Consider the following 57,671-nt stretch of genomic DNA (forward strand, 5'->3'; position numbering starts at 1 on the left):
TGCAACGCTCTAACACCAACTAAATCTGTTATTATCTCATGATAGTTTGTGCTATCGATAGATAAGTATGCAGCATTGTAAGTTTCGGCTCCTTCAGTAGTCTTTCTTACTATTTTTTCCATTAAGTGTTCAGGATCTTTAACTCTCCACCTCACTGAATGTACCTTGGAGCACCTCTGAATTATTCTAGCAAACAACTCAGCTGTTTCCTTCCGTTGTTCAAACTTTGATAAATGGTCTATACCTATTTCTTTCAAAGTATCCCATTCTATTTTGCTTTTATTCCAATCCTCAATAGTTATATTGTTTCTCTCAATAAACTGCTCAAGTTCCATTCCTTCTATGATCATTTATTTCCTCAATTTTCTGATAAAACCTAACGCTGTTATAACCGCCGCAGCTTTGCTGCGTCCGGCGCCGCAGGCGCGCAGTTGATAACTTTGTTATAGGTCGTAGTCATGCGCTCTTACGTCTCGAAATGCTTGAATAAATAGGTCTTGCAATTCTCTTGGTGGAATAATTAGCCAAGTGCAAGCGATGGTTGTAAAAGCCTCTATTTTTTCAACAAGGTCATTGAATTCCGCCTCTGGACGAATAGCGTATAAAATTTCGTTAATAGCGCCGAGATCATAATCTTCTATATTTGCATCCAGTCTATGCCCAAATTTATTTCGTATTGAATTTAACCTTTGAATTCCGGGCTTCACAAATGCAACCGCATTAGCTTCAGAAGGTAGCAACTTCGATTTTTGAGAGAATGTAAGCCTTACCTGATCAAATTCATTAATAGAATAATGGGAAATCAAAAACTGATTCATGTAATGCTCAACGATGAGATGGCATTTCAATATTCTACCTAGATCATCATGCTCTCTTGCTATGAGTGCTTTGAACTTCTCATTCTCGGCTTCGAAGTGCGCATCAATGTCAGCCATATGAGGTCTAAGCACTTCAACAGCATGTTCAATTCCTTCGATTTCTCTCATTTGTCTCCTGACCTATAACGCCTTAATAAGCGGAAAATAATGGTTGGCTATAATCGCGGAGCGATGGCCAACTGTTATTTTTCCGTTTAATTAACTTGTTATGTTTAAGTTACTCAAATGGTACGTTAAATAGTCTTCACCGTCATACAAAGATGAACTAAGTTCCTGCTTGTCCATAGAGCCAATTCTTGCATTACAATGTAAAGCAACTTCCCTTATCGCTGGTAATAATAAGAATTTTTCTTGTTCATTGAGCTTGCCAAGTGAATCTGCTTTTTGAAGTTCATTTGAACGCTCTATGATGCGCTTTTTAAGCTCACTATATCGTTGAGATATTTCTCTCAAAATTTTCTTGTCTACAGCATGCTCAAACAATGACATAGCCTCTGAAAACTCACTTTTCCAAGAAGTTAACTCTTCACCAATTTCCGATTCTGTCACAGTGACTCCTTTTAAACATAACGCTTTAGTATTCATGCGTACGCAGAACGCATAATCGCTTGTTGAACTGGGCTGCTACCTGCACGCCGTGTCCGGTTGGTGTGGTTTATGCTATGGGGATTTGCTTTTGCTGAGTGACTGTTAACTTGAACCGTTTTTTGGTGCTAAACGCTATAACCTGACTCAATCCCTGCCTGAACAACGTTATTTATGAGTCCCATTAAACCTATTTTTTCAAGCTTTGGCAAGGTTCTGTGGCTCTGGCACAGCCGAACTTGCTCTGCCTTTCAACACTCCATGGCAGAGTTACATTAATCGCTGTATTTATTACGCTGGCAACCACATCAGGTTGCTATCTCGTTCGTACAACATCTTCTTCTGGTTCATTATCTTTACGCTTATTGAACGCCTCTGCCAGTATCACCGATATCAGATAAGGCTGACACCCTCCAAAAGTAGTGCTTCATAATTTCGATAGAGCTACCAAAATATTGAAAATGAGGAAAAGCGAGTTTCAGTTATTTTCGGGAAAATTATACTTATTGTGATCTCTAAAGCCTAAATCAGAGGCGAAGTTAACGCTTAGCTATCGTTTTTCAGCTAAGTATCGCAAAGCAAATATGAGAAGCCTTTTAAATTGGTTTGTTAAGCTAACTTTTCTGCGATTTCCACCATGACGGGAACAACAGATAAAACTAATAAGCCTGACATGGTGAAATTAAATATTATCCGGCTTCTTGAGCTATTATTCAGAGCATTTTTTAGTAAAGAGCCAAATATCAACCACACTCCCACACATGGAAAGGAAACAACAAAGAAGGTCAAAGCAATCATAACGTTTTGACCAAAGAAGTTAGCACCTACCGTTGTAAAAGCTGCGAGGGCACCTGTTGCGACAACCCATGCTTTCGCATTAACCCACTGAAATAAAGCTCCTTTCATGAATGAAAATGGCCTAATTGGTTTGTCTGACTCGACACCTTCAGCTGAGATCGCTATGAGGTATGCCAAATATAGCAAGTACAAAACTCCAATACATTTAATGATGAAATAAAGATGAGGGAATATTTCAAATAACTGCGAGAACCCCAACCCTACAAGCAAGAGCATTACTGTGAAACCAACACAAATACCTGTTAGAAGAGGCAGACTTTTCCTGATGCCAAAATTTAGACCTGAGGTCATTACCATTATATTGTTCGGACCAGGTGTCACTGATGACGAAGCTGCGAACAAAACAACAGCAAAGAGGTAGTCCATATAGTATTCCTTACTGGGTATTCCGTATAAAACAAATATGGGGGCAGCTCAAAGATCAATCAAGTTTTCGGTAGAAGGTCTGACCACAGTTAACAGTGCTAAATATTGATGGCTAGAATTAGCGACGAAGGAGCAGCCAACAGTAATTTGTAATTATTGAACAGCTTGTTAGCTGCTGTTGCATTGTTTTTAAAGACCAAATAGCCACTTTTCAATTATGCTGGCGTCTTTTTGACTGAAAACCATTAGGCTTGAATGAGAGCGATTTTCAAATATTAGCTTTGTTACCTGCTCATTGTTGACTGACGAAAAGTAACTTGGCGGTGAAATTGAATCGACATTCGAATTTATTAGCAAAGCTGGTTTACTGCTTTCAATTAAATTTATTAACAAATCCGTTTCTTCTAAAGTAACTGATGCCTCATTCATTGTATGAGTAACAATATCATCTACGCTATCAGAAAATAAACTACTCAGTTTGGGTGTTTTATTAGGTAAGTACTCTTTTGCGGCAAGGTCGAATCTCATCATAGGAGCGAGTAAGATAGCTGCATCTACATATTCCGATGACAGTAAGTTGCTTGCCGCTAGCGTTCCCATTGAGTGCCCAACAACAAGTGTTAGTTCCTTGTCACCTTTTTTACTTGTTAATTGACTGAGCAGTTGAGAAAGCAACGAATGCTCTTTAGAACCGAAAGCAAACTTTTCAAGTGATTCGCCATGACCAAATAAATCAGGGATGATCACTTTCATGCCGAGCGCTCTAAAATAAATAGCAGTAGCTATCATAACTTCTTTTTTGCCGCCATATCCATGCAACAATAAAGCGGTTCCCTTAAAACGGTTAAATGTATCAGGCGTCATTGTGTGAGACACCGTATTCTCTACCCCATTGCCTACTGCGTGAAGGTTGTAGTAAACAGAGCTACCCACCGGAAAGTTTTCAGAGAGGTAAGGAGGCGCTGTTAGATATTGGATGCACTCCTTTGCATTATGCGAACAAAATTCATGTTTTGTGAAACCAATTTCTTCAGGTTTAGCTTTGATAAATTCTGCCTCTGATAGATAAACATCAGGATTAGATATTATGTAGCTTCCAATTGAAGCACAGCCAGATAAGAACTGAACAAAAATGATTAGGAAAACTAGTTTAATTGTATTGTTCATTTTTACTACAGTACTTTAAGTTACTCACGGAACTCTGCTTAGGCAGCAAACGTTCGATTAATGGGTTAAAAAATTATGAGTAAAAATTTGAGCGAAGCGAAAAGCCCGCAAGTTTTTAACCCCCGTTTAATTGCTTGTTAGCTGCTTTTATAATATCTGCCATGAAGAAAATCGCTTCATTCAACGGGTAAACAGCTTTGATATAGTTTTCATCATTATAAAATTTGCCTGCTACAACAAACTCATCGCCGATTGTATCAGGCCAATAATTTTCTGTGTTAGAAGAATTAACTCCGCACATCGAAGATTGTTCAGCTTCCATATATGGCAGAGATTCACCTTTTAGTAATTCTAAAACTTTAAAAACGTACCCAGTATCCAGTTTGAAAAAACTTGGTGTACCCGGAGGACGATAAGTTCTGACAACTTCACCGATATAAACAAAATCCGCGTGGTTAACAGTAACTAAAAACTTTTTTTGATCCGAGTAACTATCTAAATAATCTTGAGCACACGCGGCTACCTTAAAATTAATTAAAGCTAATACAACTAAAATAAATCTCATTATTCTGTAAGCACTCCATAGCAGCTAACGCCTAAATCAGGTGCGCCGTAGGTGTCACCTGGATTTTCTTGTTAGCTTTCTTGTGCACCACTGTCGAGGAAGCCATATTGCTCCATCTCTTGGTATACATCTAGCAATTCACCATTGAGTTGCTCAAGATATTCTTTTGCCACATGATAAAAAAGATCTTTTTCAGCATCCTTTAAACTGATTGAGAACTCCCCTTTTTTTAGACGTTCAATTAAGCTGTTAAATGCAGACTTAACGGCATTAGGGTCATCATTTGATATGGGTATTGATATTTTATGTTCGTCTAAAATATCAATAAAATAACTATCTTCAATAGCAACCAGTTCAGCTTCAATTATTTCCATATATCTTTCCTCTTTCACCGAAAGCATTCTGCCCACCCTCCAGGGTTTTCATGCTGATATGCTTCCAGTCTAATGCTTTATCTTCATTTTCCAAACATATCAAACTATTAGAAAATGGATTTCCAGTATAAGTTTCATAACCATCTTTACCATGGCATCTATAAATAGAATTATAAGGTAATGTTCTAACAGCTACGTTAGCATCATGTGTTGATATAAAGACTATTTTACCCTGTACGGCTTTATCGTTTATAAGTGGGATTATGACATCATTAATGTACTCATTCCCTAAACTTCTTTCTGGCTCATCTAGTAAATATATCTCTTTGTTTTCAGCTAGCTCACTATGCAAATTAAGCATCGAACATTCACCATTTGAAGGGGAATACTCTTCCTCTGATAAGGTGAATCTTCTCCAGAAAAGTAGCAAATCAGAAAGGCTAGATATCTTGTCAATATCCACAATTGCATTTAATTCGGTAATTGAATCAAATAAATCGTTGGACGTCGATTTTTCTTTTATGACGTTCATGATACGGACAAATTCCTTTTGATCCATTTTGCGCACACTTCTCATGGATAAGTATTTGGACTCATGAATTTCACCATTCTGAAATTTAAAGCTAGTGGCGCATTTTAGTAGACCCTTATCAGTACCGAGTGTTCCAACGTTTTCTATTTGAACCTGAATTTCCTTATTTATATTCTCAATAACCTTTTTAGCATCTCGCCATATATTCAATCTATTTGTAGCATATGTCTTAAAACCGGTGTCGCTGGGCTTACTCCTTTCTCCGGTTTTACGAGTAATTTCGCTACGAAAACACTGAGATGCACTATCGGTTAATTTTGCACTCTTCCACAATGCAAAAAGCTCCCAAGATGCGTTTTTTAACTTTGATGATAACGACATTAAATTGTCTATCAGTTCACTGCGCTCTTCATCTGTCGTCACTTCATCTACAGGTGAGTTAGTTTTCAAAAAACTCACCATGTCTTGTACTTTGCTATGTGCAGTCTTGTACTCATTAAACTTGCTATCTGCATTATCAGAAATGAGCGTAGGAAGATCCTTGATCTTCATTTTTTTTGCGTTTTTATTTTTGTTTACTGAGTTAAAGAACTCACGGTACTGATACAGACTCGTAATATCAGATTCTTGAGCCTTTCTAATGCGACTAATTTCCTCCTGACAACAATCGACCCCTTTCAAGTCAATAACTTCCTCAATGTTCTTTCCTTTAATATCGAACCTATCGGCCAATTTGTCAGGAGCAGACTCAAATACAGAAGCTTTTGTTCCCCGATATGAATAATGCTTGGCGATTGCCTCAAGAATTTTTGTTTTACCAGTGCCTTTTGGCCCGAAGATAATATTAATATCATTAAACACCCTTATTTTAACCTTTGTCTCATCTTCAAAAGGTTGGAGAGTTAATACTTCAGAGTGTTTACGGTCGATAGCTGTATCGATAGCGGGAATATTTTTTTCAAGTAGAAGACAAAAATGCTCGAAGCTATCTACAGACAACCTCAATTCAGGTAACTTTGCCACCTCATCCGTGTATCTATCCCAATCTTGGATGTCAGAGCCATATATAGACGAGTGACCGTGAGCAATGAATATTCCCGCTGATATACTATTTGTAGCTTCTTTTATTACTCGCTTAGGGTTTACTCCCAAAGACAAAAGTTTTTCTATGCTGGCTTCGCTCATATCTGGTTTTTTCCCCAGATAATGTGCCACATATAGTGGCTCAAGATCTTTAAAATGCTCTACCGTATCGTTAATTGATATTGTGAATTCATCAGCAGATTGCCCCTCTGTTACTTGATTTACTACCTCTGAAAATTTTCTTCTATTTTCTGGTGAGACAATCACTATCAGGTGGGATCGTTTTTCATTATCAATTACGTCCAGTTCAATACCAGGCCAAATCTGGGCAGCCCCATCGAGCCTTGCTTCCATCTCATTAAACTGCTCTAAATCAAAAGCATTATGGTTCGTAATAGCTAAGATTTTTACATCCGTTGATTGGACGATCTGAGAAAACTTTTCAGGAGAGATATCTCGTGTCAGCGCATCTCCCTGTTTTGTTTTTCTGGTATGAACGTGTATATCAATCTTCACGATATCCCTTACTATGATTGAAAGCTAACGCCCGCAGCACGGGCAAAATTGGAGCACAGCGGAAATTTTGTCCCAGTGCCTGCGCTTGTTAGTTTTTCTTGAATACTTCGCCAACATAGCTCTTAAAACCATCCGGCAGCCCATTATGGAAGAATGCAAAATAGCATTTGCAATTTCCCTGTGATATGTCGTCTTCACTGCAATTACATGACTTAAAGGGTTCAATCTTTTTATCGCCGTGATGAATTATTGTCTTTTCGTCGTAAGGGAGAAAGGCTGCGATCCTAAATTCATCTTCATGCTGGTATCGAGAATGCTTGGTAAATACTGCTTCATTATCAGGCAAGAAAGAAACCCCAGCGTTATCTGTATAATAGGTAACATTTTTAGCGATGACCTCGCCGCCAAATTTTTCTTCAAACAAAAATCTCATAAACTCGATCAAATACTCAAAGTTAAATTCTATACATACATCTGCATTAAATTTCTCAAAAAGCTCTTCATCGTTCTTTTTATTACTTAGACAAATACACAGGCAATGTCTTGTAGGAAGCCTGAATTTTATATTTGAGGCAATATCTTCAGGTGGCAAATCGATTCCGGCAAAATTTAACTTTATGGAGTCAGGTGAAAATTCAAAATTCTTGAAAGCTTCATCATCTCTCATATTATCGTTTTCGAGGCGAGCATAATGTCGAATATCGCAAAATCGAATACTGGCATTTCCTTCAACCAACCCTTTCAGAACATCCCATTTTCCATATAGGTATTTGTACATAGCTCCTCCAAAAACTAACGCTTTAGTATTCATGCGTACGCAGTACGCATAATCGCTTGTTGAACTGGGCTGCTACCTGCACGCCGTGTCCGATTGGTGTGGTTTATGCTATGGGGATTTGCTTTTGCTGAGTGACTGTTAACTTGAACCGTTTTTTGGTGCTAAACGCTATAACCTGACTCAATCCCTGCCTGAACAACGTTATTAATGAGTCCCATTAAACCTACTTTTTTACGCTTTGGCAAGGTTCTGTGACTCTGGCACAGCCGAACTTGCTCTACCTCAGGGCGCCGCTTGGCAGAGTGTCGATTATCACTGTACTTTTTACTCTGGCAACCACATCGGGTTGCTATCTCGTTCGTATCGTCTCTTCTTGTTGTCTATTTTCTTTATCCTTGTTGCACACTCCTGCTAGTAACACCGACATCAGATATAACCGCCCAGTTTGGCAGCGCTTACACGGCCAACTCGGTGGCGTGCTGTTCGACTGTTCACTCTTCCCTGCTTCTGACACCTTGACCGCTGCTCCACATTGACTGCGTATCATCGTCAGCTTTTTTGCCCTGCATGCATTTGCCAAAAACCCATAATGCCGTATTCTCACGAACCCTCTGGGCAGCACATGTGCTAGGTAGCACCCGATAAACGCCTCATGACTCAACGTCATAATCCGTTGTCTGTTACCATTTGCCGAATCTCGGTAGCTAAAGCGTACTCGCCCGCCGTGCACATTAATCAGCCTAGACTCATGCAACATGCCTTTGCGTGTATAGCGAGCAAGATAGCTGACCAGCTTCTCGCTGTATTTAAGGCATGCCTTGCTATACACGCACCACTTTTTTGGCACATTCAGTGCTTTGTCATTACTTCCAAGCTCGCTCAGCGCATTCAGCATTATAAGAACAGTGCAAGAACTGCTCGGCCATACAGATATAAGAACAACCGAAATCTACACCCATGTTATTGGCGACAAGTTTGCCTTCACAACCAGTCCAGTAGACAGATTATAAATGTTGAACGATCTCTCGCTTAAAATACTCTACTAGACCAAAAAAATGACAAATTTAACCTGTTGTAATAGCGTAGGCTTTGAGTTTGAGTCGTTAAAATATGCTGTTGCAAACGGTGTTTATTATGCAATGGGGAATAAAAAGAATTGGGTGGCAGTCTTACCAGCCACATCTCGGCACACGAGTCACAAGCTGTGGCTGCTCCCTTCCGGGCCTGACCAGATTCACCTGCTATCGTTGCGAGAGGACCAATAAGACTACCATTGAGGGCCTTGTTTGGCGCGGGATGAATTATCTCGAAGTTTAGGGGGGGATGCAAGGGAAAACTCAAAAAGCGTGACTAACTGGGTGATGTTTAAACAGTTCGTCACGCTTTGTGGAATTTCTGTGCGCTTGTTTAGTTGTTTAGCTCGCGTTTAATTTCTTCTAGGCGAGTTTTCATTTTCTTCATGTTTTCTGGGCCCATGCGTAAAAACTGCTTCTGCGCCGCCGACAACTGCTCCCACTCATCGTAGGCGTACTTGTAGGTTACTGAGTCTTTAACCAATGGAATTGGATTTTCTGGAATGGGAGTTGCTAAAAGCTCATCAATGGCTTCGGTTAAGGTGCCATTAAAAGCACTGCCCTCGTAGCCAATCTCTTCATACGCCTGTTCAAACAGCGGTTTATACTGCTCATACAGTCTTACAATTTGCGCGGTGCTCATGGTATCTAGCATGGCCACGTAAGGTGTATAACGTTCATAGCTATTGGGGTGAGTGATAATAATATCGTCTTCAATGGCCGTGAAGTTGTCTTCGGGCTTTACCACCGGTGAATGCTTATCGGCAATTTTACCTTGTGCAAGATTATCAACAAATACCACGGTACGGCGAATAACGTCATCATTGGCTAACAGTTCAACCGCTTGATTAGAGAGGTATTCTGCTACTGTCGACTTTATCTCGCTGTCGCTTTGTGACAACGGCGGTAAGGTTGGCGCTTCTGGCTCTACCACCATATCAACTGGCTCGGGCATTTCGGGCTCGCGAGTCTCTACCGTCACCGGTTCTACCGGCTCTGGTTGTGACTCTGGCGCTGTGGCTTGTTGCTGAGCGGTATTAACTGCAGGTGCTTGGGTTTGCTCAGGTACCACAATGTCCTGTTTTACTTTTTCATTTTCCTTGGGTTGACTATCGCTCTGGGCGATCACAAAAACAGCAACAATAATTAATGCCAATACAATGATTGCGGCAAACATAAGTTGGCTGTTAGAAGGTCTTTTGTTGCCCTCGGGATGATTCTCTGACATGGGTACTCCCTATTCGTCAATAATATTGTGCTTTGGTATAAGCTAACACCAAAAACTTGACTGATGACTTAATGCGCGTTGAACCTCATAAAATATGCGTTGTGATGCGCACGACCATGAAAATTAAACAACACTATGATCTTATTAAAAATAGTAGATAACGCAAGCGGCATTTAGTTCATTGCTACCGCTAAATAATAAAGTGCGCACAGTAACCACCCAATTACTGTCATTTGCTTGTTGGTGTTTTATAAAAATAACCTATTTTAGATAGTAATCAATAATACTACACTCTTGGCTAGAGCGACCACCTAGAGTGCGCTATGCTGATAATATAAAAAGATTAAATCATCTCACTCACAGCAACAGGGTATGGTCGTTGAGAAGTCCCAAGAAAACCGATAAAAAAATAGCCGTATTGCTTACCGGGGGTGGTGCCAGGGCCGCCTACCAGGTCGGTGTGTTGAAAGCGTTGGCGCAGAGCATGCCGCGTACTTCGCCGCTGCCGTTCGAAATAATTTGTGGTACTTCTGCCGGCGCCTTGAACTCAGCAGGTATTGCCTGTTACGCCTCGTGTTTGCACTTAGCGGTGCGCAAAATTGAATACATCTGGAAAAACTTTAGCACTGAGATGGTCTACAAAAGTTCTTTTAGCGGCGTGTACGGCCATATTTTAGCGAATATGCTGCGCAGTTTTCAGGCGCAATATTTAAATCAACCACCTGCGAGCCTGCTCAACAACTCACCGTTACGCAAATTACTTGCCGAAGTATTAGACCTAAAACGCATAGACAATAATCTCCATCAAAACTACCTCGATGCTATATCGGTAACGGTGTCCAGTTACTCCACTGGCAAGTCGGTGTCTTTTTACCAAGCTAATGACGCTAAGCCTTGGCAACGCTCTAAGCGTGAAGGCGTACCTAGCCCTATTTCTTTAGACTTACTGATGGCCAGCTCGGCCATTCCTATGGTATTTCCCAGTGTGCGAGTCAAGCATCATTATTACGGTGACGGCTCAATTCACCAACTTTCACCATTAAGCCCCGCCATTCATTTAGGGGCCGATAAAATATTTGTGATTGGTGTTGAGCAACCGCGGCTTGCCCAACCTTTAGGCTATGAACCGCACTTTCCCGGTATGTCGGTGGTAGCAGGCCATCTACTCGATAGCGTTTTTAGCGACACCCTGCACTCCGATATTGAGCGTTTAGAACGTGTTAATCGCACCGTTAGCTTGCTTCCAGCTCGAGAAAAACACAAAGAGCTCAGACGCATTGACCATTTAACCATTAACCCCACGGTTAATTTCAACGAAGTGGCCGATCATTATTACGAAGACATTCCGCTGGCCATTAAGTTACTATTGCGTACTCTGGGGGTGAAAAAGCATTCGCCCTCCAGTTTAACCAGTTATTTATTGTTTGAGCGTACCTATACCCAAAAGCTCATTGAATTAGGTGTTGAAGATGGCTTAAAACGCTTAGATGAAATGCGAGCATTTCTAGAGCTGGACTAGCGTTTAATGGGTGAATACCCAAATACTCTATTGCTAGCCTAAACCCAAATGTTAAGGCAAGCCGTCGAGTAAAAACTGCTCGGCACGCTCTACCCTCCTGGGTTTGCCTTTTAGTAATAGCACATCGTTGGCACGCAAGGTGGTTTGCTCATCTGGCTGCGCTATCTCTTCACCATTTCGTCTCAGCGCTGTGATGTCTACTCGCTTAATATTGAGCTCCAGCTCGGCAATGGTTTTTTCTACAGCAAAGGCGTTCTCAGGTAACGCAATGGCATGTAAGTATTCTAGCCGCTCGCCTTTATTGTCACTTAAGTCGCCACTGTTACCGGCAAAAAAGCCATGCAGATAAGGGTAGCGATTTTCTCTTTCTTTACTTACACGGCGAAAAATTCTGCGCATCGGCACGCCCGACATATACAACACATGAGACACCAACATCAAACTGGCCTCCAGTGACTCTGGCACCACCTCTGCCACCCCCATGGATTTTAACTGCTCCATGTGGCTGTCGTCTTTCATGCGCACCAGTATTTTAATCTCTTCACTGTGGCGCCGAATGGCATCCACCGCTACTTGAGTTTGCTCAAAATCATCAAAGGTAATGATCACTAAACGGGCTTGATTAATATGGGCAGAGCGCAATAAGGTTTTTTGCGCGGCATGACCAAATAGCACAGGATCGCCGGCAATTTGCGCGTCTTGCACAATTTGTGGGTCGCGCTCAATGGCAATGTAAGGGATCGCTTCCGCGCGTAAAAAACGGGCAATGGTTTGCCCCACTCGGGCGTAGCCAAAAATAACCACATGATCTTGCAGGTCATCCACGTTATAACTTTTTGGCTCTTCTGGTACGCCTTTTTCAATGCCTAATAGGTTTAATATTTTCGCTGTTTTGCCAATTAAATATGGGGTCAATGCCATCGACAGCACCCCTAAAGCAATCAAAAAAGACACTGTGTTAGCATTTAACAGTTGGTGTTTGCTGGCCAGTGCCACCAGCACAAAGCCAAATTCCCCCATTTGCCAAATCATAATCCCGGCGCCCCAAGCATCGCGTTTGCGCTCTCCCATTAGCTGAGCGATCGCCACAATCACTAACACTTTGATAACCAACACCGCGATTAAGGCAATAATGACATAGAAAAACTGACTCAATACATAAGGAATATTCAGCTGCATGCCCACGGTAACAAAAAACAGCCCCATTAAGATGTCTCGAAACGGTCGGATCTCGGCTTCCAACTGATGCCGATACTGACTTTCTCCTAGCATCATCCCAGCTAAAAAAGCCCCTAGCGCCATCGACAATCCAAACGAATAAGTCAAGGCCCCAGCACATAACGCCACCACTAAGGTCGACAGAACAAACAGCTCATCGGTTCTCACCAAAGCAATTTCATTGAAAATTTTGGGCAGTAACCACTTACCAATGGCCCACAGTAAAAAGCAAACTAAGGCCCCTTTGGCAAAGGCAAATAAGAGCGCCATGGCCAGCTCATGGTTACTGGCCGAAGAAATAAGTGGAAAGGCAATAAGCAAAGGCACCACGGCAATGTCTTGAAATAACAACATACCAATGGCAAGTTGGCCGTGGCGCGTTTTGAGCGAGCCCGACTCTTTTAATAGCTTTACCACCACCGCAGTAGAAGACAAAGCAATAAGGCTGGCAATAACAAAAGAGCCCACCCAACCGTAATGCATAAAATGCAACAATAGCATGCCAATCACGGTGGTAATGATGACCTGTAAACTGCCCAATCCGAACACCACATTGCGCATAGCCATTAACTTGGCCACCGAGAATTCGAGCCCCAAACTGAACAGCAAAAAGACGATCCCCAGCTCCGCCATAAAGTGAATTTCATGGCTATCACTCATCCAACCAATGCCATGACTGCCTGCTAATACTCCGGTGAGCAGATACGCCAAAATCGGCGGCAAGCCTACGCGCTTAAAGGACCACACCAATACTACTGCACACAGCAGCAAGGCAAAAACTTGCGCGAATATACTTTGCAATCGGCCTCCTGAGCATAAAAAATTGACGGGATACGGCAATGGTTTTGTTTTTCTTTCATTTAAATATAGCAAGCGTTTGTTTTTACGCCAGTTTAAATTTTTGGCACAAAATTCGCTTAATAACTGTGAATTGTTGTATTTAGGGGGAGAGAATATGGAAAATGTCCATATTTTGACACAAAGACTGCCGACCAGAGGCGATTATTTGCCGTTCAATGCCGAGCAGTACAGTCCACAAGGCGATGAACATTACACTCGCTTAGTGAATAAGTTACAAACCACGCTCGATATCGACGAATTGTTGACGATTTACGCCGAGCACGTAGCACGGATCTCAAAGGTTTCTGGTATTCAGTTTCATTGTAGCTTAGGTGTGTTCCAAATGCAGCAGTGCGATAGCCAGTACCCCGCTACCAGCTTCGATTTGGAGCTAGAAAAAGAGCACTTGGGGCAGCTGGTTTATTTTAGTGAATTCCCTTTTAGCGAGGCCATTAAAGCCAAGCTAATGAAGTTGCACGCTTGTTTAATTTACCCAATTCGTAATGCCTTGATGTATAACCGTGTGCTACAGCTTGCTACCAAAGACTCGCTAACAGGGCTGTATAACCGCAGTCAGTTTAGTGAAAACCTAGAGCAAAAAATTGAGCGTTGCCGCCGTCAACACCGCAACTTTAGTTTAATGCTGTTGGATTTAGATAATTTTAAGCAGGTAAATGACGTATACGGCCACAAAGCCGGCGATGACGTATTACAAGAGTTTGCACGTATTTTGCAATCATCAACGCGTACCACAGATTCAGTGTTTCGTTTTGGTGGTGATGAGTTTGCCGTGCTGATTGACGACCCAGCATTTACTACAAATAAAGTCATTGCCGAGCGGATCATGGCCGAGGTTAGAGGCTCAAGCATGCTTGCCAAATACAACGTCACCACCAGCATCGGCTTTACCTTAGCCTCGAGTCACGATTGCGCCGACAACATTTTTGCTCGTGCCGACAGTGGCCTATACCGCGCCAAAGCGGCAGGCAGAAACTGCGCTCGAGCCGTTTAATACGCAGCTAACACCCAGCGTCCCCTAACGCTGGGTGTTATGCATTAACAAACGATAGCCCCACAAAGTGGCTGCGGCTCCGGCAAAAAAGCCGTTTATCACCCAAGCCATTGCCAAAAAGTCTGGAATGTCGGCAAACATCACCGCTATCAAAGGCGCTAGCAACCCGAGTATAAAATAATGCCCTCCTTTGCCATGCCAGTAGCGCAATAACAACACCATGCTAAGTACTCCAGCCCCAAGTGCATAAGCCAGGTTCAACCAAATCGCCTTATCCACGGCAAATAAAATACTAAATAAAATAACCGTTAACAGCAGGGCAAAAGGCGCCTTCTGCGCTAGCTGCTCACCAATTTTTCGATACTCAGTCATTACTATACTTCCAAATAATCCCATCAACTTGGGCAAACTCAGCGGCAACAAAGTGCCCCACCACCGCAACCGGCTCTGCATCATAATAAACCACTGCAACATGGGCTCGTTGCCAACTCGGCACACCGGCATCTTTCAGCCAGTGCTTAATGGTGTTAGAGCCAGGCTTAGTGCATGGCTTAATTTTATCGTTCAAGCGGCCAAACCGCACACTCACCTGCTCATTATCATAAGGCGCTCGACACCCTTCCCCTTGTGTGATGGCAAGGGGCCGAGAATAAGCCGTGAGCTCGGCCACGTTTACCTCGATGAGATCTTCAGGTTGCGGCGAGTTCGTCACATAATATAAGCGGGCCCGAAAACGACGAATGCAACCAGAGCCTAGCTGTATCTTAAGTTGGCTGTCTTGGCGTGGCGAAAGTGCCTGCGCCACTAAATCGTCCAGTTGCTTTTGACTTGGCATCGCCACATCATAGCCGGCTAACCACAAGCGCAGCACATTATCTCTTCTCGCGGGCGTTAGAGCCTGTAAAGCATCAATACACAGCGTCTGATCATGGGCGCAACTCGCTAAGTCTTGTTGACTGACTTCATCGATGATCGCTTGTTGGCGCTGTAACAGCTCTATGCTGCGTAAGCTAGCGCCTAAAAAGCCCGTAAAGCGTGCCTTTAATAAGGGGATAATACGCTGACGTAAAAAGTTGCGATCAAAGCTATCGTCCTGATTAGATTCGTCATTAATGTGTTCTAATTGCTGCTGCTCGGCATAGGCTTCAATTTCGGCTCGGCTAACTCCAAGCATTGGCCGGATGCAACTGCGGCCACTGTTAAGCTGAACCTGTGCTTGCATGGCACCAAGCCCAAGCAAACCCGAGCCGCGCTTTAAGCGCAGCAAAAAGGTTTCCAATTGGTCGTCGCCGTGTTGCCCCAGTACAATAGCAAAGTCAGGCTGCGCCGTGGCATCCAGTGCTTTATAACGAGCTTCTCGTGCTTGTGCTTCAATACTGGTGCGAGACTTTTTCTCTATGCTAACGCTAGCGCATTGAAACGGTAAGGCTAACTGTTCGCACAAACGCTGACAAAAGTCGCCCCAGGCTTTGGCGTTGCGCGACAGCCCATGGTCAATGTAAATGGCCTCTAACGGTACTTTTTGTTGCTTGGCATACTGCTGACATAGATGCAGTAACACCACAGAATCCACCCCGCCTGATAGCGCCACAGACAAGCCGGCACTATTGCTACTAAGCGTTTCTAGAGACAACGCCACTTGGTGATATAAGTTACTGTCAGTCATGATGTATTCTTAAAAAGAAAAAGCCGCAATAATGCGGCTTTTTATCGTGTTTTGGCGCTTTTAGCAATAACCAAACGACATCAAACGCTGGTAACGTTGCTCTAGCATTTCGTCGGTGCCAAGCGCTTCTAAATCGGCAAGATCCCGCTTCAGCTGGCCCTTAAGGCTTTTTGCCATGGCATCGTAGTTGCGATGAGCGCCACCTAGCGGCTCCTCAATGATGCTGTTGATCAAATCCAGCTCTTTTACTCGTTCCGCAGAAACGCCCATGGCTTCTGCTGCAATGGCGGCTTTGTCGGCGCTTTTCCAAAGAATTGACGCACAACCTTCTGGCGAGATAACCGAGTAAGTGCTGTATTGCAGCATGTTTACACGGTCGCCCACACCAATGGCCAAGGCACCGCCCGAGCCACCTTCACCAATCACAGTACAAATTGTTGGTACTTTTAATGCCGCCATCACTTTTAAGTTTCTAGCAATGGCTTCACTTTGACCGCGCTCTTCGGCGCCCACACCAGGATACGCTCCTGGGGTGTCGATAAAGGTGATAATTGGCATTTTAAAGCGCTCAGCCATTTCCATTAGGCGTAGCGCCTTGCGGTAGCCCTCAGGCTTTGGCATACCAAAATTACGTTTAATTTTTTCTGCGGTATCACGGCCTTTTTGCTGACCGATCACCATTACAGGTTTATCGTCTAGTCGCGCAACACCACCTAAAATGGCCGGATCATTGGCAAAAGTACGGTCACCAGCAAATTCGTCGAACTCGGTAAAAATGCGCTCGATGTAATCACGAGTGTATGGACGAAGTGGATGACGAGCTAACTGAGATACTTGCCAAGCACCTAAGTCATCGAAAATCTTCTTAGTTTGCTCGATGTTTTTTTCTTTTAACCGACTGATCTCTTCTTCCAGGCTTAGATCTAAGTCACCAGAACGGCTAACATTTTGTAATTCTTTGATCTTTGCTTCCAATTCTGCGATTGGAAGTTCAAATTCAAGATAATTGAGGCTCATGCTCTAAACTACCTGTTTAGTTAAATTCTAGTTCTAATTCCTGCGCCGCCAACAACGACAACCGCGTTAATAGCTCGTCGCTGGGCGTCACACACCATTGTGTTCCTAATGTTAACTCTGCTAAGGCATCAGGACGCTGATATTGTATTTTTATTGGACACGTGCCAAATTTATATGGTTCAAGTACTTTTTTGAAATTTTCAAAGAAGTTAGCGTCAATTTGAGCCATATTTAGCGTCATTTTAATTGCACTAATGCGCTTTTCACGGGCATCGGCAATGCTGCAGACTTCTCTTGCGGTCATTGTAATGCCACCAGAGAAGTTATCAAAGCTGACCTGTCCTGATATTACCAAGATTTGGTTAATTTGCAGCATTTCTTGGTACATTTCGAACTGTTCAGGAAATAAGCGCACATCAATACGAGCACTCTTATCGTCAAGCGTGATGAGCCCCCAACGTGCTCCTTTTTTATTAATTAAGGTGCGCGCATTAATGACTAAACCCGCTGCTGTAGCTAAGGTATCACGATTACCCGGTTGCAAGTCAACTAGCTTACCTGAGGTGTAGTGTTTCAGCTCTTTACGATATTGGTTAATAGGATGACCAGTAAGATAAAGACCTAAGGTTTCTCTTTCGCCGTTTAACCATTCTTTATCGCTTAATGGCGTGGCTTTGACAAAGGCCTGCTCCACCTCATCCGGCTCCACAGCCAGTAGGCCAAATAAATCGCTTTGACCTATGGCCTCGGCCTTGTGGTGTTGCTCTGCCGATTTCATGGCATCGGGTAAGCTAGCAAGTAGAGTGGCACGACCTGGTTGATCTTTTTCTGGCCCCAATTTATCCATGGCACCGGCATAAATCAGCTTTTCAATTACACGCTTATTCAGGCGCTTTAAGTCAACCCGAGCACAAAAATCAAATAAATCCTTAAAGGTACCGCCTTGCTCTCGCGCTTCAATGATGGCTTCCACCGGACCTTCGCCCACGCCCTTAATGGCGCCAATGCCATAAACAATTTCGCCACTGCGGTTAACGGTAAACTTATATACCCCAGCATTCACATCCGGTGGCAGCAGCGTTAACTTCATGTTTTCGCATTCGTCCACCAACGTTACTATTTTGTCGGTGTTATCCATGTCCGCAGACATCACCGCCGCCATAAACTCAGCCGGATAGTGGGTTTTCATCCACAGCGTTTGATACGACACTAAGGCATAAGCCGCAGAGTGAGACTTGTTAAAACCATAACCGGCAAATTTTTCTACCAAGTCGAAGATTTTCATCGCCAACTCGGCGTCAATGCCATTGTTTTTGGCGCCCTCGGCAAAGGTTTCCCGCTGCTTCGCCATCTCTTCGGGCTTTTTCTTACCCATGGCACGACGAAGCAAGTCAGCGCCACCAAGGCTATAGCCCGCCAGCACCTGGGCAATCTGCATTACCTGCTCTTGGTAAAGAATGATACCGTAGGTTGGCTCCAAAATAGGCTGGAGACTGTCGTGCTGGTATTGCGCGTCAGGGTAAGAGACTTCTTCGTTGCCGTGCTTACGGTCGATAAAGTTATCTACCATGCCCGATTGCAATGGACCTGGGCGGAATAACGCCACCAGTGCGATCATATCTTCGAAACAGTCGGGCCTAAGCCGCCTTATCAAATCTTTCATGCCTCGCGATTCCAGCTGGAATACTGCGGTGGTTTTGGCATCCAATAGCAGCCTGAAGCTGGCGGGATCATCTAACGGAATGGCGTTAATATCAACGGGCTCACGTTGCTCACGCTGGAGCCTTTCGTTGGCCATGTCCAGCGCCCACTGTAAGATAGTCAGGGTTCTAAGACCCAAGAAGTCGAACTTAACTAGACCTGCGGTTTCAACGTCGTTTTTATCAAACTGAGTAACCGGAAACTTACCTTCTTCATCGCAGTATAGCGCCGCAAAATCAGTGATGGTGGTGGGCGAGATAACCACACCACCGGCGTGTTTACCGGCGTTTCGCGTACAGCCTTCCAAGATGCGACACTTATCAATCAGCTCGCGCACCTCTTCGTCGCCGTCATAGGCTTCTGGTAAACGCGGCTCAACATCAAAGGCTTTTTCCAGTGTCATACCGGGGTCGCCAGGTACTAGCTTGGAAATTCTATCAACAAAGCCATACGGGTGACCCAGCACTCGGCCGACGTCACGAATAACGGCTTTAGCGGCCATGGTCCCAAAGGTGATGATCTGCGATACCGCGTCGCGGCCATAAAGCTTAGCAACGTGATCAATCACCTCGTCACGGCGGTCCATACAAAAGTCGACGTCGAAATCGGGCATGGATACCCGCTCTGGGTTGAGGAATCGTTCGAATAGTAAGTCGAATTCAAGGGGATCTAGGTCAGTGATTTTTAGTGCATAAGCCACTAAGGAACCAGCACCAGAACCACGCCCAGGGCCAACGGGAATGCCGTTATCTTTACTCCACTGAATGAACTCCATTACGATCAAGAAGTAGCCGGGGAACCCCATTTGGTTAATTACGTCGAGCTCAATTTGCAGTCGCTCGTCATATTCGCCGCGCTTTTCTTTACGCACTTGTTCGTCAGGGAATAAAAACTGTAAACGCTCTTCTAAGCCATCGCGAGAGACTTTTACCAAAAAGTCTTCAATGGCCAAATCGCCGGTGGGGTAATCAGGTAAGAAGTAAGTACCCAACTGCACCGTAACATTACAGCGCTTGGCAATTTCAACGGAGTTGGCTAATGCTTCAGGAATATCACTGAATAATTCCTGCATTTGCTCTGGCGTTTTTAAATATTGTTCACTGGAAAAGCGCTTGGGTCGATTTTTGTCTTCTAGGGTGTAGCCGTCATGGATCGCCACCCGTATTTCGTGGGCATCAAAGTCTTGTTGATGCAAAAATACCACTTCGTTGGTGGCCACCACGGGCAAGTCATGCTGCGCCGCCAGTTCCACTGCCGCATGCAAGTATTCTTCTTCTTGCGGCCGTGAGGTGCGCTGCAGCTCAATGTAAAAGTGGTCTTGGAAATGTTCTTGGTAAAACGCCAAGGTTTCAGCAATAAGCTGCGGTTTGCCTTTTAATATGGCCTTACCTAAGTCGCCGTCTTTGCCGCCTGAGATAATGATCAGGCCTTCTTTGTGCTTGGCCAGCCAAGCTTTATCAATCACCGGGCGATGAAAAACATGGCCACGTAAATAGGCATCAGATATTAATAACGTGAGGTTTTTATAGCCTTCGTTATTCTTTGCTAAGATTAAGATCCGGCTAGGCTCGTCGGGAAATTGCTCCGATCTTAGCCAAAAATCCGCGCCAACAATGGGCTTTATTCCTGCACCATGGGCACCATCGTAAAAGCGCACCAAGCCGCACAAGTTCATTTGATCGGTTATCGCCAATGCAGGCATTTCCAGCTCAGCGGCTCGGGCCACAATGGGCTTGGTCTTGGCCAAGCCATCAACCATGGAGAAATCACTGTGAACACGCAAGTGAACAAACTGCGGGGCAGGCATAATTACTCCTTTTCGGCCAAAATACGTTGCACCGGCTTAAAGCTGGTACGGTGATAAGGGGTTGCACCATGGGCTTGCAGCGCAGCAAAATGCACTTTAGTTGGGTAACCTTTGTGCCCAGCAAAACCATACTCAGGAAATTGGGCATCTAAATCAAGCATTTCTTGGTCGCGTGCAACCTTGGCTAAAATAGAGGCGGCACTGATCTCTGGCACTAAACTATCTCCTTTCACCACTGCGGTGGCCGGTATAGTTAGGCTGGGTAAACGATTGCCATCAACAAACACGTGGTCAGGTTGAGTCTTCAGCCCTTCTACCGCACGAGACATAGCCAGCATAGTGGCATGCAATATATTGAGCTCATCGATTTCGGCGACACTGGCTCGTGCAACACAATAACACAGGGCTTTTTGTTTTATTTCTGCCGCCAAGGCCAGGCGCTTTTTCTCTGTGAGCTTTTTTGAGTCGGTCAGCCCGGCAATGGGGTTGGCCGGGTCTAAAATCACCGCCGCGGTGACCACATCGCCCACTAAAGGGCCGCGACCCACTTCATCTACGCCTGCAATAAACTGCACATCAGGACGTTCAATTTGCATCTAATAACTCCGTCACCGCTTTCGCCGCCTGCTTACTGGCATCAAGGCGAATGTTTTGGTGGATAGTATAAAACCGTTCAATAAGTTTGCTGTTATTGCCAATCAGCATGTCAAATAAGGCATCGGCTAAGGCATCAGGATTACACTCAGCCTGCAAAAATTCAGGCACCAATGGTGCGTCAGCTAATAAATTGGGCAACGAAAAGTACTTAATATTAAAGGTGAAAAAGGTATTAAAAATCCAGTAACTTTTCGGGTTTAGCTTGTACCCGACCACCATTGGCTTTTTGTATAGCATGGCCTCTAAGGTGGCGGTGCCGGATGCCAATAACACGGCGTTAGCCGCTTGCATGGCAAGTGCCGACTGGCCATCAAGCATAATTGGTTTGAGCTCTGGGGCCACTTCATTGAGCGCTTCAAGAAACTGCGCTTTGCGTTTTTCATTGACCAGTGGCACCACGATTTTGAGGTTTGGAATTTTCTCACTGAGCTTTTTCGCGGTAGCCAAATAGGTGCGACTTAATAGCCCTACTTCAGAGCCGCGACTGCCTGGCAACAACGCCAACACGGTGTCTTCGGGCTTGAGGTGTAGCTGTGCACGAGCACCGGCCAAATCGGGCTCTAACGGGATTTCATCGGCTAAGGTATGGCCAACAAAAGTACAAGGGACGTCGTGCTTATCGTAAAACGCTTTTTCAAATGGTAATAACGACAGCACCAAATTGGTGGCCTCTGCGATTTTATGAATGCGCTTCTGTCGCCAAGCCCACACGCTAGGGCTGACGTATTGCACGGTTTTAATGCCTGCGGCTTTAAGTGGCTTTTCCACCCGCAAATTAAAGTCTGGGGCATCAATCCCAATGAAGACATCAGGTGGATTGGCAATAAAGTGGTTCACCAACTCTTTTTTTATTTTCAATAGTCGCGGCAGCCTGCCTAACACCTCAACCAAGCCCATGACCGCCAGCTCATCCATATCGAACAGGGTTTTACAGCCAGCTTGCTGCATCTTTGGTCCGGCAATACCAACAAAGTCGGCATTGGGATAATGCTGTTTTAGGGCATTAATGAGACCAGCGCCTAAAATATCACCGGAGAGTTCACCGGCCACCAAAGCTATCGTTATTTTTTTATCGTTTGTCATTGTTTTGATTCAGAAATAAAAAACGCCATACGTGAGTTAACCCACAAGTATGGCGTAGTATAACGTTCATCTTAGCTTGAGTTTAGCGAATTAAGCCACGGTTCGATGTTGCAATAAAATCGACCATCTGCTGTACCGCAGGAAACTCAGCAGCATCTTCAGCTAATGCAGCTACGGCATCTTCTAGACGTAGCCCTTTTCGAAATAGCGTCTTGTATGCACGTCGTGTTGCCATGATTTCGTCAGACTCGAAGCCTCGACGTTTTAACCCTTCAGTGTTAATCGCCACTGGGCGCGCCGGTGTGCCTGTTGTTGTTACAAATGGCGGTACATCTTGGTTAACCCCTGAGTACATGCCAACAAAAGCGTGAGCACCGACTTTACAAAATTGGTGAACACCAGAGTTACCAGCTAGGATCACCCAATCGCCTACGTGCACATGGCCTGCCACACTGGCGTTGTTGGCAAAAATCACATTATTACCAATCACCGCATCGTGAGCGACATGGGTATAGGCCATAAATAAGTTATTACTACCAATCTTGGTGACGCCTTCATCTTGAATGGTGCCGCGGTGAATAGTGGCACACTCACGAATAATGTTGTTATCACCAATGATAAGTTTCGTGGGTTCATCCTTGTACTTTTTATCTTGGCAGGCCTCTCCTACTGACGCGAATTGGAAAATGTGGTTACCAGAACCAATTTCTGAAGGGCCTTTTATCACAACATGTGATTCTATTTTACAGTTGTCGCCAATAACAACGTCATTGCCAATGTAAGAATATGGGCCCACTGAAACATTTTCGCCAAGACGCGCACCTGACTCGATAATTGCGGTAGGATGAATAGCCATTAAAACTCTCTTCTCGCACACATTAGTTCAGCGCTACAAACCACTTTGCCATCAACTTTGGCTTCGCCTTCGAACTTCCAAATATTACGACGTTCTTTCACGAATTTAACGTGTAAGTGCATCGTATCACCTGGAACTACTGGCTGTTTGAAGCGCGCATTATCAATTGCTGCGAACAAGTATAGTTCATTTTCGCTACGATTCTCGACGGTTTTAAAGCCCAATAAGCCAGTGGCTTGTGCTAAGGCTTCAAGGATCATCACACCAGGAAAAATGGGTTGATCTGGAAAGTGACCAGTAAAAATCGGCTCATTGGCAGTGACGTTTTTCACCGCATGGAGAAATTCACCCGGTTTGTGATCCACGACTTTGTCTACCAACAACATTGGGTAGCGGTGTGGCAGTAGTTTTAAAATCTCTTGGATATCAAAGCTGTTTAATTCGTTAGCCAAAATAGCTTCCTTATTCTACATCGGTATCTTTAAGTGAGGCTGTGAGCGCTTCTAACGCCTTTAAGCGCGACTTAAAGTCAGATAAATTGCGTAAGTGTGCAATGGACTTACGCCACTCTTTATTAGTTTGGTGAGGCAAGCCTGATGAATACACACCCGGCTCAGTAATTCCTTTGGTAATCATACTCATGCCCGTGATAACCACGCCGTCACAGACATCAATGTGACCGTTGATCGCAGTCATGCCACCAATTTGGCAATACTTACCAATTTTAACGCTACCGGCTAGCACAGTGCAGCCTGCAATGGCGGTACCATAACCTACTTCAACGTTATGGGCGATTTGAATTTGATTATCCAAAATGACATTGCTATGGATCACCGTGTCTTCTAAAGCGCCACGATCGATTGAGGTACTGACCCCCACTTCTACTCGGTCGCCGATGATCACAGTGCCGACTTGGGGAATTTTGACCCACTCGCCTTTTTCATTAGCATAGCCAAAGCCATCACTACCTATGACAGCACCAGATTGGAACAAACACTGCTCACCGATTTGTACCTCATGGTAAACAGTGACATTTGCCCAGAGTTTTGTTCTTGCGCCTATTTTGGCATGTTTCCCTATGAAACAGCCTGGCCCTATCTCAACGTTATCAGCAATTTCAGCACCTGATTCAATCACAGTATTGGCGCCAATGTGTACGTTTTCACCAATCTGCGCATCGCTGGCAATCACCGCCGAAGCATGGATCCCACTAGCAGCAACAGGCGTAGTGTCGAGCTTTTGCGCTAACTTAGCATATGCCACATAAGGGTCGTCGATAACCAGCTTATTACCAGAAAAATGGGGGGCTTCCTTTGCGCTTAAAATCACCGCGCCAGCCGCTGTGTTATCAAGCTGACTACGGTATTTACTATTAGCCAAAAAGGCGATTTGATCGCCTTTTGCTACGCCCAAGGTGGCAATGTTTCTAATTTCTTTATCGCCATCGCCGTCCAGCTGAGCTCCTAAGAACTCAGCCAGTTGAGATAAGGTGTACAGTTTTGTCATTACTTGTTGCTAACCGCTTCTACAACTTTGTCAGAAAGGTCAGCTACTTTATCAGGATTGAAGTAGATTGTCGTATCTTTTACTTTCACTTCATCAAAATCACCTGACTTAGCTACTTTTTCTATGGCATCAACGATAAGTTTTTGCACTTTAGCAAGCTCTTGGTTTTGACGTTGCTTCATTTCTTGCTCAAGCGGACGACCTTTTTCTGCCAATGTTTTTTGCATACCTTGGATCTTTTCACGCAATGCCGTTTTTTGCTCTTCACTCATGGTGGTTGCTTCACGCTTGAACTTTTCTGCTTCAAAACGGATGTCACCTTGCAGCTTTTCAAGCTCTTGACGACGCTCAGCAAACTCAGTTTGCAGCGTTTGCTCAATTTTCGCCACTTGTGGAATTTGCTTATACACTTCTTGCATATCAACAATACCCACTTTATGTGCTAGCGCGTTGCCTGAGGCACCCATCATTAGTGCGGCTGTCATGGCTAGTGTTGATGATTTGATAAATTTTTTCACAATAATTCTCCTTAGAATGTATTACTGATATTGAAGCTGATCGTCTTCGTATCGTCGTTTTCTTCTTTTTTAAGTGGGTAAGCGAAACTGATCAGCATAGGTCCCATAGGTGAGATCCACTGAACCGATAACCCTGTTGAAACTCTGAACCGTGATGGGTCAGAAAAATCCGAAAGTACTTTGTATTGATCTTCTGGCAAGTTGGTGTAACGGTCAACATCGAACTCAGTATCCCACACATTTGCTGCATCAACGAAGAAGCTAGTACGCACCGAACTGGTATTCTCTTCGTCTAAGAAAGGCGTAGGCACTATCATTTCGAGGCCCGCAACCGCTTTAGCGTTACCACCAATACGACCACCCAACCTTAATTGGTCAAAGGCCGGATCACCACCAATTCCTACACTGCTGCTGCCATCAGGACCAGGTGTACCAGGAATACCGATTGGTAACCGCTGCACCGCACGCGGCAAGATGGTGTTGCGGTCAAAGCCTCGTAGCTCTTGCTCGGTAATACGGAAGAACTCTTGGAACGGCAATACTTGCTCAAAACCGTTGGTTTCACCGTAACCATTACCATAACCCAATGATGCCTTGGCCGAGAATACCCAGCGGTGGTCATTACTGATCGGCCAGTAGAAGCGTGAGTCGTAATTAACCTTAAAGAAGTTCAAGTCGGAATTTGGTGTCGTCATGCTCAAGTTCAAGCTTTGACGAGAACCTGCGGTTGGGAACATACCACGGTTAACCGTGACACGAGACCAGCCTGCGCTCAACTCATACTTGGTGAAATCGTAGTCGGCATCTGGGTTGTTAGGGTCAAGGAAACTTAAACGCAAAATACGAGTTTGTTCGAAATCTGAAATTTGCGACAAACTTTCCTCAATCCAGCGGAAGCCAAAGTTAACGCGGTTAATGGCATTAATTGGGAAGCCAAAGTTGCTGCCAAAACCATAGCTGGTTGATTTGTAGTCGACAATGCCAAACTCGCTGGCATCAAACTTACTGAAGAAGACGCTACTGCCCTGCGACACCCCATCTGGCGTGAAGTAAGGGTCGGTGTAAGACACACTGTAACGCTCTGAACCGCGAGAGGTATTGACATTAAACGCCACTTGGTTACCCGTACCAAGGAAGTTTGATTCACTCACCCCAACATTAAACTGTAAGCCTGCATAAGAGCCATAAGCGACACCCGCTTGGAAACTTCCTGCCGGTTGCTCCTTCACAGAGAAGTCAACGTCCACTTGGTCGTCAACACCTGGAATAGGCTTGACTTCAAATTCAACCGACTCCATGTAAGGTAAACGTTGGATCTGAAGTTTTGAACGTTCTAGGCTTTGATTTGATAGCCAAGCGCCTTCTAGCTGCGTCATTTCACGACGTAGCACTTCATCTGCCGTATTTTGGTTACCATTAACAATGATGCGACGCACGTAAACGCGCTTGCCTGGGTCCACTGAAAGCGTCAATTGAACTTCTTTTTTCTCATCGTCAATTTCTGGCATCGTGCGTACTTCGGCATTGGCGTAGCCAAACCGCGCCAAATAATTTTTAATAAAGTCTTCTGAAGCGGTAACAACCGAGCCGTTATATAACTCCCCACTACGCAGCGGTACTATCTCTTTTAGGAAGTCTTCACGACCTAGTAAATCACCAATAAAATCGAAGCCTTTAACGGTGTACTTTTCACCTTCTGTGATATTAGCGGTCACATACACAGACTCTCGCTCTGGGCTTACTGATACCTGAGTTGAGTCAATGTTAAAACGCAAATAACCACGATCAAGGTAAAAACTGCGGATCTTTTCTAAGTCGCCTTCGATGGTTTGCTTTTGATAGCGATCATTGGACATGAATTGCCACCAAGGTAAGTCTTGTTGTGACTCAATTAGGCCTAGTAGCTCTTCGTCAGAGAACAGCTCATTACCTACTAGGTTTATTTGTCTAACCGAAGCGGCGTCGCCCTCATCAAACTCTAGTTCTAGCTTCACGCGGTTACGTGGCAGTTCAATGATATTCACCTTTACCGTAGCATTGTATTTACCAATACTATGGAAAAACTCAGTTAAGCCTTTCTCAATGCTATCTAGTACGGTCCTATCCAACGGCTCACCTTGGCGCACATCTTGTTGCTCCAAGCTTTCATTAAGCTGCTCGTCTTTGATGTCCTTGTTACCATCAAACTCGATGGCACTGATGGTTGGACGCTCTTTGACTTGGAAAACAATCTGATTACCATCACGGAACACAGCAATGTTGTCAAAGTGACCTGACTTATACAGCGCTTTGATGGTACGTGAAATGGTGAACTCATCAACATTGTCACCCACGTTAATAGGGATGTGTGTCAACGCGGCGCCCAGTGCGACGCGTTGTAACCCTTCTACTTTTAAATCTTCTACGATAAAGGAGTTTTGCCCTAAGGCAGCAAAACTTGCGCCCAGTAAACTGGTTACTGCAATGTGTTTTATTATAGGCATTTTATTATCTTTATCCTTTACAACAATTTTGGCGCGATACGTTAAGGCCCACTACATTACAACATATAAACGTTACAGGTTTTGTATTGTTTCGTGTTGTATGCCTGAACAAAATGCAACAAACAATGTGTACATAATGCGCACTCGATAGCACCGCAAGGCCTAAAGCCGAGAAACATCGTTAAATAGTGCAAAAAACGTTAGCGTCAATAACAGCATAGCGCCGATCTTAAACCCTAACTCTTGTGTCTTTTCAGAGACTGGTTTTCTGCGAATTAGTTCAATTAAGTAATACATTAAGTGCCCACCGTCTAAGACAGGGAGCGGTAATAAGTTAAAAACTCCTAGGTTAACGCTGATCAGCGCTAAAAAGCCTAAAAATGCAACTAATCCGTAACTAACACTATTTCCGGCACTTACCGCGATACCGACCGGCCCGCTTAAATTTTTCACCGAGACTTGGCCTGTCAACAGATTGCCAATCATGTCGAAACTGAGCGCTATTAAGTCATAGGTTTTACGAGTGCCAAGCACAATACTATCTACAACGCCGTATTGTCTAGTTTCAATGTAGCCATTTGGCCACTTTTCCATCACTGGCACGACACCGAGGTAACCTTGAATAATCCCTTCAGGTGACGTTTTAGCTTGGGGTGTTACGGATAAGGTTTGTTGCTGGTTATTTCTATCAATGGTCAGCGCCAGAGATTGGTTTGCTGATTTTTGCACTCGCGCCACAAATTGCTGCCATGACGTCAGTGACTCATCATTAATGGCAATGAGTGTATCCCTTTTTTGCAGCCCTGCACGGTCAGCAGCCGCCCCCTCTTCTATGTAACCTAGCTGTAAAGTCAGCGGTGGTCGATAAGGGGTAATACCAATAGAAGTGAGCGGTGCTTCGTCTTGTTTATCTAGGCGCCACTCGTTTAGGCGCAAGGTGCGCACTGCAACACTGCCATTTTGTTCTTGTACTTTTGCCACCAAACTTGGCTCGCCCAAGTGGGCCATCAACTCAAAGGTCACGTCTTGCCACGAGTGCACCATTTCATCATCGAGTGCAATAATGTGATCACCACGGTTAAAGCCGGCTTCTGCAGCAATGCTGTTGTTTTGCACCTCACCTACCACAGGCTTAGCCGATTGCACTCCCACCATGTACATCACCGCCAATACCACGATAGCAAACAAAAAGTTGGCAATGGGGCCAGCGGCGACAACCGCAATCCGAGACAACACAGGCTTATTATTAAACGCTAAGTGACGTTCTTGCTCTGGTACCTCATCAACGCGCTCATCAAGCATTTTGACATAGCCACCAAGGGGAATCGCAGCGATGACGTATTCGGTTTTATGTTTGTCGTACCACTTAACCAGCGGCTTACCAAAGCCAATTGAAAAGCGCAGCACCTTCACCCCTGCTTTTCTGGCGACCCAAAAATGACCGTACTCATGCACCGTCACTAAAATCCCTAGTGCCAGAATAAATGAGCCTAAGTGCCAGAAAAATTCAAACATGGTTACCTCATTGCCGTAATAATGTGCTGCGCCTGAATACGAGCCAGTTTATCTGTTTCCATTATTGACTCAAGCGATTTTAATACGCCCAGCTCACTTTGCTCAAGCGTTTGCGCATTAACACGGTAAATATCCATAAAATCAATTTCACCGGCTAAGAAGGCGGCTACGGCAACCTCATTGGCGGCATTCACTGTGGTGGTGGCAGCTTGACCTGCTCGGCACGCTTCCATGGCTAAACGTAAGTTGGGATAGCGAGCAAAATCCGGCTTGGTAAAAGTAAAATCGCTCATGCTGGCAAAGTCCAGCGGCGCCACACCGGCGTCGATCCGCTCTGGATAGGCTAAGCCATAAGCAATGGGAGTACGCATATCGGGCTGTCCCATTTGCGCCAGTACCGAGCCATCTCGGTACTGCACCATCGAGTGGATCATACTTTGCGGGTGGATCACCACCTCAATGTCATCAGCCTGACAGTGAAACAGCCACTTTGCCTCGATAAATTCAAGGCCTTTGTTCATCATAGTGGCGGAGTCGACCGAAATTTTTCGGCCCATGGACCAATTAGGATGCGCAACCGCCTCAGCCACAGTGACGTCTGCTAAGGTATTAATATCGCGCTCCAAGAAAGGACCACCAGAGCCAGTAAGTAAGATTTTGCTCACTCCTGCGGGCTGCAACTCAGTTGCCTGGCCGCTTTGTATTGCTTCCGGCAAGCATTGGTAAATGGCGTTGTGTTCGCTGTCGATAGGCAACAAGGTGGCACCATGGGCCTTAACCTTATCCATAAACAGCTGGCCGCTCATCACCAAGGATTCTTTATTAGCCAGTAGTACTTTTTTTCCGGCTTCGACAGCCGCTAAGGTGGGGATAAGGCCCGCTGCTCCAACAATGGCCGACATGACAATATCCACCTCTTCGTGGGCGGCCAGTTCTGCCATGGACTTTTCACCACTTAACACCGTGATGCTGGCGCCTGACAACATTTCTTGCAGCTGTTTTGCCGCCGCAGGTGAACTCATCACCGCAAATTTCGGCTGGTGTTGCTGACATAGTTCAGCCATTTTGGCCGCGTTTTGCCCTGCAACCAAGGCAAAGACATCATAGCGCTCTTGATTGCGGCTCACCACATCCAGTGTTGATAAGCCAATTGACCCGGTTGCACCTAATACCACTAAAGATGCTGGCTTCATAGAGCGACCGTCCACGCGTAACAGAAAGCAAAAATAGGCGCCGCAGCAGTAAGGCTGTCGATTCTATCTAAAATACCACCGTGACCCGGTAAGCAGCGACCGGAGTCTTTTAAACCGACTTCACGTTTAAACATGCTTTCGAGTAGATCGCCTACCGCCGAGAATAATGCGATAACCACCGTCATAGCGCCATACATAAACCATTTGTTGCTTTCGATATCAGCGAAGTAACAAAACGCCACAACAAAAACCACAGCGGTCACTAAGCCACCGACGAGCCCTTCAATGGTTTTGTTAGGGCTAACGTTGGGCATCAGCTTATGTTTGCCTAAGTTTTTGCCAGCAAAGTAAGCACCAATATCGGCACTCCATACAATGCCCAGCACCACCATAATTAATACCGAGCCGATGTGCTCGCCCTCATGGTAACCTGCGCTGCGCATAACGTTAAGCGCCAACCACAGCGGCACTAGCGTCAATACGCCGGCAATTGAGCGCATCATGATGCCCTCATTCCACGCCCGTGCTGCGCGCGGGTATTTGAATACCAACACCGTGGCCACTAGCCACCAAGCAAACGCCAGAGTAAATACATAGTTGGCATCAGCAACTAATTTACCCTGCTGCCACAGCGCTTCAATTGGCCAGTGACTATTGAGTAGCGCTATCAATACCGCCATCACGGCAACAAAGCCAACTCGCTGACGGGTTCGAGCTAACCCTGCCAATGCTGACCATTCCCAGGCGCCTAGTAATACGATTAAAGCGGCAATGGTACTAAACATGCCAAGCGGTGTATAAAACACCAAAAGTAAAGCCAGTGGCGCCAATACCGCTGACGTTAAAATGCGTTGTTTTAACAAATTTGAACCCTTAACTTGTTGCGTCTTTCTCTGCTAGGAGCTGTTTTATTTGCTCACCAGTGCAGCCGAAGCGCCGCTCCCTGGAAACATAACAAGCAATGGCTTCAGAAAAGGCTTGTTCATCAAAATCTGGCCATAACGTGTCTGTAAAGTAGAGCTCAGCGTATGCCGCTTGCCACAGCAGGAAGTTACTAATGCGATAGTCCCCTCCAGTTCGGATCAACAAATCAAGGTTTGCCTGATCGGCCATGGTCATATTGGCTGATAACGCTTCTTCAGTAATATCACTTGGCTGTAATTCACCTTGACTTACTTGTTCAGCAAGTTGTTGTGCAGCTTGAGTGATATCCCAGCGACCACCATAGTTGGCAGCAATGTTTAAGTTAAGCCCTGTATTGCTTTGGGTCAATGTCTGGGCTTCTTCAACACGTTGCTGGAGGTTTGCTGGAAAGCGAGAAAGGTCGCCTATAATGGTTAGTTTTACGTTATTCTTATGTAATTTCTTAACTTCTTTAGACAGCACATAAATGAATAGCTCCATTAATGTGCTGACTTCATCTTCTGGTCGACGCCAGTTTTCACTACTAAAAGCAAATAGAGTCAGAGACTCCACGCCCAACTTGGAACAAAATTGCACAGCGCTACGGACTGAGTCAACCCCTTTCTTATGACCGAAGGCGCGAGGACGCCGACGAGCTTGAGCCCAACGACCGTTGCCATCCATTATTATTGCAACGTGTCTTGGCAGTGATTGCTGCGAAATAACCTCTGCTTTTAAAACCATAATTCCAGTTTGAGTGAAAAAAAACGCCGCCTAGTATACCCTAGACGGCGCTTCAAACCTAATAAATTTGTCGTTGTACCTAGCTTGAAAATAGCTAACTGCTCATAAACAAAACAGATTTTGTTGCTGTAAAGTCATCGCAGCCTTGCTTCGTATTAGCCAAGCAAACGGCGATTAGATTTCCATTAATTCTGCTTCTTTGGCGCTCAATTGGCTGTCCATTTCTTTGATGTGCTTATCCGTCAGTTTTTGGATCTCATCTTCTGCCTGGTGCGCTTCATCTTCAGAAATTTCTTTGTCTTTTAGCAATGCCTTAATATCGCCATTAGCGTCACGACGAATGTTGCGCACAGCAACACGACCGCCTTCTACTTCGCCACGCACAATTTTGATTAGGTCTTTACGACGCTCTTCAGTTAGTGGTGGCAATGGTACGCGAATAACGGTACCGGCAGACATTGGGTTAAGGCCCAGATCCGATGACATGATTGCTTTTTCTACCGCTTGCGCAAGCGACTTATCAAATACACTAATCGCCAGCGTACGCGAATCTTCAGTGGTTACGTTTGCTACTTGGTTAAGCGGCGTATCGGCGCCATAGTATGACACTGTGATACCATCGAGTAACGCAGGGTGCGCACGACCTGTACGGATTTTAGAAAGTTGGCTTGAAAGTGCTGTTACACTTTTTTTCATGCGCTCTTGAGCGTCTTTTTTAATATCTTCGATCACAATACTTTCCTAGTCTGTTCTTGCTTTTAAATATCCGTCACTTGCATCAAAGCAAGCAACGGTAAAGTGTTCGTTGCGATTAATCTTTTGCCTGAGAGGTGATTAACGTGCCCTCTTCCTCACCCATGATGACATTCTTAAGCGCACCCGGTTTATTCATATTGAATACGCTAATAGGCATATTGTGGTCACGTGCTAGCGTGAATGCCGCAAGGTCCATCACTTTAAGTTCTTTATCAATCACTTCATTATAGGTTAGATCGCGATAAAGTGTGGCATCTGGGTTTTTCACTGGGTCATCGCTGAATACGCCATCGACTTTGGTGGCTTTAATAACTGTGTCTGCTTCAATTTCAATGCCGCGCAAACAAGCTGCAGAGTCGGTGGTAAAGAATGGATTACCAGTACCGGCAGAGAAAATCACCACGCGGCCCGATTTCAGTAGGCTAATCGCCTCGGCCCAATTGTAGGCATCACACACGCCATTAAGCGGAATCGCTGACATTAAACGGGCATTAACGAATGCACGGTGCAGCGCATCACGCATTGCCAAGCCATTCATGACGGTTGCCAGCATACCCATGTGGTCGCCGACCACGCGATTCATGCCCGCTTCGGCCAGTGAGCCACCACGTAAGAAGTTACCGCCACCGATAACCAAACCCACTTCTACGTCGAGTTCTACTAACTCTTTGATCTCTTGTGCCATGCGATCCAAAACTTTAGGATCGATTCCGAAGCCTTCATCTCCCATTAAAGCTTCACCACTAAGCTTTAAAAGAACGCGTCTAAAAACAGGTTTTTTATTGATAGTCATAATTTCCGGGCCAATTAAAAGTGAGGTAAAAAATAACCGCGCTTATGCGAGACATAATTGCGCGGTTATTTTAGAGAATTTTCAGCATTGACGCAAAAGCTAATATCAGCTTTTGCATCAATCGGCTAATCACTTAGGTGATTACTCGCCTTTCGCCGCAGCAACTTGTGCTGCAACTTCTGCTGCGAAGTCTTCTTCTTTCTTCTCGATACCTTCACCTACTTCTAGACGAACGAATGAAGAAACAGTCGCGTTTTTCTCTTTCAGGTATTCACCAACTGATTTTTTCGGTTCCATGATGAAAGCTTGACCAGTAAGAGAGATCTCACCAGTAAACTTCTTCATGCGGCCAACAACCATTTTCTCAGCGATTTCAGCTGGCTTGCCTTCGTTCATTGCGATATCAACTTGAACCGCTTTTTCTTTTTCAACTACTTCTGCTGGTACGTCTTCTGGGTTTAGGTACTCAGGCTTAGAAGCAGCTACGTGCATTGCAACGTGCTTAAGTGTTTCTTCGTCAGCGTCACCAGATACAACAACACCAATGCGCTCACCGTGACGGTAAGAAACTAGCTTGTCGCCATCGATGTAAGAAACACGACGAATGTTCATGTTCTCACCGATTTTAGCAACTAGTGCAACACGCGTTTCTTCGAATTTAGCTTGTAGCTCTTCAGCTGATAGTTTTTCAGCTACAGCTGCATCAGCTACTTCATTTGCAAAACCAAGGAAGCTTGCATCTTTTGCAACGAAGTCAGTTTGACAGTTAACTTCTACTAGTGCAGCAAAACCTTCGCCTTGCTTGATGATGATAGTACCTTCTGCAGCGATGTTACCCGCTTTTTTCGCAGCTTTAGCAGCACCGCTCTTACGCATGTTCTCGATTGCTTGATCGATATCACCGCCAGTTTCAGTCAGTGCTTTTTTACAATCCATCATGCCAGCGCCAGTGCGCTCGCGAAGTTCTTTTACTAGGGCAGCAGTTACAGCCATTAGAATATCCTCAAATCTGAATTCAGTTTTTGATAAAACCAACATTACGTTGGTTAGCTATCAAATTGAGTGATGTGTCTCTCAACTTGATATAAATCCGTTATCTTTCAAGGTCTGCTTGGCAAACAACGGGATAAGCAGTTAAGCGCTTATAAAGAATATCAAGTCTTCATCGATGGTTTGATGAAGACTTGATGACAGCTAATACCTAACTAGGTAATTACTCAGCTTCAACGAAGTCGTCGTTCTCAGCTTGAGCAACGATGTTGCTCTCACGACCTTCAGTGATAGCAGCAGCAACTGCTTTAGTGTAAAGCTGGATAGCACGAATAGCATCGTCGTTACCAGGGATGACGTAGTCAACGCCATCTGGGTTCGAGTTAGTATCAACAACAGATACTACTGGAATACCTAGGTTGTTAGCTTCGCGGATTGCGATGTGCTCGTGGTCAGCATCGATGATGAAGATAGCGTCAGGAAGACCGCCCATATCTTTGATACCGCCTAAGCCTTTTTCAAGCTTTTGCATTTCACGAGTAAGCATTAGCGCTTCTTTCTTAGTCAGCTTCTCAAACGTACCGTCTTGGCTTTGAGTCTCAAGGTCTTTAAGACGCTTGATTGATTGACGAACTGTTTTCCAGTTAGTCAACATACCACCTAACCAACGGTGATTTACGTAGAACTGCTCACTTTGGATTGCCGCTTCTTTAACTGCTTCGCCTGCAGCGCGCTTAGTACCAACGAAAAGGATTTTACCTTTGTTAGAAGCTACGTTCGATAAGAACTTAAGAGCGTCGTTGAATAAAGGTACAGTCTTTTCTAGGTTGATGATATGTACTTTGTTACGTGCGCCGAAGATGAAAGGCTTCATCTTAGGGTTCCAGTAACGTGCCTGGTGACCAAAGTGAACACCAGCTTGAAGCATATCGCGCATTGAAACGTTTGCCATTGTATATTTCCTCTAATAAGTTAGGGTTAGGCCTCCACATATCCCATAGCACCAACACGCCAGTATTTTTTAATTACCGCATGCACCCAAGTGTATGTGTCGATATGTGTGTGTGTTAATATTAATAAATAAGTGTGTTGCCTTAACTACAAACATCCGACCCCAGATGGCGGTGAAGAATTATTTGTAAAAAGACGGCGCGCTTTATACCATATATAAAGAATTAACTCAATCTTATGCATAAAATTTGTGCATAAAAAACGTTCATCTAAATTGACTTGGAGTCTAAATGAGTGCAGTGATTAAAACCCCTGAAGAAATCGAAAAGATGCGTGTGGCGGGGCGTTTAGCCTCAGAAGTACTAGAAATGATAGAGCCACATGTGAAGCCTGGGGTGACCACAGACGAATTAAACACCATTTGTCACAATTACATTGTTGATGAGCAAGGCGCGGTTCCTGCACCACTGAATTATCATGGCTTTCCGAAGTCAATTTGTACTTCGGTTAACCACGTCATCTGTCATGGTATTCCCAACGATAAACCACTAAAAGAAGGTGACATCATCAATATCGACGTCACTGTGATCAAAGACGGTTATCACGGCGATACTTCGAAGATGTTTTACGTTGGTAAGCCAACCATTCAAGGCAAGCGCTTAAGTGAAATTACCCAAGAAAGCCTTTACCTTGCCATTAAAATGGTTAAGCCAGGCGTGCGCTTAGGTGATATTGGCGCTGCCATTCAAAAATACGCAGAGAGCTTTAATTACTCTATCGTACGTGAATACTGCGGCCACGGCATTGGTAAAGAATTCCACGAAGACCCTCAGGTAATGCACTATGGCAAGCCTGGCACCGGTGAAACCTTAAAAGCCGGTATGTGTTTAACCATCGAACCTATGGTAAACGCGGGTAAACGCCAGTGTAAGCTACTTAAAGACGAATGGACGGTGGTTACCAAAGATCGCAGCTTATCGGCTCAGTGGGAGCATACCTTGCTCGTCACAGACAACGGTGTAGAGATCTTAACGCTACGCAGCGATGAGACCATCGACCGTATTATTGAGCATAACGACTAAGGCAAAAGCCTCTTATGCACAAATAACAATAAGCGGCTCTCGCCGCTTATTGTGTTTTTATCGCCAACGCGCTGCCTGCAGCACTTTTCTGTCCACTGCCCGTTCGGTCATTTTCAGTTGCTGAAAGCATGAGCCATCGCTTTGCTGTAGCTCGCAATTTCGTGCCATTTAGTGTAAAAAAGGGGTCTAGTGTTTTTGCGCGCATTACACAGGAGCCTAAGTGGCATTACCAAATAAAGTAAAAACGCTTCTTGATGAAGCTCAAATCCTATCTGAATACAAAGATTGCTCGGCGTATTTTTATAAATGGCTCAGCATGCAGTTCTCTAAACAACCGGTGCGAAACCTGATTAATGCTCGAGCCGAGTTTATTGACCGCTTACTGATCAAGCTTTTTAATGACACAGGCTTATCGCAACACCCAGACTTAGCGCTTATCGCCATTGGTGGCTACGGACGCGGCGAGCTCCACCCCTATTCCGATATCGACTTTTTGGTATTAACGCAAACGCCCCCCTGTCAGCAAGTGACTGCTCGACTTGAAGAGTTCGTCACTTTTTTGTGGGACTTAGGCCTCGATATAGGTCACAGTGTGCGCACCCACGAGCAGGTGCTAGAACAAAAACAAGACGATGTCCACTTTACCACTAGCTTGCTCGAAAGCAGGCTTATTTGCGGCAATCACGTTGAATACGAAAAACTCAAGCGCCATATTATTGAAACCCCAATTTGGCAGTCGAGCGACTTTTTTATTGCCAAGGTGAATGAACAAAATGTGCGCCACAAAAAGTGCCATGGTACGGCGTATAACCTTGAACCCAATATTAAAGAAAACCCCGGTGGCTTGCGCGATTTACAGACCATTTTTTGGGTGGCCAAAAAACACTTTCATGCCGAAACCCTAGAAGAATTAATTAACCATGGCTATTTGACCCACGAGGAGTACCAAGAGCTCCTTGAGTGCATTGAAAACCTCTGGAATATTCGCTTTGCCTTGCACATTGCCGCCGGGCGCAGTGAAAACCGCCTACTGTTCGACCACCAGCCTCATGCTGCTGAATTACTGGGTTTTGGCTCTGAAGGTAAAGCCTCGGTAGAGCGCATGATGAAACGGCTGTTTAGGATCATGAGCCGAGTGCGCGAAATGAACCAGATGCTGCTGTCTTATTTCGAGCAAAGTATTTTGCCAGAAAAGTCAGAGCAAGAAGTGGTACCACTGGACAGAAACTTTGAGCGCATTGGCAATAAAATTCGAGTAAAAAACCCGTCGGTGTTTTTCTTGCGCGAAAACCTCTTGGTGTTGTTTGAACACATTGCCGACAACCCCAAGATCACCCACATCGACCCCAATACCATTCGCACTATGCGCCAGGTTCGGCGTCGTTTGCTGGGCGACCTGCAGGACTACGCCGGCTGTCGAGATGCCTTTTTACGCTTATTAAAGCACCCGAACGGCATGGGTCGTGCGTTCACCCTGATGCACAAGCATGGGATCATTGCTGCTTACTTGCCGCAGTGGCGCAATATTTTTGGCCAGATGCAATTTGATTTATTCCACGCCTACACGGTGGATGAGCATACTCATAAGCTTATAAACAATATTTACCGCTACTTCGATAAAGATCATATTAGCGAGTTTCCCCTTTGCTCTGAAATCGTCTCGCGCATGGACAAGCCGGAATTACTTTATCTGGCCGCCATTTTCCACGACATTGCTAAAGGCCGCGGTGGCGATCACTCGGAGCTCGGTGCCGTAGACGCCATGGCGTTTGCCAAAATGCATGGTTTTACCGCCTCCGATGCCAAACTGGTCTCTTGGTTGGTGCAGCATCACTTGCTAATGTCAGTAACGGCGCAGCGCAAAGACATCAACGACCCCGATGTGATTGCCGAATTTGCCCAAAAAGTAAAAAATGAGCGCCAGCTGGATTACTTATACTGCTTAACGGTTGCCGACATTCGCGCCACCAATGATAGCCTGTGGAACGATTGGAAAAACACCCTGTTGCGGGAGCTTTACCTGCATACTCAGCGAGCACTACGCTTGGGCCTTGAAAACCCCATGGACATGCGCGACCAAATTCGTGATAAAAAGCGCCAAGCCAAACAGCGCTTGATCAACAAAGGTTATTTTGAAGAGTCGGTGGATTTAATTTGGTCGCGTTTTAAAGCCAATTATTTTACCGCCTTTAGTGAGCAGCAGATTTCTTGGCATACCAGTCATTTGTTAAAATCAAAAGACCTTAGCCAAGCCAGTGTGTTGGTGTCGAGTAAACCTATGCATGGCGGCACGCAAGTGTTTGTGTACAGCCCCTATGAAGCCGAGCTGTTTGCCAAGTTAGTAAGCGTCATTGGCTCGAAAAAAGCGCAAATTCAACACGCCCAAGTCATGGCCACCAAAGACGGCTATGTGGTGTTTAGCTTTGTGGTATTAGAGGTCAGTGGTAATCCACTGAGCGTGGGCCGCGCCGGCACCATACGCAAAGGCTTAGAGGCGATCTTAAAAGATCCGAAAAAGAAAATTCGCAGTAAAAAGAGCCGCTCGCAAAAATTCAAAGACTTTAATATCAAGCCTAAGATTATTTTGCGCCCCCATGCTCGCCCTAATCGCAGCTTAATTGAAATACAGGCTATCGATATTCCTGGGTTATTGACTAAAATAGCGGAGGTCTTTCAAGCCTATTCACTGCATATTCACGCCGCGCGTATTACCACTGTGGGCGAGCGCGCCGAAGACTTCTTTGTGGTCTCAAATAAAGAATACAAAGCGCTGGATGAGCTGCAAAAAGCCGAGCTACATCGAGCACTATTGAAAAAATTAAACGCTGAAACAGAATAATGAGGAAAATATGTCTGATTTAAAAACCACCATTGAAACTGCATGGGAAAACCGCGATAGCATCAGCCCAACGGCAGTATCAGACGAAGTAAAACAAGCCATTGTTCAAGCACTGGAAATGCTTGATTCTGGCGCTGCACGCGTCGCTGAAAAAATCAGTGGTGAATGGGTTGTGCATCAGTGGCTTAAAAAAGCCGTGCTGTTGTCTTTTCGTATTCGCGACAACCAACCACTGCACGACGGCGTAAATCAATTTTACGACAAAGTACCACTGAAGTTTTCGGACTACACCCCTGAGCAATTCCAACAAGGCGGTATGCGTGTGGTACCAAACGCCGTAGCGCGCCAAGGCAGCTTTGTCGGTAAGAACGTGGTACTGATGCCTTCTTACGTTAACATTGGCGCCTACGTTGACGAAGGCACCATGGTGGATACCTGGGCCACAGTCGGCTCGTGTGCGCAAATTGGTAAAAACGTACACCTCTCTGGTGGTGTGGGCATTGGCGGCGTTCTTGAGCCGCTACAGGCGAACCCAACCATCATTGAAGACAACTGCTTTATTGGCGCTCGCTCTGAGATTGTGGAAGGCGTTATCGTTGAAGAAGGCGCGGTTATTTCAATGGGCGTATACATCTCGCAAAGTACTCGCATTTATGACCGCGAAACTGGCGAAATCCATTACGGCCGCGTACCAGCCGGTGCCGTAGTAGTACCAGGCTCACTACCAAGCAAAGACGGCACACACAGCCTCTACGCCGCCATCATCGTGAAAAAGGTCGACCAACAAACCCGTGAAAAAGTAGGCATTAACGCCCTACTGCGCTCACTGGACGACTAATTAAGTTACCCCTAACAGGATAAGGCTTCACGCCTTATCCTGCTTAACAACTCCAGCTTTATAGGCCTTTGTTGGTTCTTCTGGCTGTCTATTAATACCCAGACTAAGCGTTAGTAGCTCACTTCAACGCCTATCAGATAAAACTCGCCATCCGTTAGAAGTGAAAGCCAACGGTTATTTGTCAGCGTTTAGGTCGTTGCTAGTGCTTTTTGCAAATATTGACTACTGACTCTTTTAACCCATCATTAAACTGATATTTGCCTAGTTTTTTATTATTTACCAGTAGTTGTGTTAGCTTTTTAAGCAAAGTCTTAGGTGTTTCACTACTGAGGCACTTTGAATATTTACTGTGACTTTTTGATGCATCTAGATAACCAAATAGGTAAGAAGTGCAATGCCGTTTATAGCTTGCAAACTTTGCTAAATCTGATGTGCATTCATTCACAAAGTCTTCAAACGATAGCGGCTGATAGCTTTTAACGTTAAAAGAAACAGCAAAAATAAATAAAACGACAATAATCTTCATAAAACGTCCGAAAACACTAGCCACCCGCCATAAACGGGAGCAACTTGTTGCGTGTCATGCGTCGCAGACGCGTTGTGCTGGCGATTGTTAGAGCTCACAGCTTGATAACGGCCAGCATATCTTCACCATCTTCATCTAACCCCACTTCCTGAAAGCCAAAACTTGAATAAAAATCGTTGGCCACTGGGTTTTCAGGGTCATAGCAAATTTCGATTTCTGTTACTTTGTCACTGGCTTTGATTTCATTGAGTGCCAAATGTAGCGCAGCTCTACCAATACCCGCTTTTTGATATTGTTGATCCACCATAAAGCGCCAGATAGAGACTTTTTCTGGCGTTTCCGATACCCACATGAAAAAACCGACAGGTGTGTCGTTTTGATAGATCGCTCTGCAGGTATGCCCTTGGCAGTAATGTGACTCAACCAAAGACCACATATTACTCGCAACATATTCCTGTTGCTCATCCGTGACATCTAAGTCACATACAGCTTCATAATTTGAACTGGTCACTTCTTCCAGTGTGATACTCATGAATTTCCTCAGAGCGCCCGCGTAATAGGCGCGAGCTTGCGAGCGTCCTAATTGACGCGCTTGTTCTACGTTTCACTTTCTGCTGCCTAGGAATAGCTTCATCGCCAGACCAAATACCAAACCAGCACCTAGCCAGATAGCAGCCTGTATGACAATTGCGCTGGAAGTTAACTGATTTTGGAAGATTTTTGGCAACACCATAATGCAAAACATTATGGCTCCATAGGTTATACCCATTTTGAGCCAATTGGTTTTCTTGGCTTCTGGGAGTTCAGTTGCCACAACTTCGGCGAATCGGCCTTTTTCTTTCTCAAGCCATATTTCTTCACCGAATATTTTGAGCCAAATCCAAATCGGGAACGTTAGAGCTAGTAATATAAGGCTGGTAATATTCCAAAGGCACGGTATTCTTCCGTGGCACTCTGGACATACATAGCCAAACCAGTGGCCAAATGAATTACTTTTAGACCAAAGTCTGCTGTCATTTAGCGCATTGCATTCTGGGCATGGAATGTACTGCCTTTCCATTAACGGGGCATCACTAGTATTATCTATAAGAGTTACCTTTGGGATTCTCTGTCCGAGAATTAACTCATTGAATGCCAGTCCTGGGTTGATAATCCAATGAAGCAACATTGGGTGCGGCAGCTTCCATACTTTGTATTTTTCTTTATCGAATTCCATGCTTACTCTTTACTCTATTCATGGTTGACGTAGAACGCCCGCATTTGCGGCTGGTTTGGAGCGAAGCGGAAAACCAGTCCGACAACATGCGTTTGTTAGCTGCCTTCATTTTGCTTGCTCGAATTCCCGACAACTTCATTATATAAGCTTGAAAATCGCTCGATTACACGCTCCGCGAAGAATCCAGTGATTGCAGAAACGCCAGTAACTCCCCACACATTGAAGGTGTCAATTTGAGTTTGATTTATTATTCCAGCTCTTAAAATTAGAAAAAGAACAACAGACACAAAAAGCCCAACAATTGCCGCATGTACCATGTGCCACAAATTAAGCTCTTCTTTTTTTATAACAGCCTCATGCGAAAAGTAACGCATAAGCCCACCCATCATTCCTGAAGAGGAAACAGCCAGAAAAACTTGAGCTTCTCGTAGCCTAGACGGATCTGTAAACGGCATGCTTTCATAAAAAAGAATGGAAAAACAAACTCCAGAGAAAGTTATGAAGAATAGCAAAACTGCTAACCCTCTCACTACGAAATAGCTGAATTTGTCAGGTTCGATTGCTATAAAAGAAGCAACCGCAACACTAACAACCATTGCAATCATCAATGAATCAATACTGCTCTCGTATAGTCCGCCTTTCATAAAGTAGAAGACCATAAACCCTGCTATAGCAAGCATTGCCGGAAGCATACGCTTAGTGAATTCTTGTTTCTTTTTCTTCTCGTATTCTTCTTTATCTAATTCATCCATTGTGGATCCTTACTAAAGCCAATATTCCGGCAGCTAACAGTGTATTAGCGTGAACGCAGAAATATCTCTATGTATGAAATATTGCATAGCTTCACACCAAAGCAGTTTATTCTCAATAATAACAGTAAGTTACCACCAAACCTCTCAGTGCTCAAGTATTAGTCAGCTGGAGAAAGCGAGACCATAGATATTCGAGACTCTAAGTCTCGTTATGTAACATAGTTAAATTACTTTATTTCATATACTTAAAAATAAAATTGAGTTATTCGAGACAATAAGAAATGATTAAAGCGAGAAGTATGGCTAGTGAATTTGAGCGTCTTTGCTTCGAGTAAACATCGATAAGCCATTCAGCCACGCAGGCGGGCGTAAAAAGCCATCACAAGGACAGCGTTTTCAGCTCTATCAGCAATAAAACGATTAACAGATTAAAACAGCAAACAACAGCAACTCCCTCCTCCCTCATCACACCCTCAAGTCAGCAGCCAATTAACTTATTTCGCGCAGGGAAGCGCGAAAAAGCATGTCAGGGCCAAGGACGGCCCTTACATGCTGGTAACGTTAAAATTGGCTGATTACTTGAGGTTCCTGGTGTGATGTTGGGAGTGCCCTTTCTTTTGCTTACTTTTCTTTGGGCGGCAAAGAAAAGTAAGTCGACGCCCATGGACGGGTGTCGAAACCCGTCACGAGGACAACCAAACCCATACACAGGAACAAAAAGGTTTAGTCTCAGTAATAGTAAGTGTGATGCTGGGAGCGCCCTTTCTTTTACTGACTTTTCTTTGGGCGGCATCGATGCGTCAGTCGACGCCCATGGACGGGTGTCGAAACCCGTCACAAGGACAACATTCCCTCATCATTAAAGTAGTATAGCTTTTAACTTAGCTTAATGAGCATGGTCAAAAGCTGAAATCACCACACATAATCCAACGACAACATGACATTGCGAGGGCGCCCGGGAAAGTAGCGCTCGCCGCTAAAGGAAGTAAAATCGGCGCGCTCGGCATAACGAGCATCAGTGAGGTTTTTCACCCGCATGGTAAGGGCTAACTGAGGGCTGGCTTGCCACTTGGCACGCAGTGACAACAAGTCATGCCCTTCATAGCGGTGTAAGTTTTCCGGATCGGTGTAATACTCGCCAACATGACGCCATACTAATGCAGTACTAAAGCTATCCACCGGCTGCCACTCCAGCTGTGACGTGGCCACAACTTTCGGCGCTGTATCGAGCATATTGCCGTTAATATTTACGCCGTTAAGCACTCTATCTTGCTCGTAGCGATGTTCGGCATAAGTAGCAGCAATATCGAGTTGCCACTGTGGCGATAGACGATAATTTAACTCCACTTCCACGCCTTCGTGGCTAGACTCGCCATCGTTAATATAGAAAAAATCACTGTCTCTGAAGATCAGGTTGTCTTTGACCATACGGTACAGCGCTACTTGATAACGCAGATCACGCGTTGCCCCTTTTAGCCCCACTTCGATGTTATCGGCCTGTACTTCTTGTAATTGCGCTTTTTGCTGAGCTCGCTGCAACTGGTAAAGCTCCGCCGTTTGCGGTGCCCGAAAACCCTTTGACACGTTCGCATAAAGCATGGCATCGGCATCAAGGCGATAGCTCAGTGCCAAAGTAGGTGAAAAGCTACTAAAGTTGTCACCGCCACTGGCCGGGCGGCTATAGCGACACCCTCCCATGCCACATTCAGTGCCATCGGCTTTGGTTCTGCCAACGGGTAAAAAGTTGTCATAGTCATAGCGGATCGATTCAAAGCGTCCCCCAAGGTCTACAGTCCACTGCTGTTGTTGCCAGCGTAACAGCGCATAAGGCGCGATTTGGCTAGCATCTACTTGGTAATCGTAATGCTTGCCCATGGGTATGGTGGCTTGTAAAAATGCCGACCCTTGCGTTGGCCGGTCTTGCTGTTGCAGCATTTCTCCTTGGGTGTACTCGGCATCAAGCCCCCAGTTCAGGGTGACATGTTCAGCCAACGGCGTTTTGACCGCAGTTTGAATGCCGACACCGGTTTGACTGTTGGTTTCCAGTGGCTTACCTGGTAAGAAGTGTTTTAAAAAGTCCATCTCTTGCCAGCGTAAGTATGGCTTAACTAAAATCTCGCTTTCTCCACGCTGCCAGCTTAGCGCACTCCAAGCTCGCAATGACTGAGCTTTACGATAGGCTTCGGGGTTTTCGTTGCCCTTGGCGGCCACTGTATCTTTGTAGCTATCGGCGCCGGTAATGTAGCCTGCGGTGTCTTGATCCAAGTGAGTGTAGGTGAGCCCAGAGGCGGCAGACACGCTTTGCCCTTGATATTGGTGTCTTAGGCTCAGTTTTTGTTGTGAGACGCTTTCCCCTTCTCTGTAACCACTGTCGTGGGTAAGGGTTGCCGCGGCGCCAAGGTTATACTCACTGCTACCGCCTGCCATGCGCGCTCGGGTATACCCAAACGAGCCATAATCTAGCCCTAATTCGGGGGCACTGTTTATGGTGTCTTTGCTTATTACATTCACCACGCCATGCATGGCATTAGAGCCATACAGTACGCTATTAGGGCCTTTTAACACTTCGATGCGCTCGGCCGCTTCAAAATGCGATTCAAACAGCTCATTGATGTTACAAAATCCCGCAGCGCGTAACGGAATGCCATCTTCGGCGGCGAGTAAACCGCCGCACGCCCCGGCGCCAGAAAGCACCTGAGAGCGCAATGCCGGTAAATACTCTTGACCATTGCCATGCTGCAAATTGGCCCCTGCTACCGTTTGCATGGCTTTTTCAATGTGGGTAACGCCTATGTCTTGCAGTTGCGCTTGTGAGATCTGAGATAAAGCCACCGGTTCAAGGGCACTGCTGGCTTCAAACCGCGATGCCGTAGTGGTGATCACCTCAATATCGCTGTTATCACTGGCAAAACCAAGGCTTGGGGTTAACAACCCCCCTAACAAAAACATCTTCCGATAGGTCATATTCTTCCCCGAAAAAAAGGGCATCATGCCCTTTTAAAATAGTTATTGTACTGATTGGCGTTGCAACCTGATCATTGTAAATGGCGACTTTCACTTAATAATGAATGTATTACCAAACAATTAACCCGTGCTATGCGGTTTAAGCCGTTCTTGCCTCAAGCATGATCCGCTTCATATCGCGCACGGCCTTTTCTAAGCCGTCGATGGCGGCTCTGGCAATAATGGCATGGCCAATGTTCAGCTCGTAGATTTCTGGCATGGCAGCGATAGGTTTAACGTTGTGATAATGCAAGCCATGACCGGCGTTAACCACAATCCCAAGGCCGTGGGCATACTGTACGCCTTCACGAATACGCTCAAGCTCGGCGGTCATTTCAGCGTCGCTTTCGGCATCCGCATAGGCACCAGTGTGGATTTCAATGTACGGCGCGCCAGTTTGCTTAGCGGCATCTAACTGCGCTTTATCGGCATCGATAAATAAACTCACTTTTATTCCAGCGGCGCTCAAGCGCTTAGTCGCAGCGGTAATTTTGTCTAGGTTACCAGCCACGTCTAAGCCGCCTTCAGTGGTCAGCTCTTCGCGTTTTTCAGGCACAAGGCAAACATACTCTGGCTTCACTTCACAGGCAATATCGAGCATTTCATCGGTCACTGCGATTTCTAAGTTCATGCGTGTCTGAATGGTCTTCGCCATCACATACACATCGCGGTCTTGAATGTGGCGACGGTCTTCACGGAGGTGAATGGTAATGCCATCGGCACCAGCGTGCTCGGCAACGGCCGCTGCATGGGCAGGATCGGGGTAACTGGTACCACGGGCTTGGCGTAAAGTAGCAATGTGATCAACATTCACGCCGAGTAAAATATCTTTCATTGTTTGTCCCTTGAATATATTGCTTTAGACTCAGCCACAGAGCCAAGCTAAACTATTTTTTACTAATAAATAATTCTCTACTTTTTAACCCCTGCTTACCGAGCAAGGGTCGCATCAAGCGGCGCGTCAGCTGCTTTGCTGCGCGTCTCACTCCAGTGTCGCTGAAATCTTGTTGTGCAATAGCGAGTAACGTTTTTCCCGATATGGTATCAGCTTCGCGACCAACCGCAACAAAGCCGTATTCAGATACGTATTTGTACGCGCTTTGCGGTGCAACCGGATTACCTTCAGCATCAAACTCCAGCTCAACCCCAAAACCCAGTTCGCTCAGCAGTTGCAGTTCAAAACTGCGCAAAATGGGTTCAACATCGAGCTCGCTACTAAGGCGAGTGAGATGTAGTTGGTATAAGTCGAAAATTTGCTCTAGCGGCTCATTGACCGGCACCACCCGTTGGGTTAGCTCGTTGAGGTATAAACCACAGTAAAGTTGTCTCCCAGTTAGGGTAACTTGATTATCGGTGGGCTCAAAGCGATTGATGTATTTGAAGTCGTAACGACCAGCGTATTGCAATAGTAGTAATGAGAAAGGCCGCAGCTGGGCATTGTGTTTGAGGGATTGCTTGCCCTTAACTCGGGCAAGCATTTTTAACTGTCCAACGCCTTCAACAAGCACATCAAGAAGGATCTGAGAATCGCTATACGGGCGGCGATGTAACAGATAGGCTTGTCGAAAGTCGCTATCCAATCAGTCTTCTCCGTACCCTAGGCTGCGCAGCGCACGCTCATCATCAGCCCAACCGGATTTCACTTTTACCCAACACTCGAGATAGACTTTGTTATCGAGCATGTCTTCTAAATCTTTACGCGCTTCGCGACCGATCACTTTAAGCTTTTCGCCTTTGTTTCCAATCACCATGCGTTTTTGTGATTCACGCTCGACTAAGATCAAGGCGTTGATCTGCCACACGCCATTGTCTTGCCACTTAAACTGTTCGATTTCCACGGTCACCGAGTACGGTAGCTCGTCGCCCATAAAGCGCATCAGCTTTTCGCGCACAATTTCGGCGGCCACAAAGCGCATCGAACGGTCGGTAACATAATCTTCTGGGAAGTAGAACTCACAGGCTGGCAGGCGCTTGTGCACTTCTTCTTTGATGATGTCGACGTTCTTACCTTGCTTGGCTGAAATGGGCACGATGCCAATAAAATCGCCTTGCTCACTAAGCCACTGAATATGAGGCATCAGTAAGTCTTTGTCTTTGACCTGATCGGTTTTATTCATCACCACTAAAATCGGACGGCCGCTTTCTTTGATTTTGGTTAATACCATTTCATCGTCGGCGGTCCAGTGAGTGCCCTCAAGCACAAACAAGATCATCTCGACATCGCCGATAGAGCTTGAGGCCGCGCGATTCATTAAGCGGTTAATGGCGCGCTTTTCTTCAATATGTAGCCCTGGCGTGTCGACGTACACCGCTTGGTAGTTATCCTCTGTGTGGATCCCCATAATACGGTGACGAGTGGTCTGTGGTTTGCGCGAGGTAATACTGACCTTTTGCTCAACCAGTTTGTTTAATAGCGTCGATTTACCCACATTTGGTCGACCGACGATGGCAATCATGCCGCAATGCGTATCAAGCGTCATTCTTTAATATCTTAAGCGCTTTTTCGGCAGCTTTTTGCTCGGCTTTACGTCGCGAGCTGCCTACTGAAATTATACTTTCCATCCCTTCCACTATACATTCTACCGTGAACGTTTGGTTGTGTGCTTGACCCTTAGTGTCAATCACAGTGTAGCCTGGCAATGGTAGTTTGCGAGCTTGCAAATACTCTTGTAGCAGGGTTTTAGGGTCTTTTTGGTTGTGCCCTGGTGAAATCGCCGATAATCGCGTTTCATACCAGCTCAGTACCAAATCTCGGCAAACATCGATGTCTGAGTCTAAAAACACCGCACCGATGATGGCTTCAACAGCATCGGCTAAGGTTGACTCACGACGAAAGCCACCGCTTTTTAGCTCGCCAGGACCTAAGCGTAAATAATCACCTAGCGCAAACTCAACGCCAAACTCGGCTAACGTTTGACCGCGAACTAAGGTTGAGCGCATACGGCTTAAATCGCCTTCGCGGGCTTTAGGGAATTTGTGATACAAAGCATTGGCTATCACAAAGCTCAAAATAGAGTCACCCAAAAATTCGAGACGCTCGTTGTGCTGGCCTTTGTGACTGCGGTGAGTTAAAGCCTGCTCAAGCAACGCCTTGTCTTTGAAGTGGTACCCTATTTTATTGTACAGTTCTTCTACGTTTCTTTTCATTGTTACTGAATGCTACCTAGGCGTTCAAACCGAACACCAGTTGGAACCCAACTTGGCAAAATGCTATCTGGGCCATTATCAAAGTCAAAACTTAACCAAATAAACACCGCGCGACCAACCAAGTTTTCATCTGGAACAAAGCCCCACATACGGCTGTCTTGGCTGTTATTGCGATTATCACCCATGGCAAAATAACTGCCCTCAGGGACCACCCACTCGTCGCGACGAGTACCAGGCTGTTGATAATAACGGTCGGTTAGTTCTAACACTTCTGGGTTAATTAAAATGTCATGCTCGGCATCAGGCAAATGCTCAGTTAAACGCACCAATTGCATCGGCCCTTGGGTGAATTCGTCACGATTAACAATGTCCACGTCAATCTTGTTGTATTCACCACAAGTCAAACCATTGGCTTGCTCTTGCGTGGCTGTGCATTTTGGTTTGATGTAAAGCTGACGGTTGCGATAAACAATATGATCGCCAGGCAAGCCAACGATCCGCTTGATGAAATCAACACGCTCATCCAGTGGGAATTTAAACACCGCAATATCGCCACGTTCTGGCGTGCCTGTTTCCACCAATTTAGTACGCCAAACTGGGTCTTTAATCCCGTAGGCGTACTTTTCCACTAAAATAAAATCGCCATCTAACAGCGTTGGCATCATTGAACCCGATGGGATCTGAAACGGCTCAAAGATAAATGAGCGGAAAATGGTGATGGCGGCAATCATCGGAAAAATTGATTTCGCATTTTCTACAATGGCAGGCTCAGGTGCGATTTCGGCCATCAGATCGTCGTCTAGCTTGTGCTCCGACGCCCCTTGAGCGATAGCAAGCCGTGCTTGTCGTTTTGGTGCATATACTAAGTGGTCAATCAGCCAAATAAGGCCTGAGCCGACCGTGATAAGCACCAATAAAATCGAAAAATAACCTGCCATTTGTATTTCCTGTTACTTGCCTACTTTTAATATTGCTAAGAACGCGTCTTGTGGCACCTCAACGTTACCGAGTTGCTTCATCCGCTTCTTACCTTCTTTTTGCTTTTGTAGTAGCTTTTTCTTACGGCTAACGTCACCGCCATAACATTTGGCAATTACGTTTTTACGTAGCTGCTTGACTGTGCTTCGAGCAATAACGTGGTTGCCGATTGCCGCCTGAATAGCAATATCAAACATTTGTCGTGGGATCAATTCACGCAGCGCTTCTGCCAGCTGACGGCCACGACTTTGCGCGCCATCACGGTGCACGATAATCGCCAAGGCGTCAACGCGGTCGCCGTTAATTAAAATATCCACTCGAACCATGTCCGAAGGCTGGAAGTGTTTGAAGTTGTAATCCAGCGAAGCAAAGCCACGGCTGGTTGATTTCAACTTATCGAAAAAGTCCATGACCACTTCAGACATTGGCAACTCATAGGTTACCGCTACTTGCTTACCGTGGTAACTCATTTTGGTTTGCATGCCGCGTTTTTCAACACACAAGGTAATAACGTTACCTAAGTATTCTTGTGGCACCAAAATGTTGGCTTCAACAATCGGCTCACGAATCTCAATGATGTCATTGACCGGTGGTAGGTCAGAAGGATTATCGACCTTGACAACGCCGTCTTTGGTTTCAACTTCGTAAATTACCGTTGGCGCGGTGGTAATAAGGTCAATGTTGTACTCACGCTCCAAACGCTCTTGGATGATTTCCATGTGCAACATCCCCAAGAAACCACAACGGAAACCAAAGCCCAGTGCCGTGGAGTTTTCTGGTTCGAAGAACAAAGACGCATCGTTAAGACTTAACTTTTCAAGAGCGTCTCGGAAGTTCTCATAGTCATCCGATGAAATCGGGAACATGCCTGCATAAACCTGCGGCTTAACGCGCTGGAAGCCCGGTAAACGATCGGTGGCAGAGTCGCGTGCCATGGTGATGGTATCACCCACTGGAGCACCATGAATGTCTTTAATGCCCGCGATAACAAAGCCAACCTCACCGGTTTTAAGTACACCGGTATTGGTTTGCTTTGGCGTGAAAATACCGACTTTATCCACTTGGTGGGCTTGCTCAGTGGACATGATTTTGATTTTCTCACCTGAGCGCAGTTCACCGCTTTTAATTCGCACCAAAGAAACCACCCCTTGGTATGGGTCAAACCACGAATCAATGATCAAGGCTTGTAATGGCGCATCTGGATCGCCTTCTGGTGGCGGGATATCTCGCACCAATACTTCAAGTACGTCTTCAATACCAATGCCGGTTTTAGCACTACACTGCACCGCTTCTAATGCTTCAATGCCAACAATGTCTTCAATTTCTTCGGCAACGCGCAGCGGATCGGCCTGTGGCAAGTCAATTTTGTTTAGGACTGGAATAACTTCTAAGTCCATTTCTATTGCGGTGTAACAGTTTGCTAGAGTCTGCGCTTCAACGCCCTGACCGGCATCAACCACCAACAAAGCCCCTTCACAGGCGGCGAGTGATCGCGACACTTCGTAGCTGAAGTCAACGTGACCTGGGGTGTCGATGAAGTTTAGCTGGTAGGTTTCACCATCTTTGGCTTTGTAATTAAGCGTCACGCTTTGCGCTTTGATGGTAATACCGCGCTCACGTTCAATGTCCATCGAATCCAGTACCTGCTGCTGCATTTCGCGGTCTGTTAAGCCGCCACAAACTTGGATTAAGCGGTCTGACAACGTCGATTTTCCATGGTCAATGTGGGCGATAATAGAAAAGTTACGGATATGCTTCATATACTGGATTCAATACTTCTGTTAGTCACAAATAGAAATTAAGACCTAGATTTTACATTTTATTTAGTACAATCACCATCTATTTGCGTTATTGGTAGGCTAATTGGGTAAATTTTTATCACTTTTACCTGATGTTTGAGGGTTTCGCCCTTGGCTTTGGCGAAAAATAAACCGCCGGCGGCACCAACAACTGCAAAAATAATTTGTACTGGCTCAGGTAGCTCAAACAACAGCGCGGCGCTAAACATCCCCACAAAGGCAAAAATAAGCGGCAACATGTAAACATAAAAGGCATGCTTAACCACATTACTGTCATCCAGTGACAGCTTTATTTTTTGCCCCACCTCAACCGCTTGGTCAAGCTGTAAGGGAAATTGCTTTTTGTGGGTACCGAAGAGTTTGGCAAAGATTTGTGAGCCGCATTTACCATTACACCCTTCACAGGCGGGTTTTGCTTCTGCTTCTAAATAAACGGTCGCGCCCTTTATGGCCGCGACCGTCAATGTTTGTTCAATCATAGTGGTCTTTTAACGGATTCTGCAATCGCTTTGGCGGTCATCGCTGGAATTTTACCAACCACGGATACATCAAAGGCATTGGTGTTATGCACATACACTGTGGTGGCGCCAGATGATAGCGCGCCGCTTGGGCGCTGCCCCGGCAACGGCCGTTGCACGAACACCGAAATATCCACCAAACCGTCTGAGAACAGGTAGTAATCCGCCAGCTCATTGTTTAAATCTAACTTATGGCGGTCTGATTTTAACAGCTCAAAACCTTCAGGTAACCAACCAATTTGCCAATTATTTTTGCCCGTTGTTTCCAGCTCGGTAAGTAGACCAGACACCGGCGCTGGAAACTGTTTCTCAGCAAGCTCTTGTAACTGTTCGGCAGGCGATTCGGTCACACTAATGTGAGTTAATTGCAACTGCTCAAGCATTTCACCTTGCTGATTTACATAGGCCGATTTCAACAGTAGCGATGACTCGGTATCAATCCATAACCAGTAGTTATATTTACTGTCGTCTTTGGACTCTAACCGTACTAATTGTGCAGGACGGTCAACAATGCGGCCTTTGCCACCGAGGACAAAATCGTAGCTGTGCTTCAGCGACTCGATGTTTTTGAATAATACCTCAGGAATGGGGCCGGCAATGGAGTCGGTTTGAATGGTGTAAGGCTCAGATTGCGGCTCAAAGTAAGTGACGTTATCACCAATACGGATCATCTCCAAACCGGCGCCATTGAGTAAGCTCAACAGCTCGACCTCAACGCCATCTTGATTGCCATGCAGCCAGCGATAGGGCTCCATTGACTTGCCTTTGACCACCACAAAAGAAGCGTCAAAATTGCGCTGATGAACCGCGGTGGCCATGTCTTTTAACAGTTGTTTGGCCGATAGGCCATCACTGGCCCATAAACCGCTCGAGAAAAATACACTAACTACAACTAACAGTGCTCTCATTTACTGCTCTTTGTCCTCTTGTTGGTCAGCCGCTTTTGTGCTCGATGACTGCTGAATGGCATAGGCCATACGAGACTGCCTTTGATGCTCTAGCACTAATGCGCCAATGCGCTGTTGTTGCAGTTCTCGGATCCCTTTAGAAGCCGTCTCTAAGGCCGGCTCTGACGACAAGCTCACTGGCGATACGCCACCAGTCAATGGTGTGGATTGCAGCTGTAAGTGCTCGTTTGCAGGGGTTGGCGTCGTACCGCTTAGGGTGTTCACACCGAGGATAGCAAATAAAGACACACTCGCCGCAATGGCCACTTGAGCAAATGGCTTACGCCATGCATTCAAAGCAACCACTTTGTTTTCTGCTGTGTCGCTGGCAGAGGCCACCACTTCGTTGTGGGCAGACTCTTGCTCGAGTGCCGCGGCAAAACTACGGGTTATATCAATGCTTGGCGTAGCTTGTTGCTCGCTGCGCATGGCATCGCCAATCAATGCGTAACGGGCAAACTTTTCTCTGTCTAGCTGCGCGTCAGTGTCGGCATTAAGTGACAAATCACCGTCAAAAATACGTGACGTAGTTATATCCTCTGTCACTGGTTTTTCCGCTTGTGCCATATTAAGACTCACCTATTAATGGGTTCAAATTATTATCTATCGCTTCCCTTGCGCGAAAAATTCTAGAACGGACCGTGCCTACTGGGCAGTCCATTATTACTGCGATCTCTTCATAGCTCATCCCTTCAATTTCCCGCAGTGTAATGGCGGTTTTTAAATCGTCAGGGAGGCGTTCTATGGTTTTGAAGATAACCGCTTTAACCTCATCGCTCAGAAGTAGATTTTCTGGAGAAGCGTTAGAGCGCAGTTGATCTGCACCATCATAAAATTCAGCTTCTTCAGCATCTACGTCATTGGCTGGCGGCTTTCTACCCTGCGCCACCAAGTAATTTTTTGAACAGTTAACCGCTATTCTATACAACCAAGTATAAAACGCGCTTTCGCCCCTAAAGTTAGGCAACGCTCGGTATGCTTTAATGAACGCTTCCTGTGCCACATCCGCCACATCGCCTTGATTTGCAACATAACGTGAAATCAGCGCTGCGACTTTATTTTGATACTTGGCAACTAACAGGTTGAATGCGTTTTTATCTCCCTGCTGAACGCGTTTAACTATATCTAGATCTAACTCCTGCTCGCTCATTCGAGCCGGTACTCCTCTTGTTGTTGTTCTAACATATCTCTAGTTGCCATTGTTTACAGCTACTCTGACTGGGTACTGAATAAAAAGTTCTGTTTTTTTGTATTTTTTTTTAAAATAAACGAATTCAGTCACCTTTGCGTATTTACTGTCGCTGGCAACCGCTTGCAATGGTTGCCAGCGACAGCCGATATTTATTTGTCCGTGGCTGTTATGCATATGGGTGCAAACTCTCTGCCTCCTATGATAGCAGATGTGATATAAATAGCAGAATTAAACGCAAAAACAGCGAAGATCTTCAAATATGAAAAACAACATTCACCATCACGCTGATGTGGTCATTATTGGTAGCGGTGCTGCCGGGTTGTCATTGGCGCTGTCCTTAGCAAACCATTGCGATGTCACTGTGATAAGCAAAGGAGCTTTAAAAGAAGGCTCTACGTTATATGCCCAAGGTGGTATTGCCGCCGTTTTTGACAAGAAAAATGACAGTATTGAATCTCATGTTGAAGATACGCTGGCGGCTGGAGCGGGTTTGTGCGATCGCGAAGCCGTGCACTACACCGCCTCAAATGCTAAGCACTGTTTAGACTGGCTGATTGAGCAAGGCGTGCCATTCGATATGGAAGTGGATAGCAAAGGCAAAGAGCGCTTTCACTTAACTCGCGAAGGAGGTCACAGCCACCGCCGCATTCTCCATGCTGCAGATGCCACAGGCAAAGCCGTGCAAACCACCTTAATCAGCCAAGTGCAGCAGCATCCTAAGATCACTCTACTGGAGCAGTATAACGCCATCGATCTGGTCAAAGACAAAGCAGCGACAGAGGCCAACATTAAGGGTGTGTATGTTTATAATCGCCAAGCGGATCGCGTTGAAAGCATTACCGCTAAATTTGTCGCATTAGCCACCGGCGGTGCCAGTAAGGTGTATTTATACACTTCCAACCCTGACGTTTCTTCTGGCGATGGCATTGCCATGGCTTGGCGGGTAGGCTGCCGAGTCGCAAATATGGAATTTAATCAGTTCCACCCTACCAGCCTCTATCATCCAGAGCTGCAAAACTTCCTTATTACCGAAGCAATGCGTGGTGAAGGGGCACTATTAAAGCGCCCAGATGGTTCGCGTTTTATGCCTGATTTTGATGAGCGCGAGGAGCTGGCACCCAGAGACGTAGTCGCCAGAGCCATTGACTATGAGATGAAACGCTTAGGTGCTAATTGCGTTTACCTCGATATCTCCCATAAAGATAAAGAGTTTATCATCGAGCATTTTCCCACCATTTATGCCAAGTGCTTAAGCGTGGGCCTGGATATCACCAAAGAGCCTATTCCGGTGGTACCTGCTGCCCATTATACCTGTGGTGGCGTTATGACCGACTTTAATGGCCGCACCGACATCGACAACCTGTATGCCATCGGTGAAGTGGCGTATACCGGCCTTCATGGCGCTAATCGCATGGCCAGTAATTCCCTGCTCGAGTGCATCGTATTTGCCCATGCGGCGGCCAAAGATATTCTCGCCAAATTGCCTAATACCTCAGTGCCCTCGCCTTTACCGGCATGGGATGAAAGCCAAGTCAGTAACTCCGATGAGGAGGTGGTGATCACCCATAACTGGCATGAACTAAGACTCTTTATGTGGGACTATGTTGGCATTGTGCGCTCCACTAAGCGCCTCGAAAGAGCACTGCGCCGAGTGGAACTATTACAACAAGAAATCCATGATTATTATGCCAACTTTAGGGTCAGTAATAACTTATTGGAACTTCGAAACCTAGTGCAAGTGGCTGAGCTTATTATTCGCTGCGCCCTAGAGCGAAAAGAAAGCCGCGGGTTACACTACACCATTGATTACCCCGAAATGGCAGTGGAGCCCAAGCCCACGGTGCTGACACCTAAAGCCTAGAGACCGCATTGGCAGCGCGGCTAGCGCTGCTATTTTACCACTACTGTTCTGGCGCCTTACCACTGTATAAGTTGGCCATTCTGCACAGGATGCGCCAATCGCTGGGAGCCACAGCCGTTTTGTGCAGCATCACTTTGCAGGTTCGCTGCTGGCTATTGCAAATATGGCATTCTAATAGACTATCGAACCACAGAGTGGACCGCAGTAGCTGCCCTTTTAACAACTGACTCTCAGAATGTACTTCCATATAAGCTTTTTCTGGTAATAACAGCAGCGAGCCGGTTTTTGGCGTTCTCTGGCTGTAGTAACGCCAACATGCTAACGCGCAACAGGTGTATAGCGGAACAATCAGCCACCATAGCTGTGGCAATATGACGAAGGTGATAAGGGCAAGGCAGGTAAACAGAACCACAAAAAACTTATGGCTCTGTTGGTTATTATGAAATTCAATTCTAGACGCGGATACGGTCAAGGATCAGTTTAACCATTTGTCTGAGCTCTGGATCAGGGCATTCTTCGTGACCCATAAACCAAGCGAATAAGTCAGGGTCTTCCACCGTCACTAAGCGTTGAAACACATATTTACCTTCGTCCGTCAGTGCATCGTAGGCTTCGTCAACAAACGGTCCTAAGATCACATCTAACTCCAGCATGCCACGGCGACACGCCCACTTTACTCGAGCTTTTGGCAGCAATTCCACCATAAATCATTCAACCCCAATTAAAAGATTTTAAAATTATACTTAACCGACTTACTTTATACCACAAATCCATTTCTAATGGGTTATTGAAAAGCCCGCTAACTATCTCCACATCTGATTTTAAGATACTATTACGAAAACACTTTAATAGGGATCAACATTATGTCAATTGCTCGTGCTTTCAAGCTACCTATGGCGGTTATTCGTGTTTCAGGGCAAGATAAATTAAGTTACCTGCATGGTCAGGTTACCCAAGATATCAACCTTATCAAAGACGATAACTTCATGTGGTCAGGTCACTGTAGCCCCAAAGGTAAGCTGTGGTCAGTTGCGCGGCTGACGCGCTATCAAGACGATTACGTGTTATTGAGCAGCGAAGCCGAAACCCAAGCCTCACTGAAAGAGCTACAAAAATACGGCGTGTTTGCCAAAGTCGATATTACGGCTCCAGACTGCCACGTCTTTGGCTTACTGTGTGAAGATGAGGGCCAGTTGCTTAGTCATTTTCAGCAAGACCCAAACATCACTGCCAGTGCCTTTG

The 57,671-nt window shown here is 45.5% G+C and carries 54 protein-coding genes and 1 other RNA gene (2 of these 55 cut by a window edge); 7 read left to right on the forward strand and 48 right to left on the reverse strand.

Features of this window, described 5'->3' with window-relative positions:
- The 12 genes from R3P39_RS07855 to R3P39_RS07915 form a co-directional block, all read right to left on the reverse strand.
- A protein-coding gene (locus R3P39_RS07855; RefSeq protein ID WP_336566739.1) for an addiction module component crosses the window boundary here: on the reverse strand, window positions 1-350 show its 5' portion. 721 nt of this gene lie to the left of the window's left edge; only the first 350 of its 1,071 coding nucleotides appear in the window; it begins with the start codon at window positions 348-350; the stop codon falls past the left edge of the window.
- A 93-nt stretch (window positions 351-443) separates the two neighbouring features.
- Window positions 444-986: a hypothetical protein gene (locus tag R3P39_RS07860; RefSeq protein WP_336566741.1), complete on the reverse strand. Its 543-nt coding sequence runs from the start codon at window positions 984-986 to the stop codon at window positions 444-446.
- Between the two features lie 90 nt (window positions 987-1,076).
- On the reverse strand, window positions 1,077-1,427 hold the full coding sequence (locus R3P39_RS07865; RefSeq protein WP_336566743.1) for a hypothetical protein: 351 nt from the start codon (window positions 1,425-1,427) through the stop codon (window positions 1,077-1,079).
- Between the two features lie 645 nt (window positions 1,428-2,072).
- Window positions 2,073-2,687, reverse strand: coding sequence for a LysE family translocator (locus R3P39_RS07870; protein WP_336566744.1), 615 nt, complete (start codon window positions 2,685-2,687; stop codon window positions 2,073-2,075).
- A gap of 189 nt (window positions 2,688-2,876) precedes the next feature.
- Window positions 2,877-3,854 (reverse strand): alpha/beta hydrolase, encoded by a 978-nt coding sequence (locus R3P39_RS07875; RefSeq protein WP_336566745.1) that lies wholly within the window; start codon window positions 3,852-3,854, stop codon window positions 2,877-2,879.
- 115 nt (window positions 3,855-3,969) lie between these two features.
- A complete protein-coding gene (locus R3P39_RS07880; RefSeq protein WP_336566746.1) occupies window positions 3,970-4,419 on the reverse strand; it encodes a hypothetical protein in 450 nt (149 codons plus the stop codon).
- Between the two features lie 71 nt (window positions 4,420-4,490).
- Entirely contained in the window at window positions 4,491-4,793 is a 303-nt protein-coding gene (locus R3P39_RS07885; protein ID WP_336566747.1) for a hypothetical protein, read from the reverse strand.
- The gene (locus R3P39_RS07890) at window positions 4,780-6,924 is read right to left on the reverse strand and encodes a hypothetical protein (RefSeq protein WP_336566748.1); all 2,145 of its coding nucleotides are present in this window, start codon (window positions 6,922-6,924) and stop codon (window positions 4,780-4,782) included. The genes R3P39_RS07885 and R3P39_RS07890 overlap by 14 nt, the downstream gene beginning before the upstream one ends.
- An 88-nt stretch (window positions 6,925-7,012) precedes the next feature.
- Window positions 7,013-7,735, reverse strand: coding sequence for a hypothetical protein (locus R3P39_RS07895; RefSeq protein ID WP_336566750.1), 723 nt, complete (start codon window positions 7,733-7,735; stop codon window positions 7,013-7,015).
- Window positions 7,736-8,051: 316 nt separating this feature from the next.
- The gene (locus R3P39_RS07900) at window positions 8,052-8,597 is read right to left on the reverse strand and encodes an IS91 family transposase (protein WP_336566751.1); all 546 of its coding nucleotides are present in this window, start codon (window positions 8,595-8,597) and stop codon (window positions 8,052-8,054) included.
- A gap of 272 nt (window positions 8,598-8,869) precedes the next feature.
- An RNA gene (gene ffs, locus R3P39_RS07910) (signal recognition particle sRNA small type) lies at window positions 8,870-8,966 on the reverse strand.
- A 143-nt stretch (window positions 8,967-9,109) separates the two neighbouring features.
- The gene (locus tag R3P39_RS07915; protein WP_336566753.1) at window positions 9,110-10,003 is read right to left on the reverse strand and encodes a DUF3014 domain-containing protein; all 894 of its coding nucleotides are present in this window, start codon (window positions 10,001-10,003) and stop codon (window positions 9,110-9,112) included.
- 379 nt (window positions 10,004-10,382) lie between these two features.
- On the opposite strand from R3P39_RS07915, the gene R3P39_RS07920 reads away from it, so the two are divergent.
- The gene (locus R3P39_RS07920) at window positions 10,383-11,522 is read left to right on the forward strand and encodes a patatin-like phospholipase family protein (RefSeq protein WP_336566755.1); all 1,140 of its coding nucleotides are present in this window, start codon (window positions 10,383-10,385) and stop codon (window positions 11,520-11,522) included.
- A 51-nt stretch (window positions 11,523-11,573) separates the two neighbouring features.
- On the opposite strand, the gene R3P39_RS07925 is transcribed toward R3P39_RS07920, so the two are convergent.
- Entirely contained in the window at window positions 11,574-13,541 is a 1,968-nt protein-coding gene (locus tag R3P39_RS07925; protein ID WP_336566757.1) for a cation:proton antiporter domain-containing protein, read from the reverse strand.
- 154 nt (window positions 13,542-13,695) lie between these two features.
- On the opposite strand from R3P39_RS07925, the gene R3P39_RS07930 reads away from it, so the two are divergent.
- Entirely contained in the window at window positions 13,696-14,592 is an 897-nt protein-coding gene (locus R3P39_RS07930; protein WP_336566759.1) for a GGDEF domain-containing protein, read from the forward strand.
- Between the two features lie 24 nt (window positions 14,593-14,616).
- Here R3P39_RS07930 and R3P39_RS07935 read toward each other — a convergent pair whose 3' ends face one another.
- From R3P39_RS07935 to rpsB, 19 genes are all read right to left on the reverse strand, one after another.
- Entirely contained in the window at window positions 14,617-14,964 is a 348-nt protein-coding gene (locus R3P39_RS07935; protein WP_336566761.1) for a hypothetical protein, read from the reverse strand.
- Complete coding sequence (gene tilS / locus R3P39_RS07940; protein WP_336566763.1) at window positions 14,957-16,258, reverse strand: tRNA lysidine(34) synthetase TilS; 1,302 nt, start codon at window positions 16,256-16,258, stop codon at window positions 14,957-14,959. Before tilS ends, R3P39_RS07935 begins: the two co-directional genes overlap by 8 nt.
- Before the next feature lie 60 nt (window positions 16,259-16,318).
- Window positions 16,319-17,275, reverse strand: coding sequence for an acetyl-CoA carboxylase carboxyl transferase subunit alpha (accA, locus tag R3P39_RS07945; RefSeq protein ID WP_336566764.1), 957 nt, complete (start codon window positions 17,273-17,275; stop codon window positions 16,319-16,321).
- 16 nt (window positions 17,276-17,291) lie between these two features.
- Window positions 17,292-20,783, reverse strand: a complete 3,492-nt coding sequence (dnaE, locus tag R3P39_RS07950) for a DNA polymerase III subunit alpha (RefSeq protein WP_336566765.1) — start codon at window positions 20,781-20,783, stop codon at window positions 17,292-17,294.
- A 2-nt stretch (window positions 20,784-20,785) separates the two neighbouring features.
- Window positions 20,786-21,379 (reverse strand): ribonuclease HII, encoded by a 594-nt coding sequence (gene rnhB / locus R3P39_RS07955; protein ID WP_336566766.1) that lies wholly within the window; start codon window positions 21,377-21,379, stop codon window positions 20,786-20,788.
- The gene (lpxB, locus tag R3P39_RS07960) at window positions 21,369-22,523 is read right to left on the reverse strand and encodes a lipid-A-disaccharide synthase (protein ID WP_336566767.1); all 1,155 of its coding nucleotides are present in this window, start codon (window positions 22,521-22,523) and stop codon (window positions 21,369-21,371) included. The genes rnhB and lpxB overlap by 11 nt, the downstream gene beginning before the upstream one ends.
- Window positions 22,524-22,605: 82 nt before the next feature.
- Complete coding sequence (gene lpxA, locus R3P39_RS07965; protein ID WP_336566768.1) at window positions 22,606-23,379, reverse strand: acyl-ACP--UDP-N-acetylglucosamine O-acyltransferase; 774 nt, start codon at window positions 23,377-23,379, stop codon at window positions 22,606-22,608.
- Complete coding sequence (gene fabZ / locus R3P39_RS07970; RefSeq protein ID WP_336566769.1) at window positions 23,379-23,831, reverse strand: 3-hydroxyacyl-ACP dehydratase FabZ; 453 nt, start codon at window positions 23,829-23,831, stop codon at window positions 23,379-23,381. The genes lpxA and fabZ overlap by 1 nt, the downstream gene beginning before the upstream one ends.
- A gap of 10 nt (window positions 23,832-23,841) precedes the next feature.
- Complete coding sequence (gene lpxD / locus R3P39_RS07975; protein WP_336566771.1) at window positions 23,842-24,885, reverse strand: UDP-3-O-(3-hydroxymyristoyl)glucosamine N-acyltransferase; 1,044 nt, start codon at window positions 24,883-24,885, stop codon at window positions 23,842-23,844.
- Complete coding sequence (locus tag R3P39_RS07980; RefSeq protein WP_336566772.1) at window positions 24,885-25,403, reverse strand: OmpH family outer membrane protein; 519 nt, start codon at window positions 25,401-25,403, stop codon at window positions 24,885-24,887. The genes lpxD and R3P39_RS07980 overlap by 1 nt, the downstream gene beginning before the upstream one ends.
- Before the next feature lie 11 nt (window positions 25,404-25,414).
- Complete coding sequence (gene bamA, locus R3P39_RS07985; RefSeq protein ID WP_336566773.1) at window positions 25,415-27,886, reverse strand: outer membrane protein assembly factor BamA; 2,472 nt, start codon at window positions 27,884-27,886, stop codon at window positions 25,415-25,417.
- A gap of 162 nt (window positions 27,887-28,048) precedes the next feature.
- A complete protein-coding gene (gene rseP / locus R3P39_RS07990) occupies window positions 28,049-29,401 on the reverse strand; it encodes a sigma E protease regulator RseP (RefSeq protein WP_336566775.1) in 1,353 nt (450 codons plus the stop codon).
- Between the two features lie 2 nt (window positions 29,402-29,403).
- Window positions 29,404-30,594, reverse strand: coding sequence for a 1-deoxy-D-xylulose-5-phosphate reductoisomerase (gene ispC, locus R3P39_RS07995; RefSeq protein ID WP_336566776.1), 1,191 nt, complete (start codon window positions 30,592-30,594; stop codon window positions 29,404-29,406).
- Window positions 30,591-31,457: a phosphatidate cytidylyltransferase gene (locus R3P39_RS08000; RefSeq protein WP_336566778.1), complete on the reverse strand. Its 867-nt coding sequence runs from the start codon at window positions 31,455-31,457 to the stop codon at window positions 30,591-30,593. Before R3P39_RS08000 ends, ispC begins: the two co-directional genes overlap by 4 nt.
- A 10-nt stretch (window positions 31,458-31,467) precedes the next feature.
- Window positions 31,468-32,241, reverse strand: coding sequence for an isoprenyl transferase (locus R3P39_RS08005; protein WP_336566780.1), 774 nt, complete (start codon window positions 32,239-32,241; stop codon window positions 31,468-31,470).
- 174 nt (window positions 32,242-32,415) lie between these two features.
- Window positions 32,416-32,937 (reverse strand): ribosome recycling factor, encoded by a 522-nt coding sequence (gene frr / locus R3P39_RS08010; protein ID WP_419148044.1) that lies wholly within the window; start codon window positions 32,935-32,937, stop codon window positions 32,416-32,418.
- Between the two features lie 115 nt (window positions 32,938-33,052).
- A complete protein-coding gene (pyrH, locus tag R3P39_RS08015; RefSeq protein WP_336566782.1) occupies window positions 33,053-33,790 on the reverse strand; it encodes a UMP kinase in 738 nt (245 codons plus the stop codon).
- Window positions 33,791-33,931: 141 nt separating this feature from the next.
- Window positions 33,932-34,783: a translation elongation factor Ts gene (gene tsf, locus R3P39_RS08020; RefSeq protein ID WP_336566784.1), complete on the reverse strand. Its 852-nt coding sequence runs from the start codon at window positions 34,781-34,783 to the stop codon at window positions 33,932-33,934.
- Window positions 34,784-35,003: 220 nt separating this feature from the next.
- The gene (gene rpsB / locus R3P39_RS08025) at window positions 35,004-35,732 is read right to left on the reverse strand and encodes a 30S ribosomal protein S2 (RefSeq protein ID WP_336566785.1); all 729 of its coding nucleotides are present in this window, start codon (window positions 35,730-35,732) and stop codon (window positions 35,004-35,006) included.
- Window positions 35,733-36,021: 289 nt separating this feature from the next.
- Here rpsB and map point away from each other — a divergent pair, with 289 nt between their 5' ends.
- The 3 genes from map to dapD all read left to right on the forward strand — a co-directional run bounded on the left by map (window position 36,022) and on the right by dapD (window position 40,490).
- Window positions 36,022-36,813, forward strand: a complete 792-nt coding sequence (map, locus tag R3P39_RS08030) for a type I methionyl aminopeptidase (RefSeq protein WP_336566786.1) — start codon at window positions 36,022-36,024, stop codon at window positions 36,811-36,813.
- A gap of 220 nt (window positions 36,814-37,033) precedes the next feature.
- Entirely contained in the window at window positions 37,034-39,652 is a 2,619-nt protein-coding gene (glnD, locus tag R3P39_RS08035) for a [protein-PII] uridylyltransferase (RefSeq protein WP_336566787.1), read from the forward strand.
- Between the two features lie 10 nt (window positions 39,653-39,662).
- Window positions 39,663-40,490, forward strand: a complete 828-nt coding sequence (dapD, locus tag R3P39_RS08040) for a 2,3,4,5-tetrahydropyridine-2,6-dicarboxylate N-succinyltransferase (RefSeq protein WP_336566788.1) — start codon at window positions 39,663-39,665, stop codon at window positions 40,488-40,490.
- Between the two features lie 199 nt (window positions 40,491-40,689).
- On the opposite strand, the gene R3P39_RS08045 is transcribed toward dapD, so the two are convergent.
- From R3P39_RS08045 to rpoE, 15 genes are all read right to left on the reverse strand, one after another.
- Window positions 40,690-41,016 (reverse strand): hypothetical protein, encoded by a 327-nt coding sequence (locus tag R3P39_RS08045; protein WP_336566789.1) that lies wholly within the window; start codon window positions 41,014-41,016, stop codon window positions 40,690-40,692.
- Between the two features lie 94 nt (window positions 41,017-41,110).
- Window positions 41,111-41,548 carry a GNAT family N-acetyltransferase gene (locus R3P39_RS08050; RefSeq protein ID WP_336566790.1) on the reverse strand — a complete coding sequence of 146 codons (438 nt, stop codon included), beginning with the start codon at window positions 41,546-41,548 and terminating at the stop codon, window positions 41,111-41,113.
- Between the two features lie 72 nt (window positions 41,549-41,620).
- Window positions 41,621-42,232, reverse strand: a complete 612-nt coding sequence (locus R3P39_RS08055; RefSeq protein ID WP_336566791.1) for a hypothetical protein — start codon at window positions 42,230-42,232, stop codon at window positions 41,621-41,623.
- A 95-nt stretch (window positions 42,233-42,327) separates the two neighbouring features.
- Complete coding sequence (locus R3P39_RS08060; protein WP_336566792.1) at window positions 42,328-42,984, reverse strand: YEATS-associated helix-containing protein; 657 nt, start codon at window positions 42,982-42,984, stop codon at window positions 42,328-42,330.
- Between the two features lie 912 nt (window positions 42,985-43,896).
- Window positions 43,897-45,948 (reverse strand): TonB-dependent receptor, encoded by a 2,052-nt coding sequence (locus R3P39_RS08065; RefSeq protein WP_336566793.1) that lies wholly within the window; start codon window positions 45,946-45,948, stop codon window positions 43,897-43,899.
- A gap of 139 nt (window positions 45,949-46,087) precedes the next feature.
- Entirely contained in the window at window positions 46,088-46,822 is a 735-nt protein-coding gene (gene pdxJ / locus R3P39_RS08070; protein ID WP_336566794.1) for a pyridoxine 5'-phosphate synthase, read from the reverse strand.
- A gap of 52 nt (window positions 46,823-46,874) precedes the next feature.
- On the reverse strand, window positions 46,875-47,567 hold the full coding sequence (gene recO, locus R3P39_RS08075) for a DNA repair protein RecO (RefSeq protein ID WP_336566795.1): 693 nt from the start codon (window positions 47,565-47,567) through the stop codon (window positions 46,875-46,877).
- The gene (gene era, locus R3P39_RS08080) at window positions 47,568-48,467 is read right to left on the reverse strand and encodes a GTPase Era (protein ID WP_336566796.1); all 900 of its coding nucleotides are present in this window, start codon (window positions 48,465-48,467) and stop codon (window positions 47,568-47,570) included. It abuts the gene before it with no gap.
- Window positions 48,457-49,134 (reverse strand): ribonuclease III, encoded by a 678-nt coding sequence (gene rnc / locus R3P39_RS08085; protein WP_336566797.1) that lies wholly within the window; start codon window positions 49,132-49,134, stop codon window positions 48,457-48,459. The genes era and rnc overlap by 11 nt, the downstream gene beginning before the upstream one ends.
- Before the next feature lie 2 nt (window positions 49,135-49,136).
- Window positions 49,137-50,072, reverse strand: coding sequence for a signal peptidase I (gene lepB, locus R3P39_RS08090; RefSeq protein WP_336566798.1), 936 nt, complete (start codon window positions 50,070-50,072; stop codon window positions 49,137-49,139).
- A 12-nt stretch (window positions 50,073-50,084) separates the two neighbouring features.
- Entirely contained in the window at window positions 50,085-51,872 is a 1,788-nt protein-coding gene (lepA, locus tag R3P39_RS08095) for a translation elongation factor 4 (protein ID WP_336566799.1), read from the reverse strand.
- A gap of 59 nt (window positions 51,873-51,931) precedes the next feature.
- On the reverse strand, window positions 51,932-52,390 hold the full coding sequence (locus R3P39_RS08100) for a SoxR reducing system RseC family protein (protein WP_336566800.1): 459 nt from the start codon (window positions 52,388-52,390) through the stop codon (window positions 51,932-51,934).
- Window positions 52,387-53,337 (reverse strand): MucB/RseB C-terminal domain-containing protein, encoded by a 951-nt coding sequence (locus tag R3P39_RS08105; RefSeq protein WP_336566801.1) that lies wholly within the window; start codon window positions 53,335-53,337, stop codon window positions 52,387-52,389. The genes R3P39_RS08100 and R3P39_RS08105 overlap by 4 nt, the downstream gene beginning before the upstream one ends.
- Window positions 53,338-53,943, reverse strand: coding sequence for a sigma-E factor negative regulatory protein (locus R3P39_RS08110; RefSeq protein ID WP_336566803.1), 606 nt, complete (start codon window positions 53,941-53,943; stop codon window positions 53,338-53,340). It abuts the gene before it with no gap.
- 1 nt (window position 53,944) lies between these two features.
- Complete coding sequence (rpoE, locus tag R3P39_RS08115) at window positions 53,945-54,526, reverse strand: RNA polymerase sigma factor RpoE (protein ID WP_336566804.1); 582 nt, start codon at window positions 54,524-54,526, stop codon at window positions 53,945-53,947.
- Window positions 54,527-54,827: 301 nt separating this feature from the next.
- Here rpoE and nadB point away from each other — a divergent pair, with 301 nt between their 5' ends.
- Window positions 54,828-56,429 carry an L-aspartate oxidase gene (gene nadB, locus R3P39_RS08120; RefSeq protein WP_336566805.1) on the forward strand — a complete coding sequence of 534 codons (1,602 nt, stop codon included), beginning with the start codon at window positions 54,828-54,830 and terminating at the stop codon, window positions 56,427-56,429.
- 452 nt (window positions 56,430-56,881) lie between these two features.
- On the opposite strand, the gene R3P39_RS08125 is transcribed toward nadB, so the two are convergent.
- Window positions 56,882-57,133 carry an FAD assembly factor SdhE gene (locus tag R3P39_RS08125; RefSeq protein WP_336566806.1) on the reverse strand — a complete coding sequence of 84 codons (252 nt, stop codon included), beginning with the start codon at window positions 57,131-57,133 and terminating at the stop codon, window positions 56,882-56,884.
- A 159-nt stretch (window positions 57,134-57,292) separates the two neighbouring features.
- Here R3P39_RS08125 and ygfZ point away from each other — a divergent pair, with 159 nt between their 5' ends.
- On the forward strand, window positions 57,293-57,671 hold the beginning of the coding sequence (ygfZ, locus tag R3P39_RS08130; protein ID WP_336566807.1) for a CAF17-like 4Fe-4S cluster assembly/insertion protein YgfZ. It continues 533 nt past the right edge of the window; 379 of the gene's 912 nt are visible here — the first part of the coding sequence; the start codon lies at window positions 57,293-57,295; its stop codon lies beyond the right edge, outside the window.

The organism is Pseudoalteromonas sp. UG3-2 (assembly GCF_037120705.1).
GTDB lineage: Bacteria > Pseudomonadota > Gammaproteobacteria > Enterobacterales > Alteromonadaceae > Pseudoalteromonas.

Excerpts from the sequence above, each read along its gene's own strand:
- R3P39_RS07860 (WP_336566741.1), bottom strand. The coding sequence starts at position 986 with ATGAGAGAAATCGAAGGAATTGAACATGCTGTTGAAGTGCTTAGACCT.
- R3P39_RS07870 (WP_336566744.1), bottom strand. The coding sequence starts at position 2,687 with ATGGACTACCTCTTTGCTGTTGTTTTGTTCGCAGCTTCGTCATCAGTG.
- R3P39_RS07875 (WP_336566745.1), bottom strand. The coding sequence starts at position 3,854 with ATGAACAATACAATTAAACTAGTTTTCCTAATCATTTTTGTTCAGTTC.
- R3P39_RS07880 (WP_336566746.1), bottom strand. The coding sequence starts at position 4,419 with ATGAGATTTATTTTAGTTGTATTAGCTTTAATTAATTTTAAGGTAGCC.
- R3P39_RS07885 (WP_336566747.1), bottom strand. The coding sequence starts at position 4,793 with ATGGAAATAATTGAAGCTGAACTGGTTGCTATTGAAGATAGTTATTTT.
- R3P39_RS07895 (WP_336566750.1), bottom strand. The coding sequence starts at position 7,735 with ATGAATACTAAAGCGTTAGTTTTTGGAGGAGCTATGTACAAATACCTA.
- R3P39_RS07900 (WP_336566751.1), bottom strand. The coding sequence starts at position 8,597 with ATGCTGAATGCGCTGAGCGAGCTTGGAAGTAATGACAAAGCACTGAAT.
- R3P39_RS07915 (WP_336566753.1), bottom strand. The coding sequence starts at position 10,003 with ATGTCAGAGAATCATCCCGAGGGCAACAAAAGACCTTCTAACAGCCAA.
- R3P39_RS07930 (WP_336566759.1), top strand. The coding sequence starts at position 13,696 with ATGGAAAATGTCCATATTTTGACACAAAGACTGCCGACCAGAGGCGAT.
- R3P39_RS07935 (WP_336566761.1), bottom strand. The coding sequence starts at position 14,964 with ATGACTGAGTATCGAAAAATTGGTGAGCAGCTAGCGCAGAAGGCGCCT.
- tilS (WP_336566763.1), bottom strand. The coding sequence starts at position 16,258 with ATGACTGACAGTAACTTATATCACCAAGTGGCGTTGTCTCTAGAAACG.
- accA (WP_336566764.1), bottom strand. The coding sequence starts at position 17,275 with ATGAGCCTCAATTATCTTGAATTTGAACTTCCAATCGCAGAATTGGAA.
- dnaE (WP_336566765.1), bottom strand. The coding sequence starts at position 20,783 with ATGCCTGCCCCGCAGTTTGTTCACTTGCGTGTTCACAGTGATTTCTCC.
- rnhB (WP_336566766.1), bottom strand. The coding sequence starts at position 21,379 with ATGCAAATTGAACGTCCTGATGTGCAGTTTATTGCAGGCGTAGATGAA.
- lpxB (WP_336566767.1), bottom strand. The coding sequence starts at position 22,523 with ATGACAAACGATAAAAAAATAACGATAGCTTTGGTGGCCGGTGAACTC.
- lpxA (WP_336566768.1), bottom strand. The coding sequence starts at position 23,379 with ATGGCTATTCATCCTACCGCAATTATCGAGTCAGGTGCGCGTCTTGGC.
- lpxD (WP_336566771.1), bottom strand. The coding sequence starts at position 24,885 with ATGACAAAACTGTACACCTTATCTCAACTGGCTGAGTTCTTAGGAGCT.
- bamA (WP_336566773.1), bottom strand. The coding sequence starts at position 27,886 with ATGCCTATAATAAAACACATTGCAGTAACCAGTTTACTGGGCGCAAGT.
- rseP (WP_336566775.1), bottom strand. The coding sequence starts at position 29,401 with ATGTTTGAATTTTTCTGGCACTTAGGCTCATTTATTCTGGCACTAGGG.
- ispC (WP_336566776.1), bottom strand. The coding sequence starts at position 30,594 with ATGAAGCCAGCATCTTTAGTGGTATTAGGTGCAACCGGGTCAATTGGC.
- R3P39_RS08005 (WP_336566780.1), bottom strand. The coding sequence starts at position 32,241 with ATGGTTTTAAAAGCAGAGGTTATTTCGCAGCAATCACTGCCAAGACAC.
- frr (WP_419148044.1), bottom strand. The coding sequence starts at position 32,937 with ATGAAAAAAAGTGTAACAGCACTTTCAAGCCAACTTTCTAAAATCCGT.
- pyrH (WP_336566782.1), bottom strand. The coding sequence starts at position 33,790 with ATGACTATCAATAAAAAACCTGTTTTTAGACGCGTTCTTTTAAAGCTT.
- tsf (WP_336566784.1), bottom strand. The coding sequence starts at position 34,783 with ATGGCTGTAACTGCTGCCCTAGTAAAAGAACTTCGCGAGCGCACTGGC.
- rpsB (WP_336566785.1), bottom strand. The coding sequence starts at position 35,732 with ATGGCAAACGTTTCAATGCGCGATATGCTTCAAGCTGGTGTTCACTTT.
- map (WP_336566786.1), top strand. The coding sequence starts at position 36,022 with ATGAGTGCAGTGATTAAAACCCCTGAAGAAATCGAAAAGATGCGTGTG.
- dapD (WP_336566788.1), top strand. The coding sequence starts at position 39,663 with ATGTCTGATTTAAAAACCACCATTGAAACTGCATGGGAAAACCGCGAT.
- R3P39_RS08045 (WP_336566789.1), bottom strand. The coding sequence starts at position 41,016 with ATGAAGATTATTGTCGTTTTATTTATTTTTGCTGTTTCTTTTAACGTT.
- R3P39_RS08050 (WP_336566790.1), bottom strand. The coding sequence starts at position 41,548 with ATGAGTATCACACTGGAAGAAGTGACCAGTTCAAATTATGAAGCTGTA.
- R3P39_RS08055 (WP_336566791.1), bottom strand. The coding sequence starts at position 42,232 with ATGGAATTCGATAAAGAAAAATACAAAGTATGGAAGCTGCCGCACCCA.
- R3P39_RS08060 (WP_336566792.1), bottom strand. The coding sequence starts at position 42,984 with ATGGATGAATTAGATAAAGAAGAATACGAGAAGAAAAAGAAACAAGAA.
- R3P39_RS08065 (WP_336566793.1), bottom strand. The coding sequence starts at position 45,948 with ATGACCTATCGGAAGATGTTTTTGTTAGGGGGGTTGTTAACCCCAAGC.
- pdxJ (WP_336566794.1), bottom strand. The coding sequence starts at position 46,822 with ATGAAAGATATTTTACTCGGCGTGAATGTTGATCACATTGCTACTTTA.
- era (WP_336566796.1), bottom strand. The coding sequence starts at position 48,467 with ATGACGCTTGATACGCATTGCGGCATGATTGCCATCGTCGGTCGACCA.
- rnc (WP_336566797.1), bottom strand. The coding sequence starts at position 49,134 with ATGAAAAGAAACGTAGAAGAACTGTACAATAAAATAGGGTACCACTTC.
- lepB (WP_336566798.1), bottom strand. The coding sequence starts at position 50,072 with ATGGCAGGTTATTTTTCGATTTTATTGGTGCTTATCACGGTCGGCTCA.
- lepA (WP_336566799.1), bottom strand. The coding sequence starts at position 51,872 with ATGAAGCATATCCGTAACTTTTCTATTATCGCCCACATTGACCATGGA.
- R3P39_RS08100 (WP_336566800.1), bottom strand. The coding sequence starts at position 52,390 with ATGATTGAACAAACATTGACGGTCGCGGCCATAAAGGGCGCGACCGTT.
- R3P39_RS08105 (WP_336566801.1), bottom strand. The coding sequence starts at position 53,337 with ATGAGAGCACTGTTAGTTGTAGTTAGTGTATTTTTCTCGAGCGGTTTA.
- R3P39_RS08110 (WP_336566803.1), bottom strand. The coding sequence starts at position 53,943 with ATGGCACAAGCGGAAAAACCAGTGACAGAGGATATAACTACGTCACGT.
- rpoE (WP_336566804.1), bottom strand. The coding sequence starts at position 54,526 with ATGAGCGAGCAGGAGTTAGATCTAGATATAGTTAAACGCGTTCAGCAG.
- nadB (WP_336566805.1), top strand. The coding sequence starts at position 54,828 with ATGAAAAACAACATTCACCATCACGCTGATGTGGTCATTATTGGTAGC.
- R3P39_RS08125 (WP_336566806.1), bottom strand. The coding sequence starts at position 57,133 with ATGGTGGAATTGCTGCCAAAAGCTCGAGTAAAGTGGGCGTGTCGCCGT.